55 protein-coding genes and 2 pseudogenes (1 of these 57 cut by a window edge) are annotated in these 56574 nt (G+C 61.9%); 28 read left to right on the forward strand and 29 right to left on the reverse strand.

Annotated elements, in window-relative coordinates; genetic code table 11:
• Positions 1–257: 257 nt before the first annotated feature.
• Complete coding sequence (locus tag AC0L2P_RS15935; protein ID WP_473502282.1) at positions 258–1298, reverse strand: GSU2403 family nucleotidyltransferase fold protein; 1041 nt, start codon at positions 1296–1298, stop codon at positions 258–260.
• A 397-nt stretch (positions 1299–1695) separates the two neighbouring features.
• Between AC0L2P_RS15935 and AC0L2P_RS15940 the strand changes: the two genes are divergently transcribed.
• A complete protein-coding gene (locus AC0L2P_RS15940) occupies positions 1696–1956 on the forward strand; it encodes a DUF3072 domain-containing protein (protein WP_473502283.1) in 261 nt (86 codons plus the stop codon).
• Positions 1957–2182: 226 nt separating this feature from the next.
• Here the strand turns inward: AC0L2P_RS15940 and AC0L2P_RS15945 are convergent, their stop codons facing one another.
• The 4 genes from AC0L2P_RS15945 to AC0L2P_RS15960 form a co-directional block, all read right to left on the reverse strand.
• A complete protein-coding gene (locus AC0L2P_RS15945; RefSeq protein ID WP_473502284.1) occupies positions 2183–2308 on the reverse strand; it encodes a hypothetical protein in 126 nt (41 codons plus the stop codon).
• Between the two features lie 402 nt (positions 2309–2710).
• Entirely contained in the window at positions 2711–2911 is a 201-nt protein-coding gene (locus tag AC0L2P_RS15950) for a DUF2905 domain-containing protein (RefSeq protein WP_473502285.1), read from the reverse strand.
• A gap of 47 nt (positions 2912–2958) precedes the next feature.
• A complete protein-coding gene (locus AC0L2P_RS15955) occupies positions 2959–3345 on the reverse strand; it encodes a low affinity iron permease family protein (RefSeq protein WP_473502286.1) in 387 nt (128 codons plus the stop codon).
• Positions 3346–3714: 369 nt separating this feature from the next.
• Entirely contained in the window at positions 3715–3837 is a 123-nt protein-coding gene (locus AC0L2P_RS15960) for a hypothetical protein (RefSeq protein ID WP_473502287.1), read from the reverse strand.
• A 417-nt stretch (positions 3838–4254) separates the two neighbouring features.
• On the opposite strand from AC0L2P_RS15960, the gene AC0L2P_RS15965 reads away from it, so the two are divergent.
• Positions 4255–4998, forward strand: a complete 744-nt coding sequence (locus AC0L2P_RS15965; protein ID WP_473502288.1) for a hypothetical protein — start codon at positions 4255–4257, stop codon at positions 4996–4998.
• 348 nt (positions 4999–5346) lie between these two features.
• The gene (locus tag AC0L2P_RS15970; protein WP_473502289.1) at positions 5347–5652 is read left to right on the forward strand and encodes a hypothetical protein; all 306 of its coding nucleotides are present in this window, start codon (positions 5347–5349) and stop codon (positions 5650–5652) included.
• A gap of 736 nt (positions 5653–6388) precedes the next feature.
• On the opposite strand, the gene AC0L2P_RS15975 is transcribed toward AC0L2P_RS15970, so the two are convergent.
• The 3 genes from AC0L2P_RS15975 to AC0L2P_RS15985 form a co-directional block, all read right to left on the reverse strand.
• Positions 6389–6565, reverse strand: coding sequence for a hypothetical protein (locus tag AC0L2P_RS15975; protein WP_473502290.1), 177 nt, complete (start codon positions 6563–6565; stop codon positions 6389–6391).
• 405 nt (positions 6566–6970) lie between these two features.
• Positions 6971–7405, reverse strand: coding sequence for a CopG family transcriptional regulator (locus tag AC0L2P_RS15980; RefSeq protein ID WP_473502291.1), 435 nt, complete (start codon positions 7403–7405; stop codon positions 6971–6973).
• A 4-nt stretch (positions 7406–7409) separates the two neighbouring features.
• Complete coding sequence (locus AC0L2P_RS15985) at positions 7410–9407, reverse strand: conjugal transfer protein TraG (RefSeq protein WP_473502292.1); 1998 nt, start codon at positions 9405–9407, stop codon at positions 7410–7412.
• A 502-nt stretch (positions 9408–9909) separates the two neighbouring features.
• Here AC0L2P_RS15985 and AC0L2P_RS15990 point away from each other — a divergent pair.
• From AC0L2P_RS15990 to AC0L2P_RS16020, 7 genes are read left to right on the forward strand one after another with little or no spacing between them, the layout of a single operon-like run.
• Positions 9910–10635, forward strand: coding sequence for a GntR family transcriptional regulator (locus AC0L2P_RS15990; protein ID WP_473502293.1), 726 nt, complete (start codon positions 9910–9912; stop codon positions 10633–10635).
• A gap of 3 nt (positions 10636–10638) precedes the next feature.
• A complete protein-coding gene (locus AC0L2P_RS15995) occupies positions 10639–11694 on the forward strand; it encodes an ADP-ribosylglycohydrolase family protein (RefSeq protein ID WP_473502294.1) in 1056 nt (351 codons plus the stop codon).
• Positions 11691–12677 carry a PfkB family carbohydrate kinase gene (locus tag AC0L2P_RS16000; RefSeq protein ID WP_473502295.1) on the forward strand — a complete coding sequence of 329 codons (987 nt, stop codon included), beginning with the start codon at positions 11691–11693 and terminating at the stop codon, positions 12675–12677. Before AC0L2P_RS15995 ends, AC0L2P_RS16000 begins: the two co-directional genes overlap by 4 nt.
• 39 nt (positions 12678–12716) lie before the next feature.
• The gene (locus AC0L2P_RS16005; protein WP_473502296.1) at positions 12717–13778 is read left to right on the forward strand and encodes an ABC transporter substrate-binding protein; all 1062 of its coding nucleotides are present in this window, start codon (positions 12717–12719) and stop codon (positions 13776–13778) included.
• 60 nt (positions 13779–13838) lie between these two features.
• Positions 13839–14708: an ABC transporter permease gene (locus tag AC0L2P_RS16010; RefSeq protein ID WP_473502297.1), complete on the forward strand. Its 870-nt coding sequence runs from the start codon at positions 13839–13841 to the stop codon at positions 14706–14708.
• Entirely contained in the window at positions 14708–15496 is a 789-nt protein-coding gene (locus AC0L2P_RS16015) for an ABC transporter permease (RefSeq protein ID WP_473502298.1), read from the forward strand. The genes AC0L2P_RS16010 and AC0L2P_RS16015 overlap by 1 nt, the downstream gene beginning before the upstream one ends.
• Positions 15496–16563: an ABC transporter ATP-binding protein gene (locus tag AC0L2P_RS16020; protein ID WP_473502299.1), complete on the forward strand. Its 1068-nt coding sequence runs from the start codon at positions 15496–15498 to the stop codon at positions 16561–16563. The genes AC0L2P_RS16015 and AC0L2P_RS16020 overlap by 1 nt, the downstream gene beginning before the upstream one ends.
• 339 nt (positions 16564–16902) lie before the next feature.
• On the opposite strand, the gene panC is transcribed toward AC0L2P_RS16020, so the two are convergent.
• From panC to AC0L2P_RS16040, 4 genes are all read right to left on the reverse strand, one after another.
• Positions 16903–17766 (reverse strand): pantoate--beta-alanine ligase, encoded by an 864-nt coding sequence (gene panC, locus AC0L2P_RS16025; protein WP_473502300.1) that lies wholly within the window; start codon positions 17764–17766, stop codon positions 16903–16905.
• The gene (gene panB / locus AC0L2P_RS16030; RefSeq protein ID WP_473502301.1) at positions 17763–18599 is read right to left on the reverse strand and encodes a 3-methyl-2-oxobutanoate hydroxymethyltransferase; all 837 of its coding nucleotides are present in this window, start codon (positions 18597–18599) and stop codon (positions 17763–17765) included. Before panB ends, panC begins: the two co-directional genes overlap by 4 nt.
• 369 nt (positions 18600–18968) lie before the next feature.
• Complete coding sequence (locus AC0L2P_RS16035; RefSeq protein ID WP_473502302.1) at positions 18969–20024, reverse strand: tyrosine-type recombinase/integrase; 1056 nt, start codon at positions 20022–20024, stop codon at positions 18969–18971.
• A complete protein-coding gene (locus tag AC0L2P_RS16040) occupies positions 20021–20434 on the reverse strand; it encodes an excisionase (protein WP_473502303.1) in 414 nt (137 codons plus the stop codon). The genes AC0L2P_RS16035 and AC0L2P_RS16040 overlap by 4 nt, the downstream gene beginning before the upstream one ends.
• A gap of 533 nt (positions 20435–20967) precedes the next feature.
• Here AC0L2P_RS16040 and AC0L2P_RS16045 point away from each other — a divergent pair.
• The 6 genes and pseudogenes from AC0L2P_RS16045 (at position 20968) to AC0L2P_RS16070 (ending at position 28835) form a co-directional block, all read left to right on the forward strand.
• Entirely contained in the window at positions 20968–21909 is a 942-nt protein-coding gene (locus AC0L2P_RS16045; RefSeq protein WP_473502304.1) for an ArdC family protein, read from the forward strand.
• Between the two features lie 237 nt (positions 21910–22146).
• Positions 22147–24266: pseudogene (locus AC0L2P_RS16050) on the forward strand (ParB/RepB/Spo0J family partition protein).
• A gap of 358 nt (positions 24267–24624) precedes the next feature.
• Positions 24625–25290, forward strand: a pseudogene (locus AC0L2P_RS16055) (hypothetical protein); the annotation flags it as partial.
• A 74-nt stretch (positions 25291–25364) separates the two neighbouring features.
• The gene (locus tag AC0L2P_RS16060) at positions 25365–26411 is read left to right on the forward strand and encodes a DUF7146 domain-containing protein (protein WP_473502305.1); all 1047 of its coding nucleotides are present in this window, start codon (positions 25365–25367) and stop codon (positions 26409–26411) included.
• A gap of 311 nt (positions 26412–26722) precedes the next feature.
• Positions 26723–27658, forward strand: a complete 936-nt coding sequence (locus tag AC0L2P_RS16065; RefSeq protein WP_473502306.1) for a DUF2493 domain-containing protein — start codon at positions 26723–26725, stop codon at positions 27656–27658.
• Between the two features lie 847 nt (positions 27659–28505).
• Positions 28506–28835, forward strand: coding sequence for a DUF736 domain-containing protein (locus tag AC0L2P_RS16070; protein WP_473502307.1), 330 nt, complete (start codon positions 28506–28508; stop codon positions 28833–28835).
• Positions 28836–28956: 121 nt separating this feature from the next.
• Here the strand turns inward: AC0L2P_RS16070 and AC0L2P_RS16075 are convergent, their stop codons facing one another.
• Positions 28957–29184: a helix-turn-helix domain-containing protein gene (locus AC0L2P_RS16075; RefSeq protein ID WP_473502308.1), complete on the reverse strand. Its 228-nt coding sequence runs from the start codon at positions 29182–29184 to the stop codon at positions 28957–28959.
• A gap of 78 nt (positions 29185–29262) precedes the next feature.
• Between AC0L2P_RS16075 and AC0L2P_RS16080 the strand changes: the two genes are divergently transcribed.
• From AC0L2P_RS16080 to AC0L2P_RS16125, 10 genes are all read left to right on the forward strand, one after another.
• On the forward strand, positions 29263–29541 hold the full coding sequence (locus tag AC0L2P_RS16080) for a DNA -binding domain-containing protein (RefSeq protein WP_473502309.1): 279 nt from the start codon (positions 29263–29265) through the stop codon (positions 29539–29541).
• A gap of 125 nt (positions 29542–29666) precedes the next feature.
• Positions 29667–29891 (forward strand): transcriptional regulator domain-containing protein, encoded by a 225-nt coding sequence (locus tag AC0L2P_RS16085; RefSeq protein ID WP_473502310.1) that lies wholly within the window; start codon positions 29667–29669, stop codon positions 29889–29891.
• Between the two features lie 52 nt (positions 29892–29943).
• On the forward strand, positions 29944–30474 hold the full coding sequence (locus AC0L2P_RS16090) for a DUF2285 domain-containing protein (RefSeq protein WP_473502391.1): 531 nt from the start codon (positions 29944–29946) through the stop codon (positions 30472–30474).
• A 113-nt stretch (positions 30475–30587) separates the two neighbouring features.
• The gene (locus AC0L2P_RS16095; RefSeq protein WP_473502311.1) at positions 30588–30878 is read left to right on the forward strand and encodes a helix-turn-helix transcriptional regulator; all 291 of its coding nucleotides are present in this window, start codon (positions 30588–30590) and stop codon (positions 30876–30878) included.
• Positions 30879–30894: 16 nt separating this feature from the next.
• Positions 30895–31299, forward strand: coding sequence for a hypothetical protein (locus tag AC0L2P_RS16100; RefSeq protein ID WP_473502312.1), 405 nt, complete (start codon positions 30895–30897; stop codon positions 31297–31299).
• Positions 31296–31877: a S26 family signal peptidase gene (locus AC0L2P_RS16105; protein ID WP_473502313.1), complete on the forward strand. Its 582-nt coding sequence runs from the start codon at positions 31296–31298 to the stop codon at positions 31875–31877. Before AC0L2P_RS16100 ends, AC0L2P_RS16105 begins: the two co-directional genes overlap by 4 nt.
• 23 nt (positions 31878–31900) lie before the next feature.
• Entirely contained in the window at positions 31901–32227 is a 327-nt protein-coding gene (locus AC0L2P_RS16110) for a DUF736 domain-containing protein (RefSeq protein ID WP_473502314.1), read from the forward strand.
• A 301-nt stretch (positions 32228–32528) separates the two neighbouring features.
• Positions 32529–33290, forward strand: a complete 762-nt coding sequence (locus AC0L2P_RS16115) for a lytic transglycosylase domain-containing protein (protein WP_473502315.1) — start codon at positions 32529–32531, stop codon at positions 33288–33290.
• Positions 33290–33547, forward strand: a complete 258-nt coding sequence (locus AC0L2P_RS16120) for a hypothetical protein (RefSeq protein WP_473502316.1) — start codon at positions 33290–33292, stop codon at positions 33545–33547. The genes AC0L2P_RS16115 and AC0L2P_RS16120 overlap by 1 nt, the downstream gene beginning before the upstream one ends.
• Positions 33537–35276, forward strand: coding sequence for a relaxase/mobilization nuclease domain-containing protein (locus tag AC0L2P_RS16125; protein WP_473502317.1), 1740 nt, complete (start codon positions 33537–33539; stop codon positions 35274–35276). Before AC0L2P_RS16120 ends, AC0L2P_RS16125 begins: the two co-directional genes overlap by 11 nt.
• A gap of 121 nt (positions 35277–35397) precedes the next feature.
• On the opposite strand, the gene AC0L2P_RS16130 is transcribed toward AC0L2P_RS16125, so the two are convergent.
• From AC0L2P_RS16130 to AC0L2P_RS16175, 10 genes are all read right to left on the reverse strand, one after another.
• Positions 35398–36435: an L-idonate 5-dehydrogenase gene (locus tag AC0L2P_RS16130; protein ID WP_473502318.1), complete on the reverse strand. Its 1038-nt coding sequence runs from the start codon at positions 36433–36435 to the stop codon at positions 35398–35400.
• An 8-nt stretch (positions 36436–36443) separates the two neighbouring features.
• Entirely contained in the window at positions 36444–37850 is a 1407-nt protein-coding gene (locus AC0L2P_RS16135) for a TRAP transporter large permease (protein ID WP_473502319.1), read from the reverse strand.
• Positions 37851–37853: 3 nt separating this feature from the next.
• Positions 37854–38426, reverse strand: coding sequence for a TRAP transporter small permease (locus AC0L2P_RS16140; RefSeq protein ID WP_473502320.1), 573 nt, complete (start codon positions 38424–38426; stop codon positions 37854–37856).
• Positions 38427–38563: 137 nt separating this feature from the next.
• Positions 38564–39538: a sialic acid TRAP transporter substrate-binding protein SiaP gene (locus AC0L2P_RS16145; protein WP_473502321.1), complete on the reverse strand. Its 975-nt coding sequence runs from the start codon at positions 39536–39538 to the stop codon at positions 38564–38566.
• 52 nt (positions 39539–39590) lie between these two features.
• The gene (locus tag AC0L2P_RS16150; RefSeq protein WP_473502322.1) at positions 39591–40310 is read right to left on the reverse strand and encodes a FadR/GntR family transcriptional regulator; all 720 of its coding nucleotides are present in this window, start codon (positions 40308–40310) and stop codon (positions 39591–39593) included.
• A gap of 181 nt (positions 40311–40491) precedes the next feature.
• Positions 40492–41454 carry a DMT family transporter gene (locus tag AC0L2P_RS16155; protein ID WP_473502323.1) on the reverse strand — a complete coding sequence of 321 codons (963 nt, stop codon included), beginning with the start codon at positions 41452–41454 and terminating at the stop codon, positions 40492–40494.
• 33 nt (positions 41455–41487) lie between these two features.
• Positions 41488–44088: a TRAP transporter permease gene (locus AC0L2P_RS16160; protein ID WP_473502324.1), complete on the reverse strand. Its 2601-nt coding sequence runs from the start codon at positions 44086–44088 to the stop codon at positions 41488–41490.
• A 57-nt stretch (positions 44089–44145) separates the two neighbouring features.
• The gene (locus AC0L2P_RS16165) at positions 44146–45099 is read right to left on the reverse strand and encodes a TAXI family TRAP transporter solute-binding subunit (RefSeq protein WP_473502392.1); all 954 of its coding nucleotides are present in this window, start codon (positions 45097–45099) and stop codon (positions 44146–44148) included.
• Between the two features lie 92 nt (positions 45100–45191).
• Entirely contained in the window at positions 45192–46523 is a 1332-nt protein-coding gene (locus AC0L2P_RS16170; protein ID WP_473502325.1) for an aspartate aminotransferase family protein, read from the reverse strand.
• The gene (locus AC0L2P_RS16175; RefSeq protein WP_473502326.1) at positions 46520–47425 is read right to left on the reverse strand and encodes a MurR/RpiR family transcriptional regulator; all 906 of its coding nucleotides are present in this window, start codon (positions 47423–47425) and stop codon (positions 46520–46522) included. The genes AC0L2P_RS16170 and AC0L2P_RS16175 overlap by 4 nt, the downstream gene beginning before the upstream one ends.
• A 96-nt stretch (positions 47426–47521) precedes the next feature.
• On the opposite strand from AC0L2P_RS16175, the gene AC0L2P_RS16180 reads away from it, so the two are divergent.
• Together AC0L2P_RS16180 and AC0L2P_RS16185 are read left to right on the forward strand one after the other, a co-directional pair.
• On the forward strand, positions 47522–48370 hold the full coding sequence (locus AC0L2P_RS16180) for a beta-keto acid cleavage family enzyme (protein WP_473502327.1): 849 nt from the start codon (positions 47522–47524) through the stop codon (positions 48368–48370).
• A gap of 186 nt (positions 48371–48556) precedes the next feature.
• A complete protein-coding gene (locus tag AC0L2P_RS16185; RefSeq protein WP_473502328.1) occupies positions 48557–48949 on the forward strand; it encodes a GFA family protein in 393 nt (130 codons plus the stop codon).
• A 22-nt stretch (positions 48950–48971) separates the two neighbouring features.
• On the opposite strand, the gene AC0L2P_RS16190 is transcribed toward AC0L2P_RS16185, so the two are convergent.
• From AC0L2P_RS16190 to kduI, 6 genes are all read right to left on the reverse strand, one after another.
• On the reverse strand, positions 48972–50060 hold the full coding sequence (locus AC0L2P_RS16190; protein ID WP_473502329.1) for an ABC transporter ATP-binding protein: 1089 nt from the start codon (positions 50058–50060) through the stop codon (positions 48972–48974).
• 7 nt (positions 50061–50067) lie between these two features.
• Positions 50068–51120 carry a carbohydrate ABC transporter permease gene (locus tag AC0L2P_RS16195; RefSeq protein ID WP_473502330.1) on the reverse strand — a complete coding sequence of 351 codons (1053 nt, stop codon included), beginning with the start codon at positions 51118–51120 and terminating at the stop codon, positions 50068–50070.
• The gene (locus tag AC0L2P_RS16200; protein WP_473502331.1) at positions 51117–52139 is read right to left on the reverse strand and encodes a carbohydrate ABC transporter permease; all 1023 of its coding nucleotides are present in this window, start codon (positions 52137–52139) and stop codon (positions 51117–51119) included. The genes AC0L2P_RS16195 and AC0L2P_RS16200 overlap by 4 nt, the downstream gene beginning before the upstream one ends.
• Positions 52136–53404: an ABC transporter substrate-binding protein gene (locus tag AC0L2P_RS16205; protein WP_473502332.1), complete on the reverse strand. Its 1269-nt coding sequence runs from the start codon at positions 53402–53404 to the stop codon at positions 52136–52138. Before AC0L2P_RS16205 ends, AC0L2P_RS16200 begins: the two co-directional genes overlap by 4 nt.
• Before the next feature lie 87 nt (positions 53405–53491).
• Positions 53492–56011 carry a hypothetical protein gene (locus AC0L2P_RS16210; RefSeq protein WP_473502333.1) on the reverse strand — a complete coding sequence of 840 codons (2520 nt, stop codon included), beginning with the start codon at positions 56009–56011 and terminating at the stop codon, positions 53492–53494.
• Positions 56008–56574, reverse strand: the 3' portion of a protein-coding gene (kduI, locus tag AC0L2P_RS16215) for a 5-dehydro-4-deoxy-D-glucuronate isomerase (protein ID WP_473502334.1). 267 nt of this gene lie beyond the right edge of the window; 567 of the gene's 834 nt are visible here — the last part of the coding sequence; its start codon lies off the right edge, out of view; it ends in the stop codon at positions 56008–56010. Before kduI ends, AC0L2P_RS16210 begins: the two co-directional genes overlap by 4 nt.

Below are 56574 nucleotides of genomic sequence, written 5' to 3' on the forward strand. Positions count from 1 at the left end.
CAGGATGAGGGAATGGCTGCCACCGCTCATGGACCGTTGCCGGGATGCTTTCTATTATCAGGCCGATATGCATCAGCTACCAGTAAGTGTCGCCCTGGCCATTTCGGTTGTGTTCGGTTTGGTTGTCGTTGCGATCGCGTCAAAGGATCAGCCGGAGAGCGCTGGGCGGCAGGCGGCGCACCGGCTAGTACCGCTGCCTTGAGATCTCCGACCAGGGATGCAGGCGCGTCCGACGGGCCAACTCGTAGCTCACACATTCACGGCCGCGACGCTGGTCGCGCGAATAAATGATAAGCCTCGTCGAAAACGGCCCTTGGTAGGACCCGAAGCTCGCTTGCTTCGTAGGGGAGATGCTCGAGATACTGCGTCGTCAGGCGGGCAACTAGTCGCGCTTGGGCCAGGTCGCGACGGCGCTTGATTGGCTCGCGATCAGCTCGTTTTGAAACCCACAATTTATGAGCGGCAAAAATACGCGGATCGGGAACCACGAGCCGCAACGGTCCGCCTTTTTCATCGATGGCGATTGCATCGAAAGCAGGGGCATTTTCCAACCATGCCAGGCCGGCGATCTCGGCGGCCACCAATTCGTCGTTGGCCTTCCCGACCGTTTCCCGGTTCGGTTTCCACGCCGGGTTTGCGAGCGGTTTGATCAGATCGACGAGATATCCGTCGCGGTTCACCGCGCGGAACGGGGCGGATGAACGCTCGAAAGACCGATCGACCTTGCGCAAAAGGTTGATGAGCGCCCCATGTTCGACATTGGCGCCAGACATGATCCTGAGGGACTGGCGCGAGTCCATGAGGAGATCGATATCCTGTGTCGATGTGATTCCGGGATCCACGAACACTCCGGCCGCGGCCTCATAGGCGTAGATCGCATTCGTGCCTGCGACACGAATGCCTCCCCCAAGAAGACCGGCGGTATCGATTGCCCTGATAATTCTTGCGGCGATCAGGGGAACACGTCCAAGCCGGAGCGCGCGATTGACAGCAGATTGGCGCTCCATCTGCTCCTCTCGCGCAGACAGCGTTTCTTGGGCGGACGCGCGAGCTGCTTCCCAATCCGCCTTGAGAGCCTCGCTCTCCGGCGAGCGCCGACCCTCTGTCTTTTGGTGTCGTACGCCCGCGGCGTCGTAGTAGCTTCGCATTAAGTGGTCGACCCCGTTCACGGTGTGCCAGACCAGGGATCCCCGAAAGCTCTTCGCCTTCCTTTGGGCCTCTTTGAGCGCAATAAAGCGTTGGTCGGAATTGACTTTCTCCCGACGTTGATCGTTGTTTAATTCAACAAAATCAACCAATTCAACAGTTATCCTGTGTCTAGATCCAAGCTGTTGCAAGACAGAATAGGCAGCGAAGTGGCACATTGCAACAGCTCTCACGTTATTCCCTTGTGACTGTTGAAGTGGCTGTATTAATTACAAAAATAGATGACGGATCAGCTTTTCCGCGGCAGCGCTCGAGGCAAATAGCGCCGCTCGAACACGGCCTCGCTGCATCCGTTCGATCCGCAGAATTCGTCTGGTTTGATGTTGATGCGCAGCGACGGATATCCCCGAACAGCTTCTCCATGCTGCGCAACCGGCATGCTGGAGCGCATCGAATCCAACAGATCATCGCCCCGACCGGCCGATCCACTCCCGCCAGCGCAGCTCCGGCGGCAGATCGAAAAGCTCGGCGTCGCTCACGGAACAAATCATGATCATTTCTCATTGTGGTGATCATCAAGGGAGATTGATCATGGGCGACCGGCACAACCCAAAAATCGAGGCATCGGCAAATGTCGAAAAGGACCCGGAAGATTGGGTCAGCGGAGATGACCCAATGACTCCCGCACAAGCCTCCTATTTGAAAACTCTGGCCGAACAGGCTGACGACCCCGACGCCTATGCTGACGGCCTCAGCAAGGCGCAAGCTTCCAAACGCATTGATGCGCTCCGGGAGAGGTTAGGCCTGTAGCGCGCTCGTGCCTTTTCGTCCCTAGCGTAGGGGCAGCCGATTTGGTCGGATTGGCCCAGTTTTGCTGCAGGTTGTGACCCACGTATTTTTCTGAATTCAGCGCGTTGCTGCTCGATTGGCGATCGAGACGAGAAACGGGCGGAAGAGAGCGGCTTACGGAGTGCCGCAGCCCTCTAAGCTCACCAAGACCTCGCGCCCGCAGGTCCCATCCTGCTGTGGAAACAGATCAGGACGTCCCGACGAGGGCGATGGTCAGCAGAGACACAAAAACGACAAGAGCGATCGCAGCGCCCAAGAAGAAGACCTTTTCGGTGCCGCGTTGCTCTTCCTCGCGAGATATGTGTTTCGCCATTGCATGCATCCTTTGCGAAGGTCGGCGACTGAGCAACGTCCGTGCGAAGGCCGGGTTCCCGGTAAACGACTTGCCCTCTTCGCACTGTGAGAAAGCTCTCGGAATGAAACTCCAACCGTCGGTTGGTGGACGCATTGCAGCTGATCCACCTAAAGTTCGCGTGATCCGCGCGCACCGGGCATGCCCGACCCCGAGCCCCCCGCCCGGTGCAACAGCACTTGATCGACCCCGCCGCATCAAAGTGTGCGGCGGGCTTTTTTCCTCATGCGCTGGAACACCGGCGCTCAGGGAAAGTTCTGCCCACTCAGCAAACTCTTTCCCTCATATTTTTGCTGCCAGATCGGATAGCTCCGATCGGCCCGCGTCGTTTTTTCCTCCGGCGATGCGGGCCCGCGTCCTCGCCTATCGGTCGAGTAGCCACAGAACAAACGAGAGCACGATGCTGATCAGAATCCCGGTGCCGATGGGAGCATAAAACGTGAAGTTCTCACGTTCGATCATGATGTCACCGGGCAATCTGCCCAAACCGACCCGCGACAACCAGGGCCACAATAGGCCTATGGCAACTGTCATCGAACCAATGATAATCAGAGTTCTGGACATGGCGGCATCCGGCCGGGAATATGGTGGCTGCCCGGCTTGTCTCAATCTCATTGGTGTTTTTGCTCTCGTTGAGCCTCAATTTCTTCTGGTTCTTTCGTTTCGATCTTCGCCGTCTCGTTCTCGGCATCGCAGACTGAGCGAAGCAGTTCGTCCATCTTGGCGTGCAGAGCCTGAATATCGGGATGCTCAGCGCGCTGGATGAACAGCGTCATAGCCCCGGTCGCCAGAGCGGCAACGCCATGCCGGTCTAAGCTCGAGCGGTTGAAGATCACCCAAAGCGCCGCATAGGCGAGAAACACAAGAAAAGCCGCCGGCCGGGATGTCAGCGTGCCGATGGAAGTCAGAATCTTTGCGATATCGTGCTTTGGCATTGTCCAGAACTGACGAGTTTGGCGCGGGTTCCAGAAGGCCGGCCAGGACGCGTAAGCAACCATGCAAGAGTTTGCCAAAACGGCTCGCAACGGAGTGGACCAGGCCCGGGGATAGCTCGGGCCGAAGCATCGCCTCAAAGCGAGGAAGACGTTCGCCGTGCGCAGCTATTCTTATCTAGCATGGTCAGAAGTCCTTACAACGGTAGCAATTCTTGACCGCGGGGCGCCGTAACCGACTTGATTGAGGCACCCATAGGAACTTGTCGTGTGACGCTTTGATTGCAAACAATTCTTATGCAGTTTTTCGCAGTTGACGACGCCCTTTACGCTTGATCTCGCGATGTTGTTCATTCGCCACCTCAGGCCGATCCGCTCGATCTGCAACTCCGCGGAGTGCCGTGACAAAGCTCTCTTTGCCCCGCCTTGGAGTGCTTAGCTGTCGTCCTTATAAGACTTGGCGGCCTCGTCGATTTTACGCCAATCGTTTCCGTGGCGCCGCACAAGCTCCCGCGCCTGGGCTTGCGATATGTTTTGCGTTTCGACGACATGGTTCACTTCCGCCTCCTCGCCTTTCAGAGGACGCCAACGAGACGTCGTTGGCCGTCCGGCGGCTGGGTTCTTTGCATGTCGTCTGGGCATGAATCGACCTCTCCGGGAGCACTATAAACGGCTCGGCGCGACTAAGGTTTCCCATGCTGGAGCGTTGAGCATTTGAGCCGCCCGCCTCGTTGGTTCCCCGTTGCAGCTCGACAGTAGGGAATACGTGCTGGTGTTTGAGCCCCAATGACGTGCACCGCGTTCTGTGCGGAGCAATGCTGCCATTCGCAATCTGATGGAAAGATCCGACGCCCCTGCTGCACCGCAGACAGCTTCTGGTGCCGAAGCGCGCTTTCCTTACGATCGGCTGCGGTTGAGCGGTTTCGACAGGCATTCCCGCGCGCCAGGTGGAGTGACGAGCGCAGAAGCTGGTTCGTGCCGGGGAAAACTGCAGCGCGGCGCATCCAGCGGTGGCTTGCGCAAGAGGCGGATCTACGAGCAGCACATGATGACAGCAAGGGACGGGATGCCTTCGCCTTCGATCCCCTGTCGAGCCGGTATCTGGAAGTCGCGGACGACCTGCACATCCGCACGCCATTTTCGCGGGCGGTGCTCGAGGAACTGCGAGCCGTTCCATGGGCGAGTTGGGACGACGAACTGCGGGCCTGGAGGGTGCCTTTCCGCTCTTACGAGGAGTTGAGGCTGCATTGGCCAAGCATCGAAAGGGCCGCACACCGCGCCGAACCGGAGGACAGGAAACGGCGACGGGAAGCGTCCAAACACTCCGAGGAATATAAAGCCGCCCGGTTCCGGTATGCCGAGCGCAGGCGACGTCGCTATCCACTGCCCCCTGACGATTTACCCCGGCTTGGCCGTGCTGTGGCAACGGAGCAATACGGCATCGTGGTCTTCACAGAAATTTCGGGTGAACTCGCCGAAGCCTCGGAACTGGCAGCGTTCTATCCGCAGTTGATCGAGGCGAACGTCGACCATGTCTGGGGTAGATGGCGTCCGGCGACGTTGGCTGAATTGATTAGAACATGGCCCGCTCGGCGCACTGCCGGGTCAACGGAACGGCAGCGAGGCTTGTGGCAACCAACGCTGCCCGAGCTCCGGATCGCTCGCCAAGAAGCTCGAAGCCTGGCGCGAAGAAGGGCTAAACTTGTGTCATCGTCGTAGCCTTTTGGATATTGCCGATGATGGCGTCACTGGCCTTCTAACATCCCGAAGCATCGAAGCGAACTTGACCCTCCGTAGGCGCGCGACATCCTCACATCAAGGGGGCACCAGTCCGCTTGCACGGTGCTCGGATGCCTCAAGCGTTAATTCCAGCAAGCACATTAAAGACACCGCTCGGCCCGAAACGCGGCCGCGATGCCCGCCGTTCCGCTGACACAGGGCCACGCAGTCGCCATTCCAGGTTTGAATTGTGCGGAACCGTACGAAGTGGATTGCAAGCAACCAACCTGGGTGGCCGGGAATTAATTTAGCAAAGCATTAATTAGGAAATCATCGCGGAGGGAGACCATGCTGCATGTTGACATGCCTCGCGAATTTGAGGTCGGCGATGAGGTTGCGCTGGCAGGTACCGTCATCACGATTCTCCCTAGCGGCCGCGCCAGAGTGAGCATTCCATCGTATGACCAACCTTATACGATTGATCCGCAACCCACAGTCCGGGCTGGCGACCAAGTGATTCTTGTTGGGGACGTCACCCGCATCGATCGCGGAGCGAACAAACTCACTGTGCGGATTGACTGCGGCGGGGTGATCACGGTCGACAAGTCGGCGATCACTCGGCTGAGAAAGCACCGCCGGACTTCAGCGGGTTAAAGCCACGGCGATACAGCGGCCGTGTCGGCGTCGCGAAGATGCAAGCGCACTTCGAACAGGCCAAGGGTGCGGCGCTATCCGGCTGGATACGGGCGACGAACGGATGGGAGCTCGACTGCTAGGTGCACGAGTCCAGCCTAGTGCGCCCTGACGCCTCGATACTGGTGAAGCAAGTCCGATCTGAGCTATCGCGACCGTTTCAGCTGCCGTCCAGCCGTTCGCCCATTCGCGATCGTCACTCTCGGCAACAGCCGCCCGCCCGTCCAGGACGCGTCGGCTGTGCGCGCTGTCGAGGGAGGCGCCCAGCACATTCGTGTGAAGGCAACGCGGGCATCGCGCTCGACGGCAGCCTTTCTCACCAATGAGCGCCTGGTGGCCGGTCGGCGAGTTCAACCGCGATGGGCTCCGGATCTTATCCATTATGGAGCTAACATGTTCGTCCCGGCCCCCGATGCCGGCAATAGGTCTGCGTCGGGGCGTCGTGGCGGAACTGGGCGACATGGTTGCGGTAGAGTAGACGCCGTCGCCCCGGGTGAACAACCCGGTCGGTGACAGCCGCAGCCGGATCGGCAACGACCCCAACGCCAAACAAGTCGTAGCCGAAGGCCCGCAAGGTATCTGTCACGGCATAGCGGCGAAGCTCCGCCCTCGGCGGCGAATTCGTTGTAAGCCGATCAGATGAGCGAGAACTTACCCTCGGTCTCGACCAGGCTCGACGTTCGTCGGTAACCGCCGACTACGAGTCGAGGAAGTAGGGCTCGTGGCCGAGTTCGTTGTGATGAAGCGCCTCTGCCATACACCTGATGTCGAACGCTTGGCCGCATGCTGGGCAGACGACGAAATACTCCTCCTCCCTAAGTGACGATGCATCGTGGTCTTGGGGGATGACGATGTCATGGTATTCGTCGGGCATTGGTCCTCCGGCAACGCCGCCCGCCATGCTGGAACGCCTGCCGGCAGGATTTGTTTCAAAGTTACTACGCCTAAGACGAGGCTCTGGGCATCGATTGTGGCCCGATGTCCGGTTTCGACTGCGATGCTGTGGCACCGGGCAGTCAAAGTGGTTTTCATCTGCAATCTTTGGTTACGGCACGGGCAAGAACCGTTTCCGCGCGCGGCAAGGCTCGATTTCAACCAAGCATGCGCGATCATCTGTACCCAATCCGGCAAACAAACCGCTCGGCCGAGATCGACTATGGAGACGAATGCCGAGGCCCGCCGCTCCAACGAAAGGCGATCTGATGGGCATCAGTTGCGCAGAATAGCTCCGCAATCAGTGCCGGGTTTGGGCTGTTGAAGCGCCTGTCTTGCCGGCAGCTCATCCAGCCGCTGGCGGCGCTGCCGGGACATCGTCGGCTATCTCTTGCCTGAGCCTTGGACCTTTGCTGAGCCGGCGACCGAGCGCATCGACGAAATTGTCGTAGCGCTGCAAGCCCTTGGCGCGCGCCTCCGCTTGCGCCGATTCCGGCAAGGCTGGAGTCGAGTTGAGCCAAAACCGGACGAACAATGCTAGAGTCTCAATGGCAATTCCGACGTCACGCTCGACCCGCTGCACGCGCCGATCGATCTGGTCGAGGCGGCGAGTTATCGCCGCTTGCTTTCGTTCTTCGGCGTCCGGCGACAGGAACGACGCGAGCGCAGCCTCCGCGACCAGTGATAGCGAGACCTCGCGCCGCCCAGCGTAATCTGCCAGTGCCCTCATTACGTCAGGGTCGAGATAGGCAGACAGACGTCTTTTCTTAGCGTTCTTCATGCGCTCAAAGCTCAATGCCATCATTGGGGTCAAGGGCGGCCTGACGGGCTGCGCGTCTCATGGCTTGATCGACACTGCGGCGACGAACGGCGTCATCATCGGGCTCGTCCCTGTCGAGGTCGAATTCATCGTCGCAGCGTGGCGTTCGTTCCGGCGCGATGTCTTCGTGTTCGGGAAGCTCGGGCTGGCGGCGAATGCCGCCATTGGCCGGATCCTCGTCCTGCTGATCCCTGGCAAGCCTCAGCTTGCGAGATTTGCCTTCCGGCCCAGCAAGAATTGTCGTGTCGGTCCAGTCGTCAGAGCGAGCGTTTTGCGTTGTCCCTCCGGTCCCTGGTGGCGGCAAGACACGCTCGGCAAGACGCGGGTCGGCAAAGTAACGTGCCTTCTTCGCACGGATTGGGAACTGGCCCGAGATCATGATGATCGCATCGGTCGGCGGAAGCTGCATGATCTCGCCCGGCGTCATCAGTGCACGCGCCGTTTCCTGCCGCGACACCATCAGATGCCCGAGCCAGGGCGACAACCTGTGCCCCGCATAGTTTTTCATCGCGCGCAACTCGGTCGCGGTCCCCAGAGAGTCTGAGACGCGCTTGGCTGTCCTCTCGTCATTGGTGGCGAAGCTCACCCGCACATGACAATTGTCGAGGATGGAATTGTTCGGTCCGTAGGCCTTCTCGATCTGATTGAGCGATTGTGCGATCAGGAACGACTTGATGCCATAGCCGGCCATGAAGGCCAGCGCGCTTTCGAAGAAATCGAGCCTGCCGAGCGCGGGAAACTCGTCCAGCAGCATCAAAAGACGCTGCCGATGATCCTTCGCGTGAAGATCTTCGGCGAGCCTGCGGCCGATCTGGTTAAGCACGAGTCGGATCAGCGGCTTTGTGCGACTGATGTCCGATGGCGGCACGACCAGATAGAGCGTCGTCGGCCGTCCCTCCTCGACAAGGTCTGCGATGCGCCAGTCACAGCATGACGTCACCTTGGCCACAACTGGATCGCGGTAGAGGCCCAGAAAACTCATGGCGGTCGAGAGCACGCCGGACCGCTCGTTCTCGGACTTGTTAAGCAGTTCCCGTGCAGTCGACGCCACCACGGGGTGCGGGCCTGCATCACCCAAATGCCGCGTCAGCATCATGGCGCGCAGCGTTGCCTCGATTGGCCGCTCTGGATCGGAAAGGAAGTTCGCCACGCCGGCGAGGGTCTTGTCCTTCTCCGCATAGAGCACGTGCAGTATGGCGCCCACCAGCAGCGCATGGCTGGTCTTCTCCCAGTGGTTGCGGCGTTCCAATGTGCCTTCTGGGTCGACCAGGACATCCGCTACGTTCTGCACATCTCGAACTTCCCATTCGCCCCGTCGCACCTCCAGCAGAGGATTGTAGGCTGCGGATCCAGCATTGGTCGGGTCGAACAAAAGCACCTGGCCGAAACGGGCCCGCCATCCGGCCGTCAGTTCCCAGTTTTCGCCTTTGATGTCGTGGACGATTGCCGAACCCGGCCAGGTCAGTAGCGATGGCACGACCAAGCCAACGCCTTTGCCGCTTCGGGTCGGTGCGAAACATAGCACGTGTTCCGGACCGTCATGACGCAGGTAGTGTCGGTCCAACATACCCAGCACCACCCCATCTTGACCGATCATCCCAGCGGCCTTGATTTCGTCTCGCGTCGCCCAGCGCGCCGAGCCGTAGGTCGTGGTGTCCTTTGCCTCGCGCGCCCGCCACAGCGACATCGCGATCGCTGCGGCGATCGCCATGAAGCTTCCACTCGCCGCAATCGCCGCGCCCTCGAGGAAGACCTTCGGCGCGTAGGCGTCGTAGAAAAACCACCACCAGAAAAAGGCTGGCGGCGGATAAACGGGCTGTCCAGCCAGTTCGAACCAAGGTGCACCGAGTTGGCTTTGAAAGCCGAGCCGCGCTGCCGTCCACTGTGTCGCCCCCCATGTTGCCACGAGAACGATCAGAAAGGCGGTGAAAACCTGGCCCCATAAAACCTTGCTCGCCGGCATCCGTCGTTTCCCCAAATGGATGATCGGAAACAACCGAAAAGCTCGAATTCCTAAATCCGCAAGAAAAAAGGAGCGGTCGAAGCAGCAGGGCGTACCCGGACGTGGAAAGACTTGCCCGATGCGGTATCGAATCTTCCAGGAGGGCCTGGAAACTATCGAGATTTGTCCGCTTTTGGCTAATTTCCAGACATCTGTTGAAGATGCATGGGACGACCTTGCTCCGGAGTCCATTGAGCCCCTGATCGCTCATCCATCCTTAATTGGGCTCTCGGGCCTAGAAAGCCCGCCCCTAAGACGTGTTCAGTTCCAGCCAGGTTGCGCCGGGAGCGTCGTTGCTGTGTTCCACTAGCTGCGGCCAAGTCATCTTTGAATTGTGTCGTTCAGAGAACGCGGGGAGTGATCGCCCTCGAACCAGCCCACACGATGACCGCGATCGGTCGCTCGTTGACAAGCTTTCCACGATGTGAACAGGATTATACAGGCTCACTGAACAGGTACCTATATGAAGCGGCGCTCGGTTCAACTCTCTCCCGGCACGGGCAAGCCCGAACAAATCGCGACCGTTCTCGAGCATGAAATCCGCTCCGGTGTTCTGGGCTTCGGTGACCGGCTGCAAAGCGAGAACGAACTGGTCCAGCGTTTCTCCGTCAGCCGCAACACCGTCCGCAAGGGCCTCGAGGAACTGTCCAGCCGCGGGCTGATCACCACTAAGGTCGGCATCGGCTCGTTCGTCACCTTCGATGGCAAGCCCGTTGATGACGCCATCGGTTGGTCGCGGGCGCTCGCCAACGCCGGCGCCAATGCCGAGACGCGTACGCTGCGGCTCGAGGTGATCGAGGATCCCGATCTTGCCGCGCTGCTTGGCATCGAAAACCCGTTTTTCATCGCCGTCGACCGGGTGCGCACCAATGCCAGCGATGGCCATGCGATTTCCATCGAGCGCAGCCGCCTGCCATTGTCGCCCGAACTGGAGGACGTGCCGTTGCGCGGCCTGCGCGAAGGCTCGCTGCACCAGACGCTGCGCGGCGCCGGCCTCTTTCCCGACCATGGCGAGGAATGGGTCGGCATCGAAATGCTCAACATCGACGACGCCGCAATCCTCGGCTGCCCGCAAGGCACGCCGTTCCTGCGTGGTCGCCGGTTAACCCGCGCCGCCGATGACCGGCCGATCGAATATGTGACCAGCCTGCTCAACCCGGCGCATTTTGCGCTGCATATGAGGTTCTGAGAGATGCCGGACGACACCCGGGACACCACCGATCGGGCAATTGGGGCGCTTGTCGGCGGGGCACTGGGAGATGCGCTGGGAATGCCGACGCAGCTTTTGTCGCCGGCGCGGATTGCCGAACTCTACGGTCATGTCGAGGGCTTCATTGCTCCTTTCGCCGATCATCCGGTGTCGAAGGGACTCCCGGCCGGAACGATCACCGACGACACCGAACAGGCGCTTCTGCTTGGCCGTATCATGGTCGAATCCGGTAGTCGGTTCGACCATGCGCGGTGGGTCAACGCGCTGCTCGACTGGGAACGCGATGTCAAGGCGCGCGGCAGCTACGATCTGCTGGGACCATCAACCAAACGCGCCATCGACGCCATCAACAATGGTATGCCAGCCGAGGAAGCGGGGCGCAGTGGCGACACAAATGGTGCGGCCATGCGCATCGCGCCAGTAGGTATCATGATGCCGCTGGAGCCGCTTGACGCACTGGTCGCCAAAGTGGCCGAAACCTGCATGGCGACGCACAACACGTCCATCGCAATCGCTTCGGCCGCAGCGGTCGCTGCCGCCATCAGCCGCGGCGTCGCTGGCGGTGACTGGCGTGCCGCTTCCGACAACGCCATCACGGCAGCGAGACGAGGAGCGACGCTCGGCCATTGGGCCACCGGCGGTGACATTGCTGCGCGCATTGCTTGGGCGCAGGAGCTTGTGCGCGGCAAGGCGACGAAGGACGCGATCCGGCTGATCACCGATCTGGTCGGCACAGGCGTCGCCAGTCAGGAATCCGTCCCTGCTGCATTCGCGGTGTTGGAAGTTGCCGGTGGCGACCCTTGGTTGGCGGCAGTCATCAGTGCCAATCTCGGTGGCGACACCGACACGATCGGCGCCATCGCGGCCGGCATGGCCGGTGCCTGCACCGGCTTTTCCCGATTGCCTCAGAACCGCATCGCAGAGCTCAAGGGTATCGACATGACGGAGGTTAGCGCCCTCGCCGCCGACCTTGTTGTGGCGCGGATGTCCAAGGCCCGTTTGGACAAGGGCAGTGGCGGCAAGGATGCAGCGGCATGAGAGCGCGTCTCGTCCATGTCGGCAGCGCGGTGGTCGACTATGTCTACCATATCGATGCCTTGCCGGCACCGGGCACGGAGAAGACCGCGTCGAGCTATGCACAAGTTGCCGGCGGCGGCTTCAACATGATGGTCGCGGCCAGCCGCACCGGCATGAAGGTAGTGTTCGGGGGCCAGCTCGGGAGCGGACCCAATGGCGAGTTCCTGCGCACGGCCTTAGCAACTGAAGAAATCGAGACACTAACGCCGCCATCGCCGGTTATGGACAGTGGCAATTGCGTCGCCATGATCTCGAGCGATGCCGAGCGCACCTTCGTCTCGTGGCCTGGCGCGGAGAGTGTGCTCAGCCTTGACATGATGACGCCCGTCTCGGTCGCACCGGAGGATTGGGTATTCACCTCCGGCTATACGCTGAGCTATGCCAAGAGCCGCGATGCGCTCACCGACTGGATCGAGGCGCTTCCGGCCGACACGCCGCTTGTCCTCGACCCGACACCTGTCATCACCGACATTCCCCGCCCTATCCTGTCGCGGATACTCGCCCGTACTACCTGGTTGAGCTGCAACATGACGGAAGCGGCCGCGATTGCCGGTCCGGGCGCCGTCGAGACACTCGCGTCACGGCTGCTAAGCGACCACTCCCCTAAGACCATTGGCGTCGTCATTCGTGCCGGCGCGAAAGGCTGCCACGTGCGGCTGGCCGACGGCTCGGCGCAAACGATCGCCGGCTTCGAGGTCGACGCTGTCGACACCAATGGCGCCGGCGACACCCATATCGGCGCTTTCGTCAGCGCGCTGGCGCGCGGCGTGCCGCCTTTTGAGGCAGCGCGCTACGCCAATGCGGCGGCGGCCATTTCCGTTACCCGCCACGGTGGTTCATCAGCGCCGACCGACCACGAGATCCAGACATTCCTAAGCCATGCCGGCGGTCCGCCGATCGGCCTCCATGGCCGGAAGCAAAAGGCCAAACGCCCGACAGCCTGACAAAGCCCGGGAAGCGGGCAAACACAGAGAGGAACGAACATGCGCATGCCCGACTTGACTGCCCTGCTGACGGCGACCGCCGTCCTCACCTCCGCACTTGCATTTGCCGCCAAGGCCGACGAGGTGCACGTACTCAACTGGAAGGGCTACGGCGCCGACGAGCCGTGGGCCATCGAGGCCTTCGAGAAGGCGACCGGCAACAAGGTCGTCAACGACTTCTTCAATTCCGAACAGGAAATGCTGACCAAGCTCAGGACCAATCCCGGCCTCTACGACGTCGTTATGATCAACGCCGCCTTCAACGACCAGGCAATGGCGGAAAAGCTGATCCAGCCGATCGACACATCCAAGCTGCCGAACTATGCCGACATCAGCAAGGACAAGGCGAGTTCGCCGATGCTCGTCCATGACGGCAAGGTCTATGGGGTACCTTGGGTCTGGGGACTGACGGCGCTCGCCATCAACGACAAGTCCTTCGACAAGCCGCCAACGAGCATCGCCGAAATGTGGGATCCCGCCCACAAAGGCCGCGTCACCATCCGTGATGATGCCGTCGAGGCGGTGCAGTTCGGCGCCATTGCCACCGGCCAGAACATCAACGACATCAAGGATATGGAGGCGATCAAGGCGAAGCTCACTTCGCTGATGCCGCAGATCAAGACGTTCTGGAGCTCGGAGAACGACTGGAACCAGATGGTTGCCTCTAACCAGATCGACATCGGCACCTACTGGAGCGGCTCGGCCGACCGCGCCAAGACCCATTTCAAGCTGCCGGTCTCGCTCGTGATCCCGCAGGAGGGCGCTGTCGCCTGGCTCGACGCCTTCTCCATTCCGGTCGGTTCCAAGAATGTCGCCGGCGCCGAGGCCTTCATCAACTACATGGTCGACCCGAAGTTCTATGTCGAATGGGTCACCAAGGTCGGAGCCCCGGTATCCGCCAATACCAAGGCTGTGGAAGCACTTCCCTCGGATGCGTTCAACCGCAAAGTGATGGGTGACCCGGCAGTTGCCAAGCGCATCCAGTTCCAGGCGCCGATCATAGACGCCCAGCGCGAAGCCTATCTGTCGCTCTGGCAGCAGCTCAAGGTCAACGTGAAGTAACAGCAGAAAGCGGGATCAGCCGATCATGCATGTCGGCTGATCCTTCCCTGGGAGGATGTCATGGCAGCACAGGTTGCAGCCGCGTCGCGCAGCGGGCTGAGATCGGCCTTGCCGCTGCTGGCGCCTGCCTATCTCTGGCTGACGGTTGCGATCTTCCTGCCGCTCTCAGCCATGGTGTTCTTCTCCTTCATGACCGACCTGCCGCTGTCGGGAAAGCCGTGGGCATTCACGCTCGAAAACTATGCCACCTTCTTCTCGAAGAGCCTCTACCTGACGCTTCTGCTCGCCTCGCTGCGCCTCGGCCTCGAGGTGACGCTGTGGTGCATCATCGTCGGTTATCCTGCCGCTTATGTGCTGGCCAAGGTGCTGAAAGGCCGCAGCCGCGAGGCGATTTTCCTGCTTGTCATCCTGCCGTTCTGGTCGAACGGGCTGGTGCGCATCTTCTCCTGGGCGATGGTGCTACGCGAAGGGGGCATTCTCGACTCCGCGCTCAACGCCGTGCTGCCGTTCAAGATCAGTATCGACCTGATGTATTCCCATCCGGCCGTCATCATCGGGCTGGTGCACTCCTACGTTCCTTACATGGTGCTGACTTGCTACCTGACCCTACAGGCCATCGATGACTCGCTGATCGAGGCCGGGCGCTCGCTCGGCGCCTCGCGGCTGCAGATGCTGAAGCGGGTCATCATTCCGCTGTCGATGCCGGGGCTGGTGGCTGGCGCAGCCCTCATCTTCGTCCCGGTCGTTGGCTCGTTCATGGAGCCGCGCATCCTTGGCGGCCGTACCGGCACCTTTTACGGCACTGTCATCGAGGACCAGTTCGTCGCCGTGTTCAATTGGCCGCTGGGTGCTGCGCTCTCCTTTATCCTACTGGCCGTCGTGCTGGTCATCCTGGTGGTTGCTTCGCCCGTTCTGAGGAGGGCAACGTGATGGCGACGACACGCGTCCTCGAATGGCTCGGCCGCCTCTACATCTGGCTATTGCTTGCCTTCCTCTATGTGCCCATCATCATCATGGCGCTAATGTCTTTCAACGTTTCGCCCTTCTACCAGCTGCCGTTCGAATGGACGACGGAATGGTATGCCTCGCTGTGGCAGAACGACCAGCTCATCTCAGCCACCTGGAACAGCCTCGAGATCGCGGTCATCACCACCACCATTTGCGTGGTGCTTGGCTCGGCGGCGTCACTGGCGCTCTACCGTTATGAGTTTCGGGGCAAGAAATTCCTGCAGGCGCTGCTGTTTCCGCCAATCGCCATTCCGTGGCTGATTACCGGCACGGCGATGCTGATCTTCTTCTTCGGCGTCGGCATCGGGCGCGGACTGTTCGCCATCCTGCTCGGCCACGTCGCGCTTGCACTGCCCTATGTCATCGTCGTCGTATCGGCCCGGCTGCAGACCTTCGCGCCTGAGTTGGAAGAGGCGGCGCGCTCGCTTGGCGCTAATCAATGGCAGGTGACGAACCGCGTCACGCTGCCCTGGATCATGCCGGGCGTCATTGCCGGAGGGCTGTTCGCTTTCGCCGTGTCCTTCGACCAGTTCGTCGTATCCTACTTCCTGTCGACGCCCGGCCAGACGACGCTGCCGGTCGAAATCTACGCCGCGATCCGCAAGGGATTCACACCCGAGATCAATGCGGTCTCGACGATCATCATTGTCGTGTCGATGGCATTGATGCTGCTCACGGCGCGTTTCTTCAAATTCGGCGGAGAGAAATGATGGCGGGCGTGCAGGTATCGAATGTGTCGCGCAGTTTTGGCGCGCACAAGGCGCTGGACGATGTCTCAATCGATTTCGCCGACGGCGGCTTCTACGCCCTGCTCGGTCCCTCCGGCAGTGGCAAGACCACGCTGCTGCGCCAGATCGCCGGCTTCGACTTTCCCGACTCTGGCCGCATCTCCATAGGCGGCGAAAGTGTCGAGCGGGTGCCGGTGGAGAAGCGGCGGATCGGCATGGTGTTCCAGAACTACGCGCTGTTTCCCAACATGAGCGTCTCCGACAATGTCGGCTTCGGCTTGTCAGTGCGCGGCGAGCCCAAGGCGGTGATTGCAAGCGAGGTGCAGCGCGCACTCGACCTCGTGCAGCTCAGCAGGCTCGGCGGACGCCGGCCGCACCAGCTGTCTGGCGGCCAGCGCCAGCGCGTCGCGCTCGCTCGCGCGATAGTCATCCGGCCGCGCGTGCTGTTGCTCGACGAGCCACTCGGGGCGCTGGACAAGGCGCTGCGGGTAGACATGCAGATCGAGCTCAAGCGCATCCAGCGCGAGATCGGCATCACCACCATCTTCGTCACCCACGACCAGGAAGAAGCGTTGACGATGAGCGACCGCGTCGGCATTCTGCGCGATGGCAAGCTGGTGCAGGAAGGCCCGCCCGAGGAGATCTATGATCGGCCGAAGAGTGAGTTTGCCGCGACCTTCCTGGGCGATGCCAACATCCTTCGCGGCAACGCCACTGGTACGGGCATTCGGCTGCCTGATGGAACGGGGATTGCCGCCGGCGGGGGGGCTACGCTTGTCGCCGGCATGAAGGCGAGCTGCGCCGTGCGGCCCGAACGAATCCGCATCTTCACTGATGCCGAGGCTCTGGATGCGGCTAATGCTAATGTGCTGCGAGGGCAGGTGTCGAAGCGCATCTTCGCCGGAAATAGCAGCACCTACTTTGTCGAGCGTGCTGGCCAGACACTTAAGGTGATTGTCCAGAACACCGGCACTGGCAGGCTGGCGGAAGGCCAGGATGTCGTGCTGCGTTGGTCGCCGGAAAGCACGGTCTTGATCGAGGCGGGGTAGCAGGCCAGAGACGTACCACTGACCGAGTCAGATGGGGAGCGTGGATGACATGGCGTTTGTGACGGCAAAAAGATTGCGTGCGGCATCCTGGTTGAGGTCGGGGCCAGAAACACCGATCTGCCCGCCTACGCGGCCATCGCAATTGTTTGGTGACTGATCGCGGGACCGTTCGCGGACGCAAGAACTGTTGCTACATGTCACCAGCCAAAAGGATGTGCCGCGCGAAGCGCGATCACGTCGGCTCCTCCTCACGATAGGTCTTTATGGAGATGAACGCGTCCGTTCACTCTCGCGCGGCACGGGCTGGTTTTTTCACCCTAGCCGGAAGTCCACGGCGAGTCATTTGTGACGGGGGCAAGACGGCAGCGTTCTGTTATCAATGAGCCGCGTTTGGCCGAGCCAGGCGGCTGCGAGCAGGCGGACCGGCCGATCCACGTTTACTGTCGGTTGCAGATCCGCCTCGCCACGAAGTTCCAGGTACTCGACCTCGCGATAGCCTGCGGACAGGATCGCTGCGCGCGCCAGGGCAAGCGTTGGCAGGACGGGAGAGCCGTTCGAGATCTCCTCCGCTGTATCGAGCAGGACCGATGCGAGCCTTGGGGCAACAGCGCGCTCTGCCGGCGTGAGGCGGATATTGCGCGATGACAAAGCGAGACCATCTGCTTCGCGGACTGTCGGACAGGAGACGACGGTGATCGGAATATCCAGGTCCCGGACCATGCGCCTGATAAGTAGAAGCTGCTGGAAATCCTTCTCTCCGAAGAACGCGAAATCAGCGCCGGTCTGCAGGAAGAGCTTTGCAACGACGGTCGCCACCCCGTCGAAATGGTCAGGCCGGCACGCACCGCACAGGCCCTCGCTGACGCCGGACACGGACACGGTCGTGGTGAAGCCGTCAGGATACATCTCAGTTGCGTTCGGAACATAGAGTAGGTGTGCGCCCAACAGAGTGAGTTTTGCAGCGTCTTCGTTTTCCGTACGGGGATAGGCGGCAAGATCCGCGGCACTGTTGAACTGCTTGGGATTAACGAACAGCGTCACGATCACCCGATCGGCCTTCTGAAACGCAGCACGCACGAGACTCAAATGTCCTTCATGCAAGGCTCCCATGGTAGGCACCACGGCGATATTGGCACCAGAACGGCGCCATCCCGCCACAACGGTACGAAGCTCGGCAATGGTGCGGACGATCGGCACGCTCATGCGACTTCTCCGGCCTGCGGCGCATCGGCGAAGAGATGTTCGGCCGCTGGAAAGCGCCCTTCCCGCACATCAGCTGCGTAGGCCCCAATCGCAGCTTCGGCCTCTGAGCCCAGTTCGGCATAGCGCTTGACGAATTTCGGTCGAAAACCGGTGAACATGCCCAGGATGTCGTCAATCACAAGGATCTGGCCGTCGCAGGCGCGCGAGGCACCGATACCGATCGTGGGAATTGTGGCTCCCTCGGTTATCCTCCGTGCGAGCGGCTCCGTGATCTTTTCCAGCACTATGCTGAACGCCCCGGCCTCGGCAACAGCAAGCGCGTCGCGAAAAATCCTGTCGCCGTCTCCGCCCCTGCCCTGGACTTTATAGCCGCCGAACACATTGACCGACTGCGGCGTCAGCCCGACGTGGGCCATGACGGGAATTCCGCGAGCAGTGAGAAAGCGGATTGTCTCGGCCATGCTCTCGCCGCCTTCCAGCTTGAGGGCGGCGCATCCGGTTTCCGCCATGAGCCGCGCGCCATTGCGAAAGGCCTGTTCGCGGCCTTCTTCATAGGAGCCGAATGGCATGTCAACGACCATCAACGCGCGCTCAAGACCACGTCGCACCGCCTTGCCATGCATGATCATCATGTCGAGCGTGACGCCGACGGTCGAGGGCAGACCGTGAAGCACCATACCGACACTGTCGCCGACCAGGACGACGTCGCAATATCGGTCGACGAGCTGGGCAATGGGTGTGGTGTAGGCGGTCAGGCAGACGACCGGGTCCTTGCCCTTGCTGGCCGCGATGTCCGGCGGCGTCAACGCCATCGTTTCTCCCGCCACACTCATCGGCACGTTTCCCCCGCGTCAGGTTTAAGCGGTGAACGGTTTTGCATAGTTTTGTGCAGGTGCGAAGGCCAAAATCAAACTGCGTCGGAAAAGTTGGTGCATTGCGAAGCGCTTCAAGCCAAGAGCCTGGCGGCGCGTGGCGATCGCTTTCGACCTTGAGGAGTACGCCGCTTCGCGCCTGAGTTTGAAACCGGACCTCGATATAGCGATCACCTGGTTTCGTTCAGCTCAGCGAGTCGGAGTGGATGCGAACGGCGTGACAGCCCAATGCCAAATTTGAGAAAGTGGTGCGGGTGGCTTGAACCTGCGACCCCATCGTCCCGAACGATGTGCGCTACCAGGCAAGCCGCCGATTCCCGGGCTCCTTCGTCACGCTTGCTTCGCCATGATTGCGTTTGTTTTCGAGCTTTGTGTGGGGAACGTGTGGGGCGGCCAGACCGGGTTCATATTCTCATTGTCACCAATCCTGAGCCCGGTTTTCGCCGCCTTGTCGTGCTTCTTCGCGATCTTCTCGGCGGCGTCTGCCTGGAAGTCGGGGTGATGGTGGCCATAAGTATCGATCAGGACATCCACGGTAATGCCGAGAAAGCCTGCCGCCTGCCACATATCGGCGCCGGCCCGCATCAGCCAGGTCGCAGCGGTGTGGCGAAGCGTGTGTGAAGTGACGTCGGGACCGAGGCCGGCTGCCTCGCGAGCTCTCCTAAAGCTCTTTTTTACCGACACCACCGGCTTTCCATTCCACTCCACGACAAAATCTTGCGATATTTTTCGGCCGATATTTGCGCTTTTGCCGCGCGCCTTGGTTCTGATATCGAGATCGGTGCACGCCCAGCGGCGGAGGTGAGCCAATAGCCGGTCCGGCAGGCGCACGGGCGGCTGGCGTTTTTTGGTCTTCTTTGCTCCATCGGCGCGGCGGTAAAAGATGCCGCGGTCAAGGTCCACATAACCACGCCCTTTGGTTGGACGGACGGCGGCGGCGCAGACTGCGGCCGAGCGTGTTCCTGTATAAAGCGCGACAAGCATGAAGCGGGCGAGGTGACGCCCGGTACGCCGGCCGCTCTCCTGGCCCTTCCATTTCTGCTTCATACGCCAGGCTGCCCAGATGAGAGCGGCCGCTTCACTGCGCGTCAACCAACGCTCGCGTGCACCAGCCTTGCCGGGCAGGACAATCGTCGGTGCGGCAGTCGTGTAGCCTTCCCTGCGATAGTAGTTGATGGCCGCACGAAAATCCTCGAGTTGGCGGCGCGCAACGGCTTCTGTTGGACAGGACGCGGCGTAGTCGCGGCAGAGTTTGCCGCTGATAGCGGCGAGCCTCTTTTCACCGAAGAAATCGAGGATCTTATCCAGTCGCGCCGCCGTCTCTTCCGGCGCGGCATGCTTCGGTGCAACCTCTCTCAGGTAGATGTTGATGACCTCGGCGATCAAGACGTCTTCGGCGCCGCGCACTCGGTGGTACTTGCTGGCGATGTAGGCCGCGAGCGCCTTTTCAGCTTCAGGTCCTGGACGGCCTTTTTCGCAGCTATCAGCGCTGATGAACGTTGTTCTATCGCGGATAAACCATCCAGCTTGGTTCCGGAGTGTTCCGTCCTTTTTCCAGCTTTTGTCCCGCCAGACGAGATGTGGCCCTTTCGACGTCCGCGGCATAATTCCCTCATTTTGGTGATCGCCAGCAAGGTGACGTACTCCTTTCCGGCGATTAGCTCGGTTTCAAGTCGACCGGCGTCACGCTCCTTGCGCAGGCCCGCCGCGCGCATCGAGCCGTCCGGAAAGGCAATTCGTGCTGCAATCTCGACGCGCAGAGGCGTGGTCTCATCGAATTGGTCGGGGATTTTCAAAACGGGGCCCTCAGCCAATCGTTGTGATCCGATAGTTTCACTCGGAAACAGTCGGATCGCGGGTCTCGTTGAGCGCATGTTCTGTCTCGCCGTGCCGATACCCTGCCGAGCGATCTTTCCTCTGACCACGGTGCTGCGAAAAGCGCCAACTGGAGCTGCGGCGGCAAAGGTGCTCCTTCGACCTGCTAATCGGAACGGTCCTGACACACGCTTTCGCCTTTGCGCCTCGGCGCTCGACGAGCCTTTCGGCTGGCTTCCCACCCGTCGCCGGTCAAACAGCTCCTGACTGAACTTCGGCCATCTGTGCGGCTTCCGTCTCCATTGACTCACTGGCCGGCCCTTGGGCTGGAACTCGCGCGCGCCCGGCATTTGGGGCTCTGCAGATCGCCTCACACTGGGGTTTCGGAAATCTCTCGGAGTTGGCAGGCAACCGAATCTTCGTTCGCCTTTGTAGAGTTAGAGGGCCGCGCTTAGCGCACTGACGGGTTGAAGGCAGGGAGAGAGGCTCCCGGCGCCCGGCGCGGAGACTTGCAATGGCCAAGCATCGGCACGAAGCTGCCCCCACCCGGGCCAGCTTATATGACGAAATCACCAACAAGATCATCGGCGAGTTGGAGCACGGTCGGCTACCCTGGGTTCAGCCATGGGGGACGGGGGCGGCGAAAGCGCCGCTCGCCATGCCGAAGAACGCCGTCGCCGGCCGGCAATACTCTGGGATCAATATCCTGATCCTCTGGGGTTCGGTGATCGAGCAGGGCTTTTCCGGACAGAGCTGGCTGACTTTCCGTCAGGCGCTCTCGCTTGGCGGCAGCGTCCGCAAGGGTGAGCGTGGAACGACGGTCGTCTACGCCGACCGATTCGTGCCCGAAGACGAGAAAAAGCGCGCCCGCGAAACCGGCGAGCAAGCCCGATCGATCCCATTCCTCAAACGCTTCACGGTGTTCAACGCCGCGCAGTGCGACGGACTGCCCGACGATGTTGCGACGGCCATACCCCCGCCCTTGTCCGTCCTGATCGAACCCAAGGTCGAGACGCTGATCAAGCAAACCGGGATCGATTTCCGGATCGGGGGCAGCCGCGCCTTCTACGCTCCGGCCCACGACTGTGTGCGGGTCCCGCCACCTCAGGCTTATTTCGAGCCGATCAACTGGCACCAGACCGCCCTGCATGAGCTTGGGCACGCCACGGGTCATGCCTCACGCCTCAACCGCGACCTCTCTGGTTCCTTTGGCACCAAGAAGTATGCTTTCGAAGAGCTGGTTGCCGAGATAAGCGCGGCTTTTTGCTGCGCCTCGCTTGGCATCACGCCGACCGTGCGTCACGCCGACTATATCGGCTCGTGGCTGGAGGTGCTGCGGGAGGACAACCGAGCGATCTTTCGCGCCGCCTCACTGGCAAGCAAGGCTGCGGATTATCTCCTGGAGTTCTTGCCTGACCGCATTGCCACTGACGATGATCAGTGGGGGGCAGCGTGATTGTCGCCTGCTTCAAGGTCGGCTTCCCCCTGCGAATGCGTTTGTGATCGAAGTCTCCCTCGATGCCGGAAGCCGCTGCGGCGAAGTCGGTGCAGGACGCCAGGACCGAGCTGCAACTCCGCGACGAACGTGCCGTGGTTGTCGAGCACATCAGAGGGAGAGGCGTGACGGAATTCTCATGACGGGTTTGGAGGTCGAGAGACAGGATCTCGGCTGCCCGTCGCGGAGTAAATCCCGATGGCTACTGCCGTTCAGAAGATCACCTTGTCGTCCTCGCGCGACATCCCCTTCAACAAGCTGGTGCTCTCCCAGTCCAACGTCCGGCGCGTCAAAGTCGGCGTCTCGATCGAGGATCTCGCGGCCTCGATCGCCCGCCGCGGCTTGATCCAGAGCCTCAGTGTCTTGCCCGTCATCGATAGCGACGGCAACGAGACTGGCATGTTTGAGGTGCCTGCCGGAGGCAGGCGCTTCCGCGCCCTTGAGTTGCTGGTGAAGCAAAAGCGCCTCGCCAAGACCGCGCCGGTGCGCTGTGTGGTGCGCGACCGTCACAGCACGATCGTTGCTGAGGAGGTTTCGCTCGCCGAAAACATCGAGCGTGCGCCTCTGCACCCGCTCGATCAGTTTCGTGCCTTCCAGGATATGCAAGAAAAAGGCTTGAGCGAGGAGGAGATTGCTGCAGCCTTCTTCGTGTCGGTCAACGTCGTCAAGCAACGCCTTAGGTTGGTTTCCGTTTCGCCAGTGCTGCTCAATGTGTATGCCGATGACGGTATGACGCTGGAGCAACTCATGGCTTTCACGGTCTCCCAAGATTGTGCCCGCCAGGAGCAGGTCTGGGAAGCGATCGGAAATAGCTGGTCGAAAGAGCCCCATCAAATCCGGCGCATGTTGACCGAAACGACGGTGCGAGCCTCCGACAAGCGCGCGGTCTTCGCGGGTATTGACGCCTATGAGGCTGCCGGTGGCATCGTCATGCACGATCTGTTTCAGTCGGATGACGGCGGCTGGTTGCAGGATGCAGCGCTGCTGGACCGCTTGGTCGCGGAAAAACTCAAAGAGGTTGCGCAGGAAGTAGCCGCCGAGGGTTGGAAGTGGGTAGAGGTCGCTGTCAGCTTCCCATACGACGCAACACGTGGGCTGTACCAGCTGCAGGGTGATCCTCTCGACCTCTCTGCCAGGAGCAGGCTGCCATCGACGCCCTCAGTGCCGAGCACGCCAAACTTGCAACCGAATATGAGGGTGCTGACGAGCTGCCCGAAAACGTCGATCAGCGGCTCGGGGAGATCGAGACCGCGCTCGCCACTTTCGACAAGCGCCCAAGGCAGTTCGATCCGAGAGACATCGCCATCGCCGGCGCGTTCGTCAGCATCGGCGCCGACGGCTCGCTTTCGGTAGAACGCGGGTTCTTCCGTCCTGAGGACCTGCCGCCAGTCTCACTCGATTGCTCGAATGAATCGAAAAATGACGGCGGGTCCGGGGCTCCCGACGACTCGTCGGTGCACCGCGCCGTTGTCACCATGGACGGCCAGGCAGTCGAGCGCGACGAAGACGAGCACGATGCGTTAAGGCCCCTGCCGGACCGACTGGTGACAGAGTTGACCGCGCACCGGACGCTGGCGTTGCGCGATGCGGTGGCCAGCAATCCTCACGTCGCCATGACAGCGTTGTTGCACAAGCTGGTCAGCGACACGTTCCAGCACCGCACCAGGACCGGGTGCCTGGACGCCTCGATCCGTCACGTCTTCTTCCCTCTGCAGGCAGATGAGCTGAAGGACAGCCCCTCGGCGAAATCGGTGGCCGAACGCCATGAGGCCTGGAACTCGGACCTGCCGACTGAGAACGATGCACTTTGGGACTGGATTGCCGCACTCGATGAGACCAGTCGTGCGGCATTGCTCGCCCATTGTATCAGCTACGGCGTGAACGCGCTCCACGAGAAGGGCGACCGCTATGGCGGCGCTATCTCAGCGCATGGTGTTCAGCAGCGGATCGCGCAAGCTGATCGACTGGCCCGCGCCGTCGGTCTCGATATGGTCGAGGCGGGTTGGACGCCGACCGTCGAAAACTATCTCGGCCGCATCACCAAGTCTCGCATTCTCGAGGCGGTGCGAGAGGCGAAGGGCGAACAGGCCGCGCAGCTTATCGACCATCTGAAGAAGGGAGATATGGCGAAAGCAGCCGAGCGCTTGCTGGCTGACAGTGGCTGGCTGCCCGAGCCGCTGCGCCTGGTCGATCATGACGGTAGTGCCGGCGCTGATAGTCGCACCGGAGCCGAGGGGTATGGGGAAGAGCTTCCCGAATTCCTCTCAGACGATAGTGCGCAGATTGAAGATAGCGGACCGCACATGGCCGCCGAATAGACTGCCTCGCGCGGGGCGGCTTCGGCCGCTCCGCGCTCTTTCCTACCACCTACCCGATGCCGCTTCCCATGGCCAACGGCGCGGGCAAAGCCAATTGGCCGGTTCTGCCGCGTCCATCCTCGCTCGGCTGGTGCTACTACCCCGCTGCCTACACTGCGCGCCAAGATATCGCCCCGGCTAGCGACTGCCACCAATTGGGCTGACGGCGTGCAGCGGCGCCAGTGCCTGGACCGAAGGTCCGCTATCGGACTGACCGCTCCAGAGGGGGAGATGCCGACCAGGACGGTTTGAGCCGGATTGGTCGAGAGAGAGAGGGCCGCCCGGTTCATCCCGTTCCGCTCTCCTCGAGGTTTTCTCCATGCTTGACGTTTCCAAGACTGGCGCTTCGGCCGTGCCGCTTCCGCCTGTCTCATCCCCGGCGATCGAACCAGCCGCCGCCATCCAATGTGCGGCGCAGTTCCTTCTTCCCCATCTCGAACGCGGTCAGCGCGTCGATGTCTCGAAGCTTCGCTCCGCCATGGAAGCTGTCGTCGGCGTCTCCAATGCAACCGGCGCATGGGACTGGAAATCAGCCTATGACGCTTGCGAAGTCGCGACGGTGCTGTTCCTGCGCAAATACGGCAAGTCGCTTCTCCGCAAAGCCGGTTCTGCAGCCGCCGCCCTTCCGATGCTCGACAAAATCGCCGGTCTGTTGCCAACTCACACGCGCCGCTCCGAAGAGACCGAAGCGCTTCAGCAGTTCGGCACCCCCGTTCCGCTCGGTCTGGCGGTCGTGACCGCCGCAGCGATCACCCCTGCCGACCGCGTGCTGGAGCCCTTCGCCAGTACCGGCCTACTTGCTATTCTGGCCGACATCAGCGGCGGCACACTGCTGCTCAACGAACTGGCCGGCACCCGCGCCGGGCTCCTTTCTTTGCTGTTTCCGGCCATCACCGTTACCCGCTTCGACGCAGCGCAGATCGATGATCATCTCGATCCCGAGATCATCTCCTGGAAAGTACGCATGTTCGTGCCCACCGACGCATCTGGTCCCGCAATTCTGGGCAAGCTGCTGGAGCGCTATCCCGTGCAGTGCATCGAGACGCGGGAGGATGTATGATGCCCCGGCACGACGCGTCGGAACTGGCGCAACGCCTCGGTCGGCAGGCCGAGGCGGTTTGTCGCCATTACCTTTCGAACGGACATCGCGAGGGCCGCTACTGGTTTGTCGGCGATGTCCGAAACACGCCGGGCCGCTCCATGTTCGTGCGGCTCGTCGGATCGCAGAGCGGAAAGGGCGCAGCCGGCAAGTGGACTGACGCGGCGACCGGCGAGCACGGCGATCTTCTCGATATCATCCGCGAAAGCCGCGGCTTGAGCGACTTCAGGGACGTTGCCCATGAGGCAATAGCGTTTCTAGGCTTACCGCATCCCGGACCAGAGCAGACATCAACCCGGCTGAAGTTGCTGGCGGCGCCGTCGGAAACGTCGGAGAAAGCGCGTCGGCTGTTTGCGGTGTCGCGGCCGATTGCAGGCACGGTCGTAGAGACGTATCTGCGCAACCGCAGTATTACTGCTTTGCACGGGACCGAAAGCCTGCGTTTTCACCCCCACTGCTACTATCGGCCCGACCAACACTCGCCGACTGAGACCTGGCCGGCGATGATCGCTTCCGTCACCGATGTCTGCGGTCATTTGACCGGCGCACATCGCACCTGGATTGACCCTTCCGGTACGGGCAAGGCACCAGTAGAGACCCCGAGGCGCGCTATGGGCGACCTTCTTGGGCATGCGGTTCGCTTTGGTCGACCCGGCGAAGTCATGGCGGCAGGCGAGGGCATCGAGACGGTCCTGTCGCTTCGGTGTATCTTGCCCGACATGGCCATGGCCGCAGCTCTCTCGGCCGCGCATCTTGCTGCCATCCTGTTCCCCGGCACCCTGCGACGGCTCTACATTATCCGTGACCCCGATCCAGCCGGTGACGGCGCGCGTGATGTCTTGCTCGAAAGAGCAAATGCTGCCGGGATCGACGCGATCGTGCTCTCGCCGGCATTTGGCGATTTCAACGAAGATCTCTGTAGGTGCGGCATCGCTGATCTTCGAGCGCGCGCCCGGGTCCAACTCGCCCCGCAGGACATTGACCGATTCATGCCAGTGGCGGCATAGCCCGGACCCGGCAGCTGCCCGCTGTCGTGGCATTGCTCAGGTGCCCTGAGATCGGAGAGTAACCGCGCCTGCGGCCTTCAAGAGGGCGATCGGCCAGCAAACGACCCGGCCTCGCAACGTCTTCGGCCGACTATTTTCCGGCGCGCCCCCAAGGGAGCGCTTTCCATCGCGAAGCAAAATAGCCGGCCTGCGCCCTCCTCCGCTGACGCTCCGGCCCTCCGCTTCGCTGCGGGTGCAGGACCGTCCCGCCCGCCGGCTTTCGTCGCCATGAAGGCCGCGAGGGTCGCGGTCCAACCGACGGAGCATCCCAGATGAGCGAGCATGACGACTACGAACCACAGCATTCGTCTTCACCGATCGACCACGCCCTCACCGAACTCCAGCTCTATGGCTACCGGCCCTTCGCGGATGAGCCGGATCCCCGACCGCTTCCAGAGGGCCACCGCGTCGCCGGCGCGATTGCAGACATCTTCGAGGCGTTCATCGCCACCCTGCAAGATACTCGCCTCGAGCCCGACCTCGACGATCTCCTTTGGTCGACCGTCAACGTCTTTCACCGCGCCGCAGATCGGATCGAGCGTGAACTTGACCATAACGAGCAGGCGCAGCGCCGTAGCCAGCGTGAGCAGGACGGCAGCGAAGTGAAGTCGGTCGAGCTGGAACGCCTGACGGCCGAAGGACAGACTCTCCTCGAGCGCCAGAACGCCTTCGAACTGATGCGCGACCAGGCAGCCGAGCACTATGAGCGCCACACCGGATCGAGCTGGCGACCGCGCAGCGGATCAATGGTCAACCACCGCAACCTGACCTCCGCGGTGATCGACAGCAGCGACTTTCTCAGGGCCAAGAAACGCGCCTCTCAGGAAGTCCTTTTGCCACCAGGCCCGAAAATCGCCTTCACCGCCGGTCTCGAGTTCAATGATCACCAGTTGATCTGGGCCAAGCTCGACCAGGTCCGCGCCAGGCATCCTGATATGGTCTTGATGCACGGGAAATCGCCGAAAGGTGGCGAAAAGGTCGCCTCCTGCTGGGCCGACCATCGCAAGGTACCCCAAATCGGCTTTGCCCCCGATTGGACAAAGCACGGGAAAGCCGCCCCGTTCAAGCGCAATGACGCAATGCTGGACGTGCTGCCGATCGGCGTCATCGTCTTTCCCGGGACTGGAATTCAGGACAATCTTGCCGACAAGGCAAAGAAGCTCGGCATACCAGTCCTCGACTTCCGCCCCAAGGGAGGCGGCGCATAGCGCCGCTATCTTTGCTCTTTGTCCGCTGCACGATGCGGCCGCGGTCGGGCCGGGGGGCTTCTTCCAGTTCGCTGGATTGGATAGGTCCGGATGCCGGATATCCGCTCCCGCTGGCGCCCGTCCGTTGCGGTAGTCAAATCCACGTCCATGCGCAGGTGCGCGGCGCTATCACGCTTACCTTCCACGTTTCAGCTGCTTCGCAGCCGGCGTCACCGGCGAGATAAGGACGTCCGTTCGAGGGGCGGGCCCTGGATCGGGGCGAACTCACCGAAGGACCGAGGCGGATCGGATGCTGTTTCTGACCAGCCTTTGCATTGTTTCCGTTGTTGCTGACGCGAGGTCGCGCGACGGACGCTCGGATTCGCCACCACGTAGCGTCCTGTTCCAAAGATGGCGAATGTGCGGCGATGCGCGTCAGCCTTGAGCTGAGCCACGGCATGCGCGTCTCAAGCGCGGTGCTAGCACCAGCTTGCTCTTCTCAGAAGCCTGCGAAGGGGAAGCATCGACCGCGGTGATCGTGGTAACCAGGCTTTCGCCAGTGCAATGGTTTCGCCAGAAATCCTCCGTTGATGTTTCTATCTGGTCTGCCGCTCCAGACGGCCTCTTCAATGGCCTGATCTGGCCGAAGGTCGGCTTCGCCTCGATCGTCTAAGCCGCAATGGCGCCGATCGACTTTCTTCCCCTGCCGGCTTCCCCGTCATTCCTCGCGAAACAACAAAGTCGCTTGGCTGCCATCCTCCGCTGACGCTGCGGTCGCAAGCGATGCGGCGTCGATCGCCTCCGGCCCGCAGATCGCCATCGAGGCCGCAATGGTGCGGGCTCGAAACAGAGTTCAAGGAGAAAGCTCATGGCGACCATCGGAACCTTCAAGAAGACCGGCAACAACGAGTTCACCGGCGAAATCGTCACCCTCTCGCTTCAGGCCAAAAACGTCCGCATCGTGCCCGAGGCAAACCGCTCCGGCGACAGCGCCCCCAGCCATCGCGTTTTCGTAGGGCAAGTCGAGATCGGTGCCGCCTGGGCCAAGCGCTCCAGTGAGGGCCGCGACTATCTCGGTCTGAAGTTGGACGATCCAAGCTTCACCGCTCCGATCTACGCGAACCTCTTCGACGACGAGGACGCAGAAGGCCACAGCCTCATCTGGTCCCGGCCCAACGGCCGCCGCAACGCCGATTGAAAAAGCCGCGAGCTCCCGCCCGCGAACCGGACGGGAGCTGTCTTTTGCTTGTGAACGCTGCAGTGGAGTGCAGTTGCAGTTGACAGCGGCCATCAAAATTGTAGTCCGACAATCGTCCGTCTCATCTTTGAAGACGCGGTGCAGGACGTCTGAGCAGATCTGCGGCCTCGATGCCGAGGACGTTTGCCAACTTGTCGACAACGTCTATCGACGCGCCGTAGACGCTGCGTTCCAATGCACTGATATAGGTGCGATCAACGTCCGCACGGTGGGCAAGTTCTTCTTGCGAAAGCCCCGCTGCCTTTCGGTACCGCCTCAGATTGCGCGCAAATACCTCGCGTATTTCCATGTCCGCGAGTGCAATGCCTTGTCGAGTATTCAGCCACGGAGTATTCTCGACAAACTGACTTCGACGATTGGAAATCGCTTGCTCAAGCCACTGCTCGATCCTGATGTCGCCGACACTGCGCCGAATGCCCCGATCCTGACCGGCTATGATGAGGAGCGGCTACTTACCTACATACGCCTCCTTGATGCGGCGGCGGAAGAGGCCGACTGGCGAGAGGTGGCCAGGATCGTCCTGCACATTGACCCAGAACGGGAGCCGGAGCGAGCGTTCCGGTCTTGGGAAAGCCATCTTGCACGCGCGCGATGGATGACGACCAGCGGCTATCGGTACCTGCTCGCACGCGGTGCTCCTCATTGAGCGCCTAGTCATGCTTTGCTGAATCTGCGCAACGATTTGCCGACTTCCCAACTATTCACATTTCTCTTCACCCTGAATGTTGATGCCGAGGCCTCAGATGCAGTTACGCGGAGAGGACAGGAACCGTGCAGGACGATTGGACCGACCCGGCGGCCTACGTGCACATGAGCAGCTATCAAGCTGAGGAGTTCGCCGCCGAATATCTGATCCGGAACGACAAATTCATCGGCGAGTGCAGTCAGATCGCATCACAGCTTGCAGGTTCCGGAGATCCTGTCGATCAGCGCGACTTCGCTGCCCGTTGGGGTGCACGATTTCAAGACTGCCGGTGCCGGATTTCCGCAGGCTGAGAATATCGTCTGGACAGAACAGGCCTCGCCGCGCGTGCTGCGGGCCGCGCGGATGTCTGCCCCTATCAGCCCCTCTCATCAGGCAATTCGGCCTTCCAGACTTATCGGAGCCAGCATTTCGCAACAGGAAGAAGGACTTCACATTCTTTGGTCTGCTCCAACCGGGAGGAGCCATCTGGTCTGCGAAGACCGCCCCGGCGAATTCGACGCTATCTTTCTGCCGCTTGACGCTGCATTTGAGACGCGGCTCGATGCGGCGCGCCGACTCTGGCGGGCGCTGAACGGCCGAACTGCCAGCCCATCCTACGGCTCTCTACCGCAACAGACCAAGATCAGGCACATCCTCAATTTGCGCGCGCATGACGGCCGCCACATGGGTGCAACCTATCGCCAGATCGCGGAGGTGCTGTTGTCGCGAGAGCCGATTGTACCGCGAGACTGGCGTGATCATCATCTCCGGCACAAGGTCCGGGCTATCTTGCGCCGTGCAGCTTTTCTAGTCGCTGGTGGCTATCGCGATCTTCTCTTCTACCCCCACAGTCGCAGCGGGAGGTCCGGTCGCCGAAGTCTCTCTTCGGGGTAGCAACAACACACCCCCTGATCTTTGCCCTCCCTGCCTTTTCCCCATTTCGAGCATGGTCCGCTTTGCGCGTCCCGGCAGGCCAGGATGACAGCACAAGCGAATGGAGATCAGCAATGTCGATGGGTCCCGCGGACGCGCCCCGAAAATATCTGCGCACGAAGGAGGCAGCACCCATCGTCGGGCTCTGCGCCCGTACTCTCGAAAAGCACCGGACCTATGGTACCGGGCCGAAATACCGAAAGATCGGCGGACGCGTCCTCTACGACATCGACGACCTGCATGCCTGGATAGAGCTCGGCGTACGCACCTCCACCAGTGATGCGAACGCGACCAATGTTCCACCGGCAAAACCACATGCAGCCCGCGCGCCGGCTTATGTCCGCAGGCGCGACCGCAGCTCCTGATCTCTGGCAAAATGAAATGCAGTATGCCGAGACCATTCAGCAGCAGCTTGCGCTGGCTCACGCTTGCTTATCTGGCTTCGCTCGGGATCATGTGCCGTGGCTCGTCTTATTGGTGAAATCCCGCCGCCTGACATCGATCCACTCTAATGCCGACAAGGAATCGTCCTGCGTCGAGGCGGCGAATGTGCATGGCATGGCAACGATTTGGAACGCTGACCTCCTGGTCGCCGCGCCGCAAACCATCCACGCCCATGCCAGGAAATTGCCGCCGCGCCTGCTCGCGACGAACGGCACCGGACGCCGACGTTCATGTGAGCTGGTCAACGCGTCCATAGCCGAATGGCCGCATGCGAGCAGCCGGATTCTTACAGGGGCAAACGTCGTAACGTTTGCCTGCGGCGCCCCAGGATCGACGTCATGAGCAAGCGCATGAAGATCATCGCCGCGATGGTTGGCGGCTCGGTGCTCGCCCCGGCGCCGGCATGGATTAGCCATCCGCCGCTGGCCATCTGGAACGCTTCCGCAAGCCTCCCCATCGGGTTTTATCGCATTGTGCCGGCCGACAAAATCCGTACTGCCAGCATCGCCGTCGTCGTGCCGCCCGAGCCATTGGCGGCCTTCATGGCAAGACGCGGATATCTGCCGAAAAACGTGCCGCTCCTGAAGCAGGTTTTGGCACTCGGGGGCGCGACCGTCTGCCGCGAAGGCACAGCGATCATCGTCAACGGCAGGACCTATGGACATGCACGCGAGCGCGACAGCCGCGGTCGACCCCTGCCCAGCTGGCGGGGCTGCCGCGAGATCGCCAGCGGCGACGTCTTCCTCATGAACCCGGACGCCGCCCAAAGTTTCGACAGCCGCTATTTCGGCTCGCTCCCGCTCTCATTGGTTGTCGGTCGCGCGGTTCCCGTCTGGACCACGGAGCGCACCGCTCCGGCGCTGGATGCTACCAACGACGTTTCCCGGCGAACCGTCACGTCTCGGTTCAACGCCCACTAAACACTCATGAAAGGAGCACTGCAATGCCCCAGATCGGCACCTTCACACGCAATGATGACGGCTTCTTCGGCAACCTCTCAACGCTGACAATCGAGGCGAAGATTGCCATCCTGCCTGCTGAGAAATCGAAAGCCGAAAATGCGCCCGACCACCTCGTCTATTGCGAGGGAATGGCGGTCGGCGCGGCGTGGGACCGCACTGGAGACAAGGCTGGGGACTATGTCTCCGTATCAATTGACGACCCGTCCTTTACGCAGCCGATCCGCGCGAAGCTGTTCCGGTCCGACGCCGAGAACAGCCTCTGGAGCCTGCACTGGAACCGGCCATCGAAGCGCGAGGGGCGAGGCTGAACAGATGCTGTTTGAGCCCTTCGATGAATCTCTCTTGTCAACGTCTTTGACCGTGCGGACGCCGGTCCAACCCATGGAGAGGGTCGGCAGTCCGGCAGCAGCCCGCGACGAACATCAGAGGTGGCCGGACACTTGCCTATCACTCCAGAGGCCGACTTCATCAGCGTTTTGGCAAAGCTGGTCCGGCCAGCGAGGCGTCGCGCATAACGGAAGTGAACACCGCGGCGGCCTAGCAGCTCATCAGTTCCGGGGTCGGCAGGATGCCGCCTACAGAGCTGTAACGAGGATTGCCACATGCATCGTGCTCGCCTTCGCGACTCCGGAAGCTGTTGCAGACGCATGCTCTCATGGTGAACGGCCGGCTCACTCCGAGAGCACGATCTGGTCGGCTGGCCAGTGGTCGCGCGATATCCGGGAAGCGGCCAAACGGTTCGCCATTCCGGAGCGTTTGCTTAGCGGCGTCATGCATGTCGAGAGCGTCGGCGATGTTCGAGCGCGTTCAAGCAAGGGCGCAATGGGACTGATGCAGATAATGCCGGCGACGTGGGAAGAACTGCGCATTAAGCATCGACTCGGCGACGATCCCTATCAGCCGCGTGACAACATTCTTGCAGGCGCTGCGTATCTTCGCGAAATGCTCGACAGCTTCGGGCGCAGCGGCTTTCTTGCAGCTTACAATGCTGGCCCTGGACGGTACAAGGAACATCTGTCAACCGGCCGTCCGCTGCCACGCGAGACCGTCGACTACGTCAGGAAACTCGCGCCGCTGATCCGTGACGCAGTTCCCAGTCCGACGTGTGCACGGCAAGGAAGAGACAGAGCCAGCTCACGCAGAACTCCGCTTTTTGCGCATAGCAATGACATTCGGAACGCAGCCGCATTGGATGGCAATGGTTATGCAGACACGACCTTTTCGCCAATTCATTCATCCACAATGCAGTCGCTAATGGCCAATTCTGTTGCTGACCTGACCGCGATCGAGCCATGGCCAGGTGTGAAACGTTTCTGGTCGAACCACGCTGTTCCCGGGCTATTCGCTCGGCGCGCTTCACCGGCATTGTGATGATCGGCAGATTCCTCCTCGATTGCATTCCGGCCTGTTCCGTCGCCGAAATTGCGCTGGAAGGGCTGGCCGCAGATAAGGGGGCAGAGATTGGCAGGATAAAGGGCCGCGAGGTGCGGCTCGGTCGGCCGATTGTTTTCCTTGTGAGTTTCAACTCAGTTCGCGATGTGCTGGCACAAACGGCGATGTGCGCTACTCGCGTTTTTCGGTCTTTCCAACGGAAACCGCACCTCGTGGCCGCCTGGCATGAAACGTGACGATAGCTTTCGCGTCCGCCCTGGTCGCATCCGCTCCCGCGCCGGCCAGCGCGCGCGACCTTTTATCTTCCAGGCGCTTGCGGCCACGCAGCGCGCCGGCGGTCACCTTACACGCGAGGGCCGGATCACCTCCCCACGAGCTTCAACGTTTGGTCGCGGCAGGTCGGCGGCCATCCGCGCCGGTAACCTCATCTCTGAGCGCTCACGAGGCGCCGTCGTCAAGACCCGTGTGGTGCGGCAATTCGGAGGGTCTGCACCACTCGCCACCCATCTCAAGTACCTTCGCCGCGAAGGTGTTACACGTGATGGCGAGAAGGCGAGGATGTTCGGCCCCGACACCGAAGAGGCAGACCATGATGCGTTCTCCGACCGCTGCAAGGACGATCGTCATCACTTCCGTTTCATCGTTTCGCCGGACGATGCAATTGAGCTCCGTGATCTCAAGACCTTCGCCCGCGATCTGATGGTCGACATACAGCGCGACCTCGGCACGAGGCTGGACTGGATTGCCGTCGATCACTGGAACACCGGACATCCGCATGTTCACATCCTCGTTCGTGGCGTTGCCGACGATGGCGAGAATCTTGTCATCTCGCGCGACTACATCCGCCAGGGCATGCGCGATCGGGCAAGCGACATTCTCACCCAGAGGCTGGGGCTCCGCACCGACCTCGACATCCGCCAGGCCACAGAGCGACAGGTCGACACCGAGCGCTGGACGCAGCTGGATCGCCAGTTTGTTCGCGACATTGACCGTCATGGCATCATTGAACTCGCGCCACATCCTGATTGTCAGCCCGACGAGTTCCTGGGGCTTAAGGTCGGCCGGCTCCGGCAACTGGAAAGACTGGGCCTCGCCTATGAAACCCATCCTGGCCAATGGATAATGGCCGAAGAGGCCCAGGCGACTTTGCGCGCCCTCGGCGAACGCGGCGACATCATCAAGCGCATGCACCGCAGTCTCACCGCGAACGGCCTAGAAAGAGGGACAGCCGACTATGTTCTTGCGGCCGAAAAAATTGATGCGCCGGTGATCGGCCGACTGCTCGAACGCGGCCTCGACGAACTGCGCGGCTCGTCCTACGCCATCGTCGACGGCATCGATGGTCGCCCGCATCACATTCGTTTCTGTGACCCTGACGCCGCCGGGGACTCGGACCCAGGCTCGGTCGTGGAGTTATGCCGCGATGCGGGTGCAAATGGCTCTGGCAGGGTCAGTCTCGCCGTCCGCTCTGACCTTTCGATCGAACAGCAGGTCCATGCTTCCGGCGCGACGTGGCTCGATCGGCAACTTGTGGCGCACGAGCCGGCCGAACTCCGCGACGGCGGCTTTGGCAGGGACGTAAGACAGGCACTGGAAGATCGGGTCGACGAGCTTGTTAGGCGCGATCTGGCCAGGCGCGAGGGACAGCGCATTATTCTAGCGCGCAATCTAATCGACACGCTACACGATCATGAGGTGGAATCGCTGGGTGCCCGCCTCGCCACCGAGACCGGCCTGTCATTCAGAAACACTGCCAACGACGATCATGTGGCTGGGATTTACCGGCGCTGTTTCTCGCTGGCTTCCGGCCGGTTCGCGATGATCGACAATGGACTAGATTTCAGGCTCGTGCCCTGGTCGCCATCGCTCGAGAAGCGGCTTGGGAATCAGGTTTCCGGAGTCGTGTGTCCGGATACAGGAGGTATGGATTGGAGCTTGGGAAAGAAGCGCGGCATCGGATTGTGAGACGACAGGCGCAGATTCTGTCTGATGCAGTCCAGGTACCCAGCACCGGGCGTCTCACATCTTGTATGTACCTTCCCAGCCGACCGTCATTGCCTCTTCAAAGGCAGGGCCTGCGAAGCCCTCAGTCCGCCGTCAGCACGACCTTGACGCTTTGTGAACGGTCGGCGGCAAGTCGGAACGCGTCGGGGGCCGAAGAAAGCGCACGCTCCGCTGTCACCAGTTTCAGGACGTCCACTTCTCCCGAGACGATGAGATCGACTGCGCGACCGAACTCCGTGCCGAAGCGGAAAGTGCCTTTGAGGTCGATCTCCTTGGCCATCACCGCATTGGCCGGCAGTGGGATCTGGCCGCCGGGAAGGTTGCCGACTTGCACCACCGTGCCGCCGCGCCGGATGCTGGCGATCGCAGCGGCAAGGCCGGCCGCGCTGCCTGAAATCTCGAACGCCACGTCGAGCGAACCGCCGGCCGAGAGCGCCTGGAGTTCGGCGTCGCCGCCGGAAAGGTCGATCGTCCTGTCAGCGCGAAGCCGGCGAGCGAAGGCGAGCGGCGCGGCGGCGATGTCGGCGACGGTCAGTTCAGCGCAGCCGGCAAGCCTGGCCGCGAGCATGGTCAAGAGACCGATGGGACCGGCACCGAAGAGGATGACGTTGCGGTCCCTGATGTCGCCCGCCCGCGCGACGGCGTGCAGGCTGACCGCCAGTGGTTCGGCAAGTGCGGCCGCCTGGTAGGATACATCAGATGGAATCTTGAAACATTGCGCGGGCGTGGCGTCGAACAGACTGGCGAAGCCGCCCTGCATATGCGGCGTCTTCGATGCCGAGCCCATGAAGTAGATGTTCTCGCAGAGATTGGCGCGGTCTTCCAGGCATCGCGCGCAATGCCCGCACCAGCGCGACGGATTGACCGCGACGCGATCGCCGACGCCAAGGCCGGGTGCCGCGCCGTTGATCTCGACGATTTCGCCGGAGATTTCATGGCCGAGAACAAGCGGCGAGGTCACCACGAAGTCGCCGGTACGGGCATGGCGGAAATAATGCAGGTCGGAACCGCAGATGCCCCCTGCCCCGAAGCGCACCCGCACCATGCCTGGCGCCAGCGGTTCGAGCGGATGCTCCACGACGCGCAGGTCCTGCGGGCCGAACAGCGTCGCGGCAATCACTTGGCCCCTCACCGGATCAAGCCCATCTCGGTCGGCAGCCAAAGCGTGATGGCGGGTATGAAAGTGATCAGAAGCAGCGCCACGATAAGCGGCACCAGCCATGGCAGGATCGCCATGGTGGTGCGCTCGACCGATAGCTTGGCGACGCGTGACAGCACGAACAGCACCATGCCGAGCGGCGGGTGCAAAAGCCCGATCATCAGGTTGAGCGTCATGATCAGCCCGAAATGCACCGGGTTGATGCCGTAGACGGCGGCGACCGGCAGTAGGATCGGCACCAGAATCGTAATCGCGGCGATCGTATCGAGGAAGCAGCCGACCACCAGCATCAGAATGTTGACCAGGATCAGGAACACCCACTTGTTTTCGGTGAGCGCGAAGATGAAGTTCGAAAACAGCTGTGCTGCCTGACTGACGGTGAGTAGCCAGGCGAAGATGGACGCAGCGGTAACGATGAAAAGCACCGAGGCGGTTGTTTCGATCGTGTCGAAGCTGGCCTTGGCAAGCAAACGCAGCGTCATCGTGCGGTAGCGCACCAGCCCGAGGAAAAGCGACCAGATGACAGCCGCCATCGCCGCCTCGGTCGGCGTGAACCAGCCCATGGTCATGCCGCCGATCAGGATGACCGGCGTCATGAGCGCCATGACCGCGGAGAAGTCGAAATACCAATCCGCCACGATCAGCACCAGCAGCGCGATGCCGACCGCGATGTTGATCGAAAGCCCAAGCTGCACAAGTGCGTAACAGCCAATCGGAAAGGCAGCCACCACCAGCACCTCGCCCGCCGCTTCGGCCAGCCGCCGAAGCTCGAAAGGTGTGTCGGAGCCCCAGCCGCGATTGTAGGCAAAGATGGCGACCGTGATCATCATCAGCACGGTCATGACTACGCCGGGCAGGATGCCGGCCATGAACAGCGCGCCGATCGAGACATTGGCCATCATGCCGTAGATGACGAAGGGCAGCGAGGGTGGAAAGATCGGCCCGAGCGTGGCGGAAGCGGCGGTGACGCCGACCGCGGCGTCGATGGGATAGCCGTGGTCCTTCATCGCCTTGATCTCGATCGTGCCAATGCCGGCGGCGTCGGCGAGCGCGGTGCCCGACATGCCGGAAAAGATCACCGATCCGATGATGTTGACCTGCGCCAGGCCGCCCTTCATCCAGCCGACCAGGGCAAGGGCGAAGGAATAGATGCGGCCGGTGACGCCGGCGATGTTCATAAGGTTGCCGGCCAGGATGAAGAACGGAACGGCGAGCAGCGGAAAGCTCTCCACCCCGGCGATCATGCGCTGGGCCGCGATGATATCGGGCGCGACGCCGTAGATGACGAGGTAAAGGATCGAGGCGGCCGCCATCGAAACGGCGACCGGCACGCCGATGAGCATCAGAACGAGAAAACCCCCTACCAGAAGCAGCATCGCTCAGACCCCCGCCGTCTCGAAGGCACCGGGACGCTCGAGCACCGAATAGCCGCGCCTGTAATTGCCAATAAAGACCTGGATCGAGCGTAGAAACATCAGCACGAAGCCGGCCAGTACGGCGTAGAAGAACCAGCGCCGCGGCAGGTTGACGGTGACCATGCGCTCATGCGCCACGATCATAACGTAGCGCCACATCAGCCATGTTCCGTAGGCGAAGAATGCGATGCGGACAATATCGACTGCGAGCGCCAGCCAGCGGCCGACACGCTCCGGCAGATAGTGGTAAAGCACGTCGACATGGATATGGCGCGACAGGCGCACGCACATGGCGGCGCCGAGAAAGACAACAACGACGAGCGCGTTGATGGCGATCTCCTCGGTCCAGGCAAAGCTGTTGTTCAGCGCATAACGGGTGAAAAACTGCAGGAAGACACAGACGACCATGCCCCAGAACACGGCAAGCGTGACCCAGTCCTCGATACCGTGGTCCGACAGGTCGACATGTACCGGTACTTCCTCGAAGGCGTGAGCAATCTCTTCGATGGTGATCTCGGTGTGGTGTTCCTCGGCCATTGGCGCGGGCTCCCGAAGCTGTTGGGTCGTCAAGGATTGGAAAGGCCGTCCGGCGCAATCTGAAGCCGGACGGATGGGCAAGCGGCGAATCCGATTGCCGCCCTATCCTCTTGATTAAGCATCCTTTTTCCGATGCTCTACTTGATGGCGCGGATCGCTTCCCAATCGGCCTTGTTGTAGCCGAACTCCTCGAAGGTGACCTTCTCCAGCACAGTCTTCTCGAAATCGGCACGGTCAACGTCGGTTACGGTGATGCCGCGGTCCTTGAAAACCTGCACCAGTTCCTTTTCGCGGGCGACGATCTTCGCCGTGGCGCGGGCGGCAGCCTCCTGCATCACCTCGGTAAAGATCTTCTTGTCCTCGTCGGACAGCGAGGCCCAGCGCGACGCCGATATGATGGTGTTGAGATGATCGACGATATGGCCAGTGAGCACGATGTTCTTCTGCACCTCGTAGAATTTCTTCGCCTCGATGGTGGTCAGCGGGTTTTCCTGGGCCTCGACCGTGCCGTTCTGCAGGGCGAGATAGACCTCGGCGAAGGCAATCGGCGCGGTGTTCGCGCCGCAGGCACGCGGCATGGCGAGATAGGCCGGCACGTCAGGAACGCGCATCTTCAGGCCCTGCATGTCCGAGCATTTGGTGATCGGCCGGTTCGAGGTGGTTTGCCGCGTTCCGTAGTAGGTGGTGGCGACGATGTGATTGCCGGTCTTGTCTTCGTAGCCCTTGGTCAGCCTCTTGTAGACGTCGCTCTTTGTGTATTTCAGCAGATGATCGGCATCGCGGAAAGTGTATGGGAAATAGGTGACGCCGATCGGTGGATATTCGCGCGCCGCGAAGCTCGATCCGGAAATGATGATGTCGACGGTGCCGAGCATCAGGCCCTGGTTGATGTCTGCTTCCTTGCCGAGCTGTGAGGCCGGATAGACGTCGATGGCGTAGCGGCCCTGGGTGCGCTTCTTGATCTCGTCGGCAGCCCACACGGACTCGGTGTGGAAGGGCTCCGTCGTCTCGTAGACATGTGCCCATTTCAGGACCGTTTCTGCCGAGGCCGACGCCATGGGTATGGCAATTGCGGCGATCGCACCGAGCAGAACTGCGTATTTTCTCAGCATGTAAATTCCTCCCTGGTTGAATTTGACGGCCGGATCTCCCCCCGGCCAACTGCTATTCCGCAACCTCCTTGGCTGCGGCTCTTTCATCGAAATTGCGTGAGAATCTGATTTGCGACTGGCGCAGATGCTGCTGCATGGCGGCCTTGGCCCGCTCGGCGTCGCGCGCGGCAATTGCATCGCGCACGGCACGATGTTCCTTTGCCGCGACCTGCCAGGAATCACTGGTCTCGAAATAGATCGACAGGCGTTCGAAGTACGGGTTCATGCGCTGGTCGAAAAGCTCGCCGATGAAGCGCACCAGCACCGCGTTCTCGAGAATGCCTGCCACCGCGGTATGGAATTCCCGATCGAGCGCAATGGTCATCTTGTTGGGATGACGCATGGCTTCCATCCGGCGCAGCACGTCGTCGAGCCGTGCGATATCTGTGGGCCGGACGTGGAGAGCCGCTTCGGCGGCGATCGCGCCTTCGACGAATTCGCGCGCGCGCAACAGCTCGAACGGGCCTTCCTCCATTTCCGGTTCGGAGGCGGCGGCGCTCGGCGGATCGGTGACGTAGATACCCGAGCCGACGCGGATGCGTATGCGGCCTTCCACCTCCAGCGCTATCAGCGCTTCACGGACCGTCGGGCGCGAAATTCCGAGCTGGTCGGCCAGATCCCGCTCGGTCGGCAAACGGTCGCCGACGGAGAACTCGCCAGCATCGATCAGCCGCCTGAGCTGATCGGCGACCTGTCGGTAAAGCCGGCGTGGTTCAACGGCCTGGATCGGCATGCGCGTTTAGTTTCCTCCCGGGCCATCCCTTGGTACATTGGTCTGACCCATTTACCGCAGCCTATACAGACGAGAAAGGGAGTCAAGCCGGATAACAAGGCACAAGAGGCGCCTGCCTGTCTGTCCGGTACACCTATGTTTCGGACCACGAAGGCGGCGCATTTGCGAACCATTGCATGCGTCAGCGCCGTCCGCCGCGAATGACCAGGACGTTTCCGTCGGCGACAAGGACGAGGCCGATCATCGCGTAAGCGGTCCAGGCATAGGCTTCCAGGGCCGTGGAGATCAAAAGCGCAAAGACGGGAAATATGACGGTCGCATAGCCGGCGCGGGCGCCGCCAATGCGTCCGAGTAGCGTCAGGTAAGCGGCGAAAGCCATGACCGTCGATATGACGGCGAGGAAGACCAGCGAGCCGATATAAGAGGCGGTCGTCGCGAACACGAACGGCTCACCGAACAAGAAGGCCAGGAACGCCGACCACAGAGTGCCATAAAGCATGCCCCAGGCGCTGGTTGAAACGAGCGGCAGGCCGCGGCGCTGGTTTGCGACGGAGACGAGATTGCCGGCGCAAAAGCTCAGCGTGCCGCAGAGGCACAGAAGAAGGCCCACCAACGTACCGCCGGAAAGCCCGTTCGCGGCGATTTCGGGAAAGAACATCAGCGCTATTCCGGCGAAGCCGATGATGCCGCCGGCGAGAATGCGCGGCGCCGGGCGCTCGCCGGTGACCAAGGTACCGAGCAGCATGTTGATGACCGAGGCGAGCGAGAAGACGACCGAGAGCAAGCCGCTGACGAGATAGCCGGCGCCGTAATAGAAAAACAGGAAGTTCGACGAGAAGATGAGAATGCCGAGCACAGCAAAGCGCAAATGATCGGTGATCGGAAAGCGGAGCCGCCGGCCGGAAAAACCCGCCCAGGCAAACATCAGCAGCGTGGCGATGGCGAAGCGCCAGACCAGATTGACCTCGTTCGACACGCCGCTGCCGACCTGAAGTTCGATCGCGAACCACGATGCGCTCCAGGCAATGACCGTCAGGGCGTAAAGCCCGTAGTCGACGGGTTCGAAGGGGCGGTCGCGCGTCGTCAGGCCCATTTCCGCATTAGCCGGCTCCGAGGCGCCGTTCGGTTCTGTTGTTACTGACATGCTGGCCAGGACTCTTCCGCTCACAAGACGCGCTTACAGACCGATTGTCCGCCTTCGCCGCTTCTGAACCCAGAAGACGAGACCGAGCAACAGCAGGGCTGGAACCGCGAACCAATAACGCGACGGCCGTTCCGCAGGGACTAGCACCTGGTTGATTTCGTCGCCGGGCTGCAGGCCGAATTTGGCCGCCTGGCTGCCAAGTCGCACGACGCCGACCGTTACGCTGTCGCCAAGCGCGCTGACGTCCAGGCCCGCAGCCTTCAGGCGTTCGGCCGATGAATTTGCAGGCCCGAGTTGTAGCCGAACCAGCTTCGATATCTCATCGCCGTTGAGGTTCAGTGTCGTCAGGCGCAAGCGAACCGCGCCTCCCTCGGCTGTGTCGTCGACGATACGGCTGAGTTCCGAGGCGGGTACTGCCCGATAGGGTTCGCTCACCTGATCGAGCAACAATCCCGGCCTGAACAAGATGAAACAGGCCACAAGCAACGCAATCGTCTCGTACCAGCGGTTGCGCACGAGCATCCAATTCTGCGTCGCTGCTACAAACGAGACCATGGCCAGCGTCGATGTCACCACCATAGCGACGAAATCGAACGGACCTTCGAGATCGATCATCAGCAGTCCGGTGTTGAAGATGAAGATGAATGGCAGCAGGCCGGTACGGATCTCGTACTTGAAGCCCTGAATCCCGGTCTTCACCGGATCGGCGCCGGAAATTGCCGCAGCAGCATAAGCCGCCAGCCCCACTGGCGGCGTCACGTCCGCCATCAGCCCGAAATAGAAAACGAACATGTGGACGGCGACCAGCGGCACGGCAAGATCGTTCTGCGCCGCCAAATCGACGATGACCGGCGCCATCAAGGTGGCGACGACGACATAGCTTGCAGTGGTCGGCATGCCCATGCCGAGAATGATGCAGATCACCGCGGTGAACAAAAGCATGACGATGAAGCTGCCGCCCGAAATGAATTCGACTAGCTCGGTCATCACCAGCCCGATGCCGGTGAGCAGAACCGTGCCGACGATGATGCCCGCCGTCGCAGTGGCGATGCCGACCGTCGTCATGTTGCGTGCGGCCGCGGACAGGCCACCGACCAGATCGTCGAAACCGTGAAGCCAATGCCGTGCCAGCGCGCGGTCCTTGCGGAACAAGGCAGTGAGCGGCCGTTGCGTGACGATCAGCGCCATCAGGGCGACGACGCCCCAGAATGCCGAGAGGCCTGGCGACAACTCCTCCACCATCAAGCACCAGATCAGTAAAATCACCGGCAGCAGAAAATGCAGGCCGGTGCGCACAGTCTCGCCGAAATGCGGAATCCTGACGACCTCGCCCTCCAGATCCTCGAGCGGCAGGTCGGGATAGCGCGCCCGGTAGGCGACAAGGCCGATGTAGACGGCGATCAGCGCGGCGGTGATCATCCAAGTCGCGGCCGCGCCGAAAACGATCTTCGTCCAGCCAATGCCATAATAGACAAGCCCTGCGAGGACGATGAAGCCGCATATACCCATCAGCCCACGCAGCGCACCCTGGAATGCGGAGTGCGTGCTGCGCGAGGGCAGGCCCTTCAGCCCCATCTTCATCGCCTCGATATCGACGATGTAGAATAGTGAGCCATAGGTCAGCAGCGCCGGGTAGAAGGCGTGCTTGACCACCTCGGCATAGGAGATGCCGACATATTCCGCGATCAGGAACGCGGCCGCGCCCATCACCGGAGGCATCAGTTGACCATTGACGCCGGCCGCGCATTCGATGGCGCCCGCCTTCACCGCAGAATATCCGACCCGCCGCATCAGCGGGATGGTGAAGGTCCCGGTGGTCACGACGTTGGCGATCGACGAACCTGAGATCATGCCGGTCAGGCCGGAAGCCACGACGCCGGCCTTGGCCGGACCGCCGCGGTATTTGCCGAGCAGCGAGAAGGCAAGCTGAATAAAAAAGCCGCCGGCGCCGGCGCGCTCCAGCAACGTTCCGAACAGAACGAACATGAAGACGACGTTCGTGGACACACCGAGGGCAACACCGAAGACCCCCTCCGACGTCAGCCACATCTGCGAGGCTGCGCGCGATAACGTCGCGCCCTTGTGGCCAAGCAGGCCAGGAAGGTAAGGCCCGGCGAAGATATAGATCAGCATGATCGTCGCGATGACGGTGATGGCAGGCCCGACGGCGCGACGCGCGGCCTCGAGCAGGATGAGGACGCCGGCGATCGACACGACCAGGTCAGCCGTAGTTGGAAGACCCGGCCGATGGGCGATATCGCTGTAAAAGACCAACAAATAGAGGGCGGACGCCGCCCCGGCGATGCCCAGCACCCAGTCGGGCAGCGGCACCCGGCTGCGCGACGAGGTCTTGAAGGCCGGAAACGTCAGCATCGCCAGAAACAGGGCGAAGGCCAGATGGATGGAGCGGGCGATGCCGTCGCTGACGACACCGAAATTGAGCAGGAACGGAACGGGCGAGGCATACCAGAGCTGGAACAGCGACCATACCAGCGATACGCCGAGGATCAGCCTCGCGGTGCGGCCGGTCGGCTTGCGCCCACCGGTGTCGGCCTCGGCGACGATCTCGCTGAGCTTCTCAACGTCGATAACGGGTTGGTCAGGCGCTGCCGCCCGCTGGCTTTGATCTGTCATCGTTCCCCACAAATAACTGCGATGCGAGGCGTCCCGTTGGCGCCTCGCATTGAAGGCTCAGAGCCAGCCCTTCTCCTTGTAATAGCGCTCCGCGCCCGGATGCACTGGCGCCGACAAACCGGTCTTGATCATCTCCTTGGGATCGAGATTGGCGAAAGCCGGATGCAGTTTCTTGAAATCATCGAAATTTTCGAAGACCGACTTCACCAGTTCATAGACCACATCGTCGGGCGTGCTGGCATTCGTCACGACGGTCGCGCGGACGCCGAATGTCTTCACGTCGTCCGGATTGTTGGCGTACATGCCGCCTTTGATCGTGGCGATGGAATAGTACCGATGTGCGGCCACCAGTGCGTCCACTGCCGGACCGGTCAGCGGGATGAGCTTGGCGCCGCAGGCCGTAGTCGGGTCCTGGATTGCGGCTGACGGATGGCCGACGCCGTAGAAGAAACCGTCGATCTTGTTGTCGCACAGCGCACTGCCCTGCTCGTCCGCCTTCAGCTCCGCGGCAAGCGAGAAATCGCCGAGCGTCCAGCCCATCTGCTTGAGCAACTCCTCCATCGACGAGCGCGTGCCTGACCCGGGATTGCCGACGTTGAAGCGTTTGCCTTTGAAGTCCTCGAATTTGGCGATGCCGGCGTCCGGCCGCGCCAGCACGGTAAACGGCTCGGGATGGACGGAGAACACGGCCCGCAGGTCCTTGAACGGCTTGCCGTCGAAATTTCCGGTCCCCTCATAGGCCTGGTACTGGACGTCCGATTGGGTCAAGCCGAAATCGAGGTCGCCGGTCTGGATGGAGTTGACGTTGAACACCGAACCGCCGGTCGACTCCGTCGAGCATCGGATGCCGGTTTTCTGCCGGTCCTTGTTCATCAGTCGGCAAATGGCACCGCCGACGGCGTAATAGACGCCGGTGACCCCGCCGGTGCCGACCGTGACGAAGCGTTGCTCGGCTCCGACGGATGGCAGCGCCAGCAGCATGCACGCCGCCGCGCCGATCAGGGTTTTCATCGAACTGTACATGGTTGCTACCTCTCTGGTGGGTGTCCCGGCTCGTCGCCGATGACGCGTTGGAACTGGTTGAGGCGATCCGCGGCGGGCGGTCAGGCCGCTGAAGCGATCGCAGCGTCGATCGCCTCACCGAGCCGTTCGACGATCTGATCGACGTCCTGTTTGGAAATGATGAAAGGCGGCGCCACAAGCACATGAACGCCCCGCACGCCGTCAATCGTCCCCGCCATCGGATAGATCATCAGTCCGCGGGCCAGTGCTTCGCGCTTGATGCGGGCGTTGAGTTCAAGCCTCTGGTCGAACGGTTCCTTGCTGGCGCGGTCAACCACCAGCTCGATTCCCCTGAACAGACCCCGCCCGCGAATGTCGCCGACGTGATGGTGGTTATCGAAGCGTTGGTGCAGGCGTTCGTCCAGCTGCGCGCCCATTGCGCTGACGTTGTCGAGCAGACGGTCGCGCCGGATGACGTTCTGCACGGCAAGGCCGGCCGCCGCTGCCATTGGATGTCCCATATAGGTATGTCCATGCTGGAAGAAGCCCGAGCCTTGGGCAAAGGCGTCGAAGATATGCCGGCCAAGCAGCACCGCGCCAATCGGCTGGTAGCCGCCGCCAAGCCCCTTGGCGATGGTCAGCAGGTCGGGAGCGATGCCGTCCTGCTCGCACGCATGCAGCGTGCCGGTACGACCCATGCCGCACATCACTTCGTCGAGAATGAGCAGCACGCCGTAGCGGTCGCAGATCCCGCGAATGTGCTTGAAGTAATTGGCGACCGCCGGCACCGCGCCGAGCGTGGCACCCACCACCGGCTCGGCGACAAAGGCGATGACCTCGTCCGGGCCGAGTTCGAGGATCTTGTCTTCGAGCTGCTGGGCGGCGCGCGCCGCATAGGCTTCGTCGCTTTCGCCATGCTTTTGATAGCGATAGGCGTAGCAGGGGTCGATATGGTGGGTCTCGATCAGCAACGGCCTGAACTGGGCGCGCCGCCATTCGTTGCCGCCGGTGGCGAGAGCGCCGAGCGTATTGCCGTGATAGCTCTGCCGGCGTGCGATGAGATGGCGCCGTTGCGGCTCGCCTTTCTCGACAAAATATTGCCTGGCCATCTTGAGCGCGGCCTCGACCGCCTCCGAGCCGCCGCTGACCAGATAGACGTGGTCCAACCCTCTCGGCGCGTCCTCGACCAGCCGATCCGCCAAGCGCTCCGCCACCTCGGTGGTGAAGAAGCTGGTGTGGGCGTAGGCGATGCGATCAAGCTGGGCGTGCAGCGCCGCAATCACGTCGGGATGACCGTGGCCGAGACAGGACACGGCGGCGCCGCCCGACGCGTCGATATAGGATTTGCCCTCGGCATCGAACAGTTCGATGCCTTGGCCGCGAACGGCGACCGGCCGCGTCGAGTGGATGGTTCGATGAAGAATGTGTGTCATCGACGGTCCCTCATGGGCATTTTCCTCGGCGGACGTTGGTTCAGATGGGTCTTGAGAGCGGCGCCCTGCTCATCGAAACGTCGCAGCGACTCAACGGCGCCCTCGCCTGCATGCCCTGCGACAAGAGCACCGAGGACCTCAGCAACGACGAAAGCTGGCGTCATGGTGTGGAAAAAGGACGGGCTCCCCGTCGGCACGATGACCAGGTGATCGGCAAGCAGCGCCAAGGGCGCTACGCCGCTGTCGGTGATCGCAATGACCGGTACGCCGCGGCCGGCAGCGTACTCGACAAGCTCGATGGTGAAGCGCGTGTACGGCAGGACGCTGGCGGCGATCAGCACGTCGTCCTTGGTCGCGTGGGCCAGAGCGTCACCGTCGGTTCCGCCGATGCCGTGCAGCAGCACCGACTTCTCGCCGATCAGCGACAGGATATAATGCAGATGCCAGGCGACTGCGTGACTCGAGCGCAGGCCGAGGCAATAGACGCGCCTTGCCGCACTCAGCGCCCTGGCCGTCCCGACCAGACGGTCGATCGACCTGCTTTCGGCGAGATGGGCAAGCTGGCTGGAAATCGAATCCAGAATATCGGCCGCCAACGCGTGGTCGCCCTTGAGCTTTTGGCTGGCCATCTGGAGGCCCGCCTTGCCGGCGAAACCGATTTCGCCGTCCCGGATCGCGGCGGCGTAGATATCGCGTACCGCCTCGTAGCCATCAAGGCCGAGATGCTGGGCCAGCCGCGTCATCGTCGCCGGCTGCACTCCCGCGTGCCGGGCCTGCTCGCGCATGGACAACAACGCGACATCATACGGCTTATCAAGGACATAGCGCGCAGCGGACCGAAGCTGCGCCGACATGCCGTCGAAGGCAGTGACGATCTGTCCAGCAAGCTCTTCCTGGTCCATGGATATTGCTAGCTCGCCAGACCAGCGATTGCAACGTCTGTTTCAGTGTGATCAAAGATTGATCCATATGAATCTTGTCACTCACAGAACGGCCCCGTGAAGCCGGCCCATGGTCTCGACCGCATCGCCATAGCTGTCGCCCCGAACGGGGGACGTCGCAGCAAGGCCGACCATCCGGCGATTCCGCTGACGCCAGCCGAACTTGCGAGGACGGCCGCGGAATGCGCCGATGCCGGTGCGGCTATGATCCACGTCCATGTCCGCGACGGAAGCGGCAATCATCTGCTCGACGCCGACGCCTACCGCCAGGCGATCGCCGCCATCCGCGGTGCTGCCGGCGACCGCTTGGTAATTCAGATCACCTCCGAAGCGCTCGGTACCTATTCGCCGGCCCAACAGATCGCCGTCGTACACGATGTGAAGCCGCAAGCTGTCTCCCTGGCGCTTCGCGAAATCGTTCCTGATGCCGGATCGGAACTCCCCTTCGCGCGCTTCATGGCCTGGCTGCACATCGAGGCGGTAGCGCCGCAAATCATCCTCTATTCGCCCGAGGAGGCCGTCAGGCTTTCGGACATGCAGCAGCGCGGACTGATCCCCTGGGCAAGCATACCGGTGCTCTACGTGCTGGGCCGCTACACGCCGGGACAGACGTCCGTTCCTGCCGATCTCCTGCCATTCCTCGCGGCGAACATGCCGCGCTTCGACCATTGGAGCGTCTGCGCCTTCGGCCGCAACGAAGCGGCGTGCGTGACCGCCGCCGCGTTGCTTGGCGGCCACGTCCGGGTCGGCTTCGAAAACAATCTTTTCCTTCCGGACGGCAGCATAGGTTCGTCCAACGCCGAACTGGTAGCGACGGTCGCACGCATACTCGCCGACTGCGGCATCAAGATCGCCTCGGCGGCCGAGTTGGCGGCTCAATGGAACGCGCCGTTTCGTTCCGTATGACTCCGTCCGTCGTTGTGGCAAACCGAAGCGTGTTTTCGGCGGGCAGGCTCGCGCAAGGCATAGAGAGGCGGCTGCAATGTCATTCGCCACGGAAGCACGACGTGTCCCGCCCGCGGCGCGGCGATTGCAACAACAGTGCCGGTCGTTGTAACCATTCGGGCCGCTTGTTTTTGGAGGAGACGCAGCATGGATCGATTCACCGGCGGTTGTCTGTGCGGCGACGTCCGAATTGTCGCGTCGGGGCGCCCGTACCGAGTCGGCCTTTGTCACTGTCTCGACTGCCGCAAGCATCATGGCGCCCTTTTTCACGCTTCCGCGATATTTCCTGAGGATGCGGTGACGATCGACGGCGAAACACGCGACTATGCCGGGCGGTTTTTCTGTCCCCGCTGCGGCTCGACCGTTTTCGCCCGCACCGCCGACGAAATCGAAGTGAACCTCGGATCCCTGGACGCGCCTGACCAGCTGATGCCAACCTACGAAAGCTGGATCATCCGTCGCGAGTCCTGGTTGCCGCCGTTTCCGCTCACGAGACGATACGAGCGCGATCGTGACGCCACGGGCCGCTTCGAGGAATAGGTCGCACGAACGGTGCCAAGGCCTAACGCGGTGCAACCCGCAGCCCGGCTGCATCGAAGAGATGCATGCGCTCCGGCGGCAGAGCGAAGCTGATCGGCGGCCCTTGCGTTTCAACGCCCTGCTGCTTGAGGACGGCGATCAGTTTGCTGTCGCCGGCAATGGTGGCGTGGACAACGGTTTCCGGTCCCAACGCCTCGGCCAGCGTTACCCGCGCGGCCACCGATCCGTAGCTGCCATCCGAAAGTTGGATGTCGTGTGGTCGGATGCCAAGCGTCGCGTCATCTCCCGGCTTCAGCGCGACCCCGTCGGCCACGACGGAGGCCGAAAGCCCGCCCGGACCTTCGACATGCACCTCGGCGCCGCTTGACGAACGCACCTTCACCGGTAGCAGGTTCATCCGCGGCGCGCCGATGAATCCGGCGACGAACAGGTTTGCCGGCGTATTATAGAGATCAAGCGGCCGGCCGACCTGCTCGATCCGCCCGGAGCGCATGACCACGATGCGGTCCGCCAGCGTCATCGCTTCGATCTGGTCATGGGTGACGTAGACCATCGTGGTTGCCAGCCGCCTGTGCAGGGCCGCCAGTTCAGCGCGCATGGTGATGCGCAGTTCGGCATCGAGATTGGACAGCGGTTCATCGAGTAGAAAGGCGGTCGGATTGCGCACGACCGCACGGCCGATCGCGACGCGCTGCTTCTGGCCGCCCGACAATTGTCCGGGCCGGCGGTCGAGATAGGGAGCAATTTCCAGCATGCGCGTCGCTTCCGTGATCCGCGCGTCGATCTCGGCTTTCGGCATACGGACGTTTTCGAGCCCGAAGGCGAGGTTCTGGCGCACGCTCATGTGCGGGTAGAGCGCGTAAGACTGGAACACCATCGCCAGACCGCGCTGCGCGGCCGAAACGTTGGTGACGTCGACCCCGTCGATCTCAATCTTGCCGTCGGTCGGCCGATCGAGCCCGGCAATCAGCCGCAGCAGCGTGGACTTGCCGCAACCCGACGGGCCGACGAGGACCAGCATCTCGCCGTCGCCGACGTCGAGATTGATGCCGTGCAATATCTTCATCTTGCCGTAAGCGCGATCGATGTTGGTCAGCGTTATCCGTCCCATGACATCCTCACTTCAGTCCGGTGCCGGCAATGCCGGAAGTGATGTAACGCTGCAGGAAGACGAAGACGAGGACGACGGGGATCATCGTCACCACGGTCATCGCCAGGATGTAGTGCCACTGCACGTTTAGCTGGCCGGCATAGGTGTTGAGGCCGACCTGGAGTGTGTAGAGTTCCTTGCGCGACAGCACCACCAGCGGCCACAGAAAGTCGTTCCAGCGCCAGACGACCGAGAAGATCGCCAGCACGGCGAGCGCCGGTGCTGCAAGCGGCAATACGATGCGCCAGTAGATCTGCCATTCGGACGCGTTGTCCATGCGCGCCGCATCGAGCAACTCGTCGGGGATGGTCAGCATATATTGGCGCAGCAGAAAGACCCCGGTCGGGGTCGCCACGGTCGGCAAGATCACGCCCCACAGCGAATCGAGCAGCCCGACGGCGCCCACCACCGAATAGAGCGGCACCAGGATGACCGACAGCGGCACCATTAGCGTACCGACGATCACAAGTATCGTCAGGTCGCGGCCGCGGAACTTGTATTTCGACAAGGCGAAGGCGGCCATCGAATTGGTGAGCAGCGTGATCAGCGTCGCCATTGCCGTCACAAAGACCGAATTGCGCAGATAGCGCAGGAAATCGAAATGGACGAAGGGCTCGGTGTAGTTCTCCGTCGCGAAGCCGATTTCGCGCACCGGCTGCCGGTCGGCGATGTTGACCTTAACGATATCGTTCGGCGCCTGCGGGTCCACCATCTGCGCCATGATGCCGACGCGCCGCACCTCGGCCAGCGCCTTGGTCGAACCATCCGGCAGCTTCACCCTGTAGAGGGCCAGCGGCTTGTCGTAGCCTTCGACCCTCGCCTGTTGGCTGACATAAGGCATTATGGTCGGCGGGAACTCGGCGAGCTGTGCCGGTGTCTTGAATGACGAACCCACCAGCCAGACGGCCGGACCGAACATGATGACAACGCCGCCGAGCAGCCACAGCCAGCTCACGATATCGGTCCAGTGCCAGCCGTCGCGGCCGCGCCGGCGGGTCAGGAATGTCATAACCCGGCTCATTCGCGGGCTCCTTTCCGCTCACCCCGGCGTCCGACCTGCAGCTGAACCAAGGTGAGCACGACCAGCACCAACCCCATCAGGATCGAAGCCGCCGAAGCCAGGCCCGGATTGCGCAGCAGGGAAGCGAAGCCGATCTCATAGATGTACTGCGTGATATAGAGGGTCGAGGTTCCCGGCCCTCCACCCGTCAGCACATAGACCTCGTCGAAGATCTGCACGGCGCGGATCAGCGTCAGCACTATGACGACAAGCAGATTCGGCATCAGCAGCGGCAGCGTGATGCGCCAGAACACCCGCGCCGGCTTCGTGCCGTCCATCTCGGCCGCTTCGTAAAGGTCGCGCGGGATCGCCTGCAATCCGGCAAGCAAGATCAGCGTATAGAAGCCCATATGTGCCCAAACCGAAACGCTGACCGCGGCGGTGAAAGCCCAGAAGCGGTCTGTCAGCCAGTTGTGTGGGTCGCCGCCCAGATCATGGACGATCAGGTTGAGCAGGCCCTGGCGCTGCAGGATCCAACGCCAGATCAGGCCGGTGACGACGGGCGACAGCAGCACCGGAAAGAAGAATACCGCGCGCCAGAAGCTGCGCCCGACGATATCGCGGTTAAGGATCAACGCTGTCGCCATCGACACGACGGTCATCAGCGCCACCTGCACGACGACGAACAGGCCGGTATTGTGCACGGCCTTCCAGAAGAGATCCTCGTGGCAAGTGGCAGTGTCAAGGTAGTTGCCGCAATCGAGCAGGCGCTGGTACTGCTCGAGCCCAACATAGGTTCGGTCCTGCAGGAAGTAGGCCGTTCCTGACGTCGCCGAATAGAAGAAGTTGATGATCATCGGCACCAGGACGAAAATGCCGAAGATCGCCATGTTTGGGGCGAGGAAGAACGCGGCCATGCCGCCGGTGCCCGTCGCGCGCTGCCAGAACTTCAGCGGCACGTTGACGATCGACGCCAGCCACACGACCGGCGCCGCGAGGGCGGCGCCAATCCATGCCTTCAGTGTCGCGGCGGCGGTCACTTCGCCTCGGCAACCTTGTCGGCGATATCCTGGTCGATCCTGCCCCAGGCATCGTCGAGGCTGAGCTCGCCGGCCATCACCTGGCTGACGCGCGTCACCAGCGCGGCGAAGTAAGCGTTGGCCCACTTCCACGGCGGCAGCGCATCGGCGGCCGGCAGGGTTTCACCCGCCGCCTTGACGAACTTGTCGAGCGCCGGACCGACGTTCTTGTCGGCAGAGACCCATTTCAGCCCGCCCTTGTCTACGACGCCCTTGTGCGCGGGCAGAAACAGCGTGCGCTCGCTGAACTCCTTCACCACGTCTTCACGGACCAGATAATCCATGACCTTGGCGACGTCCTTGGGGTTCTTCGTGTATTTGATGGCGACCAGCGCCGCGCCGCCTTTCACGCCTGAACAGCCTGCAGTACCGCAGGGCGAGCCGGTTGCCACCCAGTCGAAACTGTCGCCGATCTTGGTCGACAGATTGGCGACCTGCCAGCTGCCCGAATAATAGAACGGGATCTGGGCGTTGATGAAGTCGTCGGCGGCGGCGCGGTAGGTCGAGCCTGCCGCAGACACCCAGGTGTCCTTCAGCATCAGGCCCTTGGCGGTCCAGTCGACGAGCTTGCCGACGAAAGCCTTGGTGCCGTCGTCCACTTTGGCCGGCATGCCATCGGGGCCGATATAGTTCGCTCCAAAGGAGACATTCGGACCCGAAATGCGGTGACCGGAACGGTCGATGGCGAAGGCAGCCGGAAGCTGCTGGCTCTTCGCCACTTCGGCGGCAGCGGCGATCCAGTCGTCCCAGGTCGCCTTGTCGCCGGGCAGCGGCACGCCGGCCTGTTCGAACAGCGTCTTGTTGGCGAAGCCGCCGGTGAGCGTGAGCTGGGTCATGAAACCCGGGATGGCGTTTGAGCCGTCGGGGCGCATCCAGTCCAGCGTGTCAGCGAAGTTGTCCTCCCAATATTTCGGATCGGCCACCAGTGGCCTGAGATCGAGCCAGTGCTGGGCAAGCTCCTTGATATTTGTGACGCGGGCGATGTCCGGACCCTGGCCGGCTTCGAGCTGGATGGGCAGCTGCTCCTGGATCACCTTGTAGGCGACGTTGTCGAGCGTGACGTGGATGTCGGGATTATCCTTCATGAAGCGGTTCAGGATGTCCTGGATGACATCGCCTTCGACACCGTCCGAATACCACATGATGCGCACGTCGCCGGCAAACGCCCTGGTCGATGCGAGCAGACTGACCGATAGCGCGGCCAGCAAAGTGCGGGTCTTATTCATGCTTCGTCTCCTCCTTTAGTGGGGCGGCGCCCCGATGGTTCAAGCGGCCACGCCCTCTCCTCTTGAGCGTCGCAGCCGATTTCCTCCCTACTCGCTTTGCTTCATGCGCATCGCCTCACCGCGCACGGTCCAGTTGGCCGGATCGAGTGTACGTCCCTCAGCCACGATCCTTGCGTCGGCGAGGAAATGCACCGTGCCGTACTCCGGATCGTCGACGATCAACTCGCCGTCGGGACCCGACTGCACCGACAGGCCGGCAAAGGCGCCCACCCAAGCGTCGAGCGCCGGCAGATTGGCATTCCGGTCACCAAGGCGAACGATCCATGTCGTCCTGCGACCCGCCGCCCGCAACTCATTGCCGGCGGTCGGGCCGGCCACGACCTGCGTGAGCGGAACATCCGTCTTCAGCATGACGAACGCGTCGCCGGATTGCGCGAACGCCCGATCGCCAGCCACTTGCACGGCATCGAAGGCACTTGCCGGGAACCAGGCGTGTGTGAAATCGGGCTGTTCATCCGAGCAGGAGAAGCTGACTATGGCGAGGTCGCGGTATTGGTGAAGCCGAGGCAAAGTGCCTGAGCCGCCCCAATATGATGGTCTGCCATATCCCGATTGCAGCACTTCGCCGGGGTGGTTGATCCAGATCTGCGCATCCGGATTCTTGCCCAGCCGGGCGTGAATGACGGTCTCCTGATAACCCCATTGGTTCCACCGGTATCCAGCGGCGCTGCCCATCGCATGGTCGCGCGTCTTGTAGTGGTAGAGCCGCGCAAAGCGGTCTTGTCCCTGCGCGAAAGTCCATTCCCACGCCGTATCGTCGGTGAGGGAAGCAATTGCTGCCAAGCCGTCCGGAACGCTCAAATCGTGATCGCGCAGGCACAGTGCCAGCTGCGGCAGCGCATGAAAGCGCATGCCGTAATTGCCCTTGCCCCAAAGCATGCGGCAGATGCCGGATAATTCCAGGGAACGCGCGGCGCGCAGCGTGTGCTCATAGGAGCGGCCCTGCGCTCCGGTGAGGATGCCGAGATGCGCCGAGCGGGCAATGATTTCAAGCAGGCGTATCATTGCCTTGCCGGCACGTTCGGCGATGTCCTTGTCCGGGGCCAGCGCGTAGAGCGCGCACAGGCCCTTGAGGTCGATCGGAAAATAGGGCGCCGAGTTGAACTCGGCCATCTCCCATGCCTCGAAATGGTCGAGCCAGGCTCGCACCCGTGCGGCTCCAACCGCGGACTGTTCGCGGCCAAGATGGCCCGACCGCACGAACCGTGCATCAGGCAACAGGCCCCCGGCAATATAGGCGGCGGTGTGGAAGAGCAGCGCGTGGTTCTCGGAGAAGTACCACTGCACATCATTGCCGGGCTCGTCCATCCAGTAGCGATAGCCGAGGATGGCGTCGTCGACGCGCGCGCGCAGTCTCACTTCCAGCCGATCGCCATAAGCCTTGCGGCACCACAGCAGCGGCACCAGGATGAAGTCGGCGCAATCGTGACAATCCTCGATCGCCGGCAGCGTGCCGGAGATCATGGCGTCGGTCTCGGCGCCCTGCTGTCCGATCGCCAGCCGCGCCAGCGCGCGCACGGTGTCGGCTTCGGCGTGACCGGCGACCTCGCGCAAAGCCTCATCGATACGCGCGGTAAGCGTTTCCGGTGCCTCGCCCTGACGGCGCGCGTGGCATATCTCGACGCCGAAGACACGCGATACCGCATGGTCTGCGACCGTCAGCGTCACCTTGAAATGGCGAAAGTCGGCCGGCAGCTGCTCGGTATCGGCGATCGGCAGCCGCGTCTGGCCCGCCGGCAGATCGAAGGCGAAGCGCACCGGCGTCTCGATCGACATGAAATCGCCTTCGATCTCGACCTCGACTTGCGCGTCGCGCGGCAGGGCCACGCTGGTGGCGAGCGCCACCTCGCCGCCGTCATAGGCGGGGCGGTCGAAATGCATGTCGTCGAGGGCTGCTTCCATCGCATCGGCAACGCCGCTCTCGATTTCGATCGGCAGTGCGACCGAAGCAGCCGGACCGGATAGACAATCGAGCTGGAAATAGTAGCGGGCGTCGCGCTCGGCGAGATCGTCGAACCATATGCGAATGTCGTTGCGGCCGGCCTTCAGCTCGATCTTGAAATGCTCGGCACTTTCCAGATTGCGGCCGTAGGGCGCCATCCAGCCGGCTTCCTCACCATTGGCAAAGAGTATGGCGCCGCCGCATGTGCGCAGCCGCACCATCACCTCGCCGGTCGAGGCCGCCTCGATGGTCGTCTCGGCCCAGCTTCCAACCACCGTCGGCCGAAACCAGAAACCCGACAGGTCGATGCGCGGCGAGGCGAAGGGCAGCCAGAGGCGCTCGGCGCCGAATTCGGCGCTGACCTGTGGTCGCTTGCCGCGGCGTTCAGCTGCGAACTGCGTGCGGCAGGGATATTCATGGGGAATGAAATTCTTGTGCTTGGTCAAGAAGAAGAAGGGATCCATCTCGCCTTGCATGGGCTGGTCGGCCACGTCGTAGCGTTGCTCGGCGATAGACCCGAGCCGCCAATACACGATTGGCTGCCCCGCCACGAGCGGCCGGCGCAGCGTAAAGTCCGTCCGAACGCTTTGCGCGGCCTCGCTCATCGCAAATCCTTCACGGCAACTGGATCGACATCGGTGTAGGCCTGGTTCTCGCCGGTCATGCCCCAGACGAAAGCATAGGGGCCGGTGCCGGCACCCATATGGATAGACCAGGCGGGCGACAGGATGACGTCACCGTCGGCAACCATCAGGTGGCGCGTCTTGTCAGGCCGGCCCATCAGATGGACCACACGGTCGGCCTCGGCGAGGTCGAAGTAGCAATAAGCTTCCATGCGCCGCTCATGCAGATGCGGCGGCATGGTATTCCACACACTGCCCGGCGCGAGGTCGGTGATCCCCATCAGCAAGAGGCAGGACGGGGCCACTTCGGGATGGATGTACATGCGCAGCGTGCGCCTGTTCGCACGAGCCTCCTCGCCGAGCACAAGCGGCTTGGCTTCGCTACGAACGATGAGACGGTGCGCAATATCGGCGCCGGCCGGCACCGAGTTCATGTAGAAGCGTGCCGGCCTCTCCGGATCGTCGCTCTCCAGCATCACCTCGCGCGCTCCGCGTCCGACATAGACGATGTCGCGGTTAGCCACGTGAAAGCGCCGGCCGTCCAC

The sequence above is a fragment of the Mesorhizobium sp. WSM4836 genome, from assembly GCF_055811815.1.

Bases quoted from the DNA above. Each gene is read 5' to 3' on its own strand.
- AC0L2P_RS15940 (WP_473502283.1), top strand. From the start codon at position 1,696: ATGATCATTTCTCATTGTGGTGATCATCAAGGGAGATTGATCATGGGC.
- AC0L2P_RS15945 (WP_473502284.1), bottom strand. From the start codon at position 2,308: ATGGCGAAACACATATCTCGCGAGGAAGAGCAACGCGGCACCGAAAAG.
- AC0L2P_RS15950 (WP_473502285.1), bottom strand. From the start codon at position 2,911: ATGTCCAGAACTCTGATTATCATTGGTTCGATGACAGTTGCCATAGGC.
- AC0L2P_RS15955 (WP_473502286.1), bottom strand. From the start codon at position 3,345: ATGGTTGCTTACGCGTCCTGGCCGGCCTTCTGGAACCCGCGCCAAACT.
- AC0L2P_RS15970 (WP_473502289.1), top strand. From the start codon at position 5,347: ATGCTGCATGTTGACATGCCTCGCGAATTTGAGGTCGGCGATGAGGTT.
- AC0L2P_RS15975 (WP_473502290.1), bottom strand. From the start codon at position 6,565: ATGCCCGACGAATACCATGACATCGTCATCCCCCAAGACCACGATGCA.
- AC0L2P_RS15980 (WP_473502291.1), bottom strand. From the start codon at position 7,405: ATGAAGAACGCTAAGAAAAGACGTCTGTCTGCCTATCTCGACCCTGAC.
- AC0L2P_RS15985 (WP_473502292.1), bottom strand. From the start codon at position 9,407: ATGCCGGCGAGCAAGGTTTTATGGGGCCAGGTTTTCACCGCCTTTCTG.
- AC0L2P_RS15990 (WP_473502293.1), top strand. From the start codon at position 9,910: ATGAAGCGGCGCTCGGTTCAACTCTCTCCCGGCACGGGCAAGCCCGAA.
- AC0L2P_RS15995 (WP_473502294.1), top strand. From the start codon at position 10,639: ATGCCGGACGACACCCGGGACACCACCGATCGGGCAATTGGGGCGCTT.
- AC0L2P_RS16000 (WP_473502295.1), top strand. From the start codon at position 11,691: ATGAGAGCGCGTCTCGTCCATGTCGGCAGCGCGGTGGTCGACTATGTC.
- AC0L2P_RS16005 (WP_473502296.1), top strand. From the start codon at position 12,717: ATGCGCATGCCCGACTTGACTGCCCTGCTGACGGCGACCGCCGTCCTC.
- AC0L2P_RS16010 (WP_473502297.1), top strand. From the start codon at position 13,839: ATGGCAGCACAGGTTGCAGCCGCGTCGCGCAGCGGGCTGAGATCGGCC.
- AC0L2P_RS16015 (WP_473502298.1), top strand. From the start codon at position 14,708: ATGGCGACGACACGCGTCCTCGAATGGCTCGGCCGCCTCTACATCTGG.
- AC0L2P_RS16020 (WP_473502299.1), top strand. From the start codon at position 15,496: ATGGCGGGCGTGCAGGTATCGAATGTGTCGCGCAGTTTTGGCGCGCAC.
- panC (WP_473502300.1), bottom strand. From the start codon at position 17,766: ATGAGCGTGCCGATCGTCCGCACCATTGCCGAGCTTCGTACCGTTGTG.
- panB (WP_473502301.1), bottom strand. From the start codon at position 18,599: ATGAGTGTGGCGGGAGAAACGATGGCGTTGACGCCGCCGGACATCGCG.
- AC0L2P_RS16045 (WP_473502304.1), top strand. From the start codon at position 20,968: ATGGCCAAGCATCGGCACGAAGCTGCCCCCACCCGGGCCAGCTTATAT.
- AC0L2P_RS16060 (WP_473502305.1), top strand. From the start codon at position 25,365: ATGCCCCGGCACGACGCGTCGGAACTGGCGCAACGCCTCGGTCGGCAG.
- AC0L2P_RS16065 (WP_473502306.1), top strand. From the start codon at position 26,723: ATGAGCGAGCATGACGACTACGAACCACAGCATTCGTCTTCACCGATC.
- AC0L2P_RS16070 (WP_473502307.1), top strand. From the start codon at position 28,506: ATGGCGACCATCGGAACCTTCAAGAAGACCGGCAACAACGAGTTCACC.
- AC0L2P_RS16075 (WP_473502308.1), bottom strand. From the start codon at position 29,184: ATGGAAATACGCGAGGTATTTGCGCGCAATCTGAGGCGGTACCGAAAG.
- AC0L2P_RS16090 (WP_473502391.1), top strand. From the start codon at position 29,944: ATGTCTGCCCCTATCAGCCCCTCTCATCAGGCAATTCGGCCTTCCAGA.
- AC0L2P_RS16095 (WP_473502311.1), top strand. From the start codon at position 30,588: ATGTCGATGGGTCCCGCGGACGCGCCCCGAAAATATCTGCGCACGAAG.
- AC0L2P_RS16100 (WP_473502312.1), top strand. From the start codon at position 30,895: ATGCAGTATGCCGAGACCATTCAGCAGCAGCTTGCGCTGGCTCACGCT.
- AC0L2P_RS16105 (WP_473502313.1), top strand. From the start codon at position 31,296: ATGAGCAAGCGCATGAAGATCATCGCCGCGATGGTTGGCGGCTCGGTG.
- AC0L2P_RS16110 (WP_473502314.1), top strand. From the start codon at position 31,901: ATGCCCCAGATCGGCACCTTCACACGCAATGATGACGGCTTCTTCGGC.
- AC0L2P_RS16120 (WP_473502316.1), top strand. From the start codon at position 33,290: ATGATCGGCAGATTCCTCCTCGATTGCATTCCGGCCTGTTCCGTCGCC.
- AC0L2P_RS16125 (WP_473502317.1), top strand. From the start codon at position 33,537: ATGAAACGTGACGATAGCTTTCGCGTCCGCCCTGGTCGCATCCGCTCC.
- AC0L2P_RS16135 (WP_473502319.1), bottom strand. From the start codon at position 37,850: ATGCTGCTTCTGGTAGGGGGTTTTCTCGTTCTGATGCTCATCGGCGTG.
- AC0L2P_RS16140 (WP_473502320.1), bottom strand. From the start codon at position 38,426: ATGGCCGAGGAACACCACACCGAGATCACCATCGAAGAGATTGCTCAC.
- AC0L2P_RS16145 (WP_473502321.1), bottom strand. From the start codon at position 39,538: ATGCTGAGAAAATACGCAGTTCTGCTCGGTGCGATCGCCGCAATTGCC.
- AC0L2P_RS16150 (WP_473502322.1), bottom strand. From the start codon at position 40,310: ATGCCGATCCAGGCCGTTGAACCACGCCGGCTTTACCGACAGGTCGCC.
- AC0L2P_RS16155 (WP_473502323.1), bottom strand. From the start codon at position 41,454: ATGTCAGTAACAACAGAACCGAACGGCGCCTCGGAGCCGGCTAATGCG.
- AC0L2P_RS16160 (WP_473502324.1), bottom strand. From the start codon at position 44,088: ATGACAGATCAAAGCCAGCGGGCGGCAGCGCCTGACCAACCCGTTATC.
- AC0L2P_RS16165 (WP_473502392.1), bottom strand. From the start codon at position 45,099: ATGAAAACCCTGATCGGCGCGGCGGCGTGCATGCTGCTGGCGCTGCCA.
- AC0L2P_RS16170 (WP_473502325.1), bottom strand. From the start codon at position 46,523: ATGACACACATTCTTCATCGAACCATCCACTCGACGCGGCCGGTCGCC.
- AC0L2P_RS16175 (WP_473502326.1), bottom strand. From the start codon at position 47,425: ATGGACCAGGAAGAGCTTGCTGGACAGATCGTCACTGCCTTCGACGGC.
- AC0L2P_RS16185 (WP_473502328.1), top strand. From the start codon at position 48,557: ATGGATCGATTCACCGGCGGTTGTCTGTGCGGCGACGTCCGAATTGTC.
- AC0L2P_RS16190 (WP_473502329.1), bottom strand. From the start codon at position 50,060: ATGGGACGGATAACGCTGACCAACATCGATCGCGCTTACGGCAAGATG.
- AC0L2P_RS16195 (WP_473502330.1), bottom strand. From the start codon at position 51,120: ATGAGCCGGGTTATGACATTCCTGACCCGCCGGCGCGGCCGCGACGGC.
- AC0L2P_RS16205 (WP_473502332.1), bottom strand. From the start codon at position 53,404: ATGAATAAGACCCGCACTTTGCTGGCCGCGCTATCGGTCAGTCTGCTC.
- AC0L2P_RS16210 (WP_473502333.1), bottom strand. From the start codon at position 56,011: ATGAGCGAGGCCGCGCAAAGCGTTCGGACGGACTTTACGCTGCGCCGG.